Origin of the sequence: Bacteroides sp. 14(A) (assembly GCF_000526555.1) — a bacterium.
GTDB classification, from domain to species: domain Bacteria; phylum Bacteroidota; class Bacteroidia; order Bacteroidales; family Bacteroidaceae; genus Bacteroides; species Bacteroides cellulosilyticus.
The window spans coordinates 922,743-980,413 of the sequence record NZ_JAGH01000002.1 but is presented as its reverse complement, the minus strand read 5'-3'; the positions used below and the strand labels follow the sequence as shown (position 1 = coordinate 980,413).

The 57,671-nt window shown below is 42.3% G+C and carries 41 protein-coding genes and 1 tRNA gene (2 of these 42 cut by a window edge); 13 read left to right on the top strand and 29 right to left on the bottom strand.

Annotated features, from left to right (window positions below):
* Together K429_RS0111270 and K429_RS0111265 are read left to right on the top strand one after the other, a co-directional pair.
* Window positions 1–826 carry the end of a DUF2723 domain-containing protein gene (locus K429_RS0111270; protein ID WP_007211543.1) on the top strand. It extends 2,519 nt beyond the left edge of the window, so 826 of the gene's 3,345 nt are visible here — the last part of the coding sequence; its start codon lies beyond the left edge, outside the window; its stop codon occupies window positions 824–826.
* Between the two features lie 109 nt (window positions 827–935).
* Window positions 936–1,550: a polysaccharide deacetylase family protein gene (locus K429_RS0111265; RefSeq protein WP_007211542.1), complete on the top strand. Its 615-nt coding sequence runs from the start codon at window positions 936–938 to the stop codon at window positions 1,548–1,550.
* Window positions 1,551–1,637: 87 nt separating this feature from the next.
* On the opposite strand, the gene K429_RS0111260 is transcribed toward K429_RS0111265, so the two are convergent.
* The 12 genes from K429_RS0111260 to K429_RS0111205 form a co-directional block, all read right to left on the bottom strand.
* The gene (locus K429_RS0111260; RefSeq protein WP_007211541.1) at window positions 1,638–2,882 is read right to left on the bottom strand and encodes a DUF4861 domain-containing protein; all 1,245 of its coding nucleotides are present in this window, start codon (window positions 2,880–2,882) and stop codon (window positions 1,638–1,640) included.
* Window positions 2,883–2,998: 116 nt separating this feature from the next.
* Window positions 2,999–3,793, bottom strand: coding sequence for a gluconate 5-dehydrogenase (locus tag K429_RS0111255; RefSeq protein WP_007211540.1), 795 nt, complete (start codon window positions 3,791–3,793; stop codon window positions 2,999–3,001).
* A gap of 70 nt (window positions 3,794–3,863) precedes the next feature.
* Window positions 3,864–4,706, bottom strand: a complete 843-nt coding sequence (gene kduI / locus K429_RS0111250) for a 5-dehydro-4-deoxy-D-glucuronate isomerase (RefSeq protein WP_007219103.1) — start codon at window positions 4,704–4,706, stop codon at window positions 3,864–3,866.
* Between the two features lie 280 nt (window positions 4,707–4,986).
* Window positions 4,987–5,535 carry a hypothetical protein gene (locus K429_RS0111245; RefSeq protein WP_131797083.1) on the bottom strand — a complete coding sequence of 183 codons (549 nt, stop codon included), beginning with the start codon at window positions 5,533–5,535 and terminating at the stop codon, window positions 4,987–4,989.
* 264 nt (window positions 5,536–5,799) lie between these two features.
* Window positions 5,800–5,870, bottom strand: a tRNA-Gln gene (locus K429_RS0111240).
* A 103-nt stretch (window positions 5,871–5,973) separates the two neighbouring features.
* Window positions 5,974–7,266: a tyrosine--tRNA ligase gene (gene tyrS, locus K429_RS0111235; protein WP_007211538.1), complete on the bottom strand. Its 1,293-nt coding sequence runs from the start codon at window positions 7,264–7,266 to the stop codon at window positions 5,974–5,976.
* A gap of 76 nt (window positions 7,267–7,342) precedes the next feature.
* Entirely contained in the window at window positions 7,343–7,987 is a 645-nt protein-coding gene (locus K429_RS0111230; RefSeq protein ID WP_026366989.1) for a TatD family hydrolase, read from the bottom strand.
* A 24-nt stretch (window positions 7,988–8,011) separates the two neighbouring features.
* Window positions 8,012–8,233 (bottom strand): membrane protein insertion efficiency factor YidD, encoded by a 222-nt coding sequence (gene yidD, locus K429_RS0111225; protein ID WP_026366988.1) that lies wholly within the window; start codon window positions 8,231–8,233, stop codon window positions 8,012–8,014.
* Window positions 8,230–8,682, bottom strand: coding sequence for a ribonuclease P protein component (gene rnpA / locus K429_RS0111220; RefSeq protein ID WP_022208865.1), 453 nt, complete (start codon window positions 8,680–8,682; stop codon window positions 8,230–8,232). The genes yidD and rnpA overlap by 4 nt, the downstream gene beginning before the upstream one ends.
* 138 nt (window positions 8,683–8,820) lie before the next feature.
* Window positions 8,821–9,573 (bottom strand): uroporphyrinogen-III synthase, encoded by a 753-nt coding sequence (locus K429_RS0111215; protein ID WP_007211534.1) that lies wholly within the window; start codon window positions 9,571–9,573, stop codon window positions 8,821–8,823.
* A 4-nt stretch (window positions 9,574–9,577) separates the two neighbouring features.
* A complete protein-coding gene (locus tag K429_RS0111210; RefSeq protein ID WP_007211533.1) occupies window positions 9,578–10,306 on the bottom strand; it encodes a DUF4271 domain-containing protein in 729 nt (242 codons plus the stop codon).
* Window positions 10,303–10,890: a TIGR00730 family Rossman fold protein gene (locus K429_RS0111205; protein WP_026366987.1), complete on the bottom strand. Its 588-nt coding sequence runs from the start codon at window positions 10,888–10,890 to the stop codon at window positions 10,303–10,305. Before K429_RS0111205 ends, K429_RS0111210 begins: the two co-directional genes overlap by 4 nt.
* 177 nt (window positions 10,891–11,067) lie before the next feature.
* On the opposite strand from K429_RS0111205, the gene K429_RS0111195 reads away from it, so the two are divergent.
* From K429_RS0111195 to K429_RS0111140, 11 genes are all read left to right on the top strand, one after another.
* The gene (locus tag K429_RS0111195; protein ID WP_026366986.1) at window positions 11,068–11,466 is read left to right on the top strand and encodes a hypothetical protein; all 399 of its coding nucleotides are present in this window, start codon (window positions 11,068–11,070) and stop codon (window positions 11,464–11,466) included.
* 385 nt (window positions 11,467–11,851) lie between these two features.
* Window positions 11,852–13,009: an alpha/beta hydrolase-fold protein gene (locus K429_RS0111185; protein ID WP_026366985.1), complete on the top strand. Its 1,158-nt coding sequence runs from the start codon at window positions 11,852–11,854 to the stop codon at window positions 13,007–13,009.
* A 28-nt stretch (window positions 13,010–13,037) separates the two neighbouring features.
* Window positions 13,038–13,736 carry a hypothetical protein gene (locus K429_RS0111180; protein WP_026366984.1) on the top strand — a complete coding sequence of 233 codons (699 nt, stop codon included), beginning with the start codon at window positions 13,038–13,040 and terminating at the stop codon, window positions 13,734–13,736.
* Between the two features lie 2 nt (window positions 13,737–13,738).
* Window positions 13,739–15,190 carry a family 43 glycosylhydrolase gene (locus K429_RS0111175; protein ID WP_026366983.1) on the top strand — a complete coding sequence of 484 codons (1,452 nt, stop codon included), beginning with the start codon at window positions 13,739–13,741 and terminating at the stop codon, window positions 15,188–15,190.
* 262 nt (window positions 15,191–15,452) lie between these two features.
* On the top strand, window positions 15,453–18,584 hold the full coding sequence (locus K429_RS0111170; RefSeq protein WP_026366982.1) for a SusC/RagA family TonB-linked outer membrane protein: 3,132 nt from the start codon (window positions 15,453–15,455) through the stop codon (window positions 18,582–18,584).
* Between the two features lie 23 nt (window positions 18,585–18,607).
* Entirely contained in the window at window positions 18,608–20,344 is a 1,737-nt protein-coding gene (locus K429_RS0111165) for a RagB/SusD family nutrient uptake outer membrane protein (protein WP_026366981.1), read from the top strand.
* Window positions 20,345–20,590: 246 nt separating this feature from the next.
* Window positions 20,591–23,095: a glycoside hydrolase family 9 protein gene (locus tag K429_RS0111160; RefSeq protein ID WP_026366980.1), complete on the top strand. Its 2,505-nt coding sequence runs from the start codon at window positions 20,591–20,593 to the stop codon at window positions 23,093–23,095.
* A gap of 164 nt (window positions 23,096–23,259) precedes the next feature.
* On the top strand, window positions 23,260–24,318 hold the full coding sequence (locus K429_RS0111155) for a glycoside hydrolase family 43 protein (RefSeq protein ID WP_026366979.1): 1,059 nt from the start codon (window positions 23,260–23,262) through the stop codon (window positions 24,316–24,318).
* Window positions 24,319–24,366: 48 nt separating this feature from the next.
* Window positions 24,367–26,973, top strand: coding sequence for a xylan 1,4-beta-xylosidase (gene xyl3A / locus K429_RS0111150; RefSeq protein WP_026366978.1), 2,607 nt, complete (start codon window positions 24,367–24,369; stop codon window positions 26,971–26,973).
* Between the two features lie 261 nt (window positions 26,974–27,234).
* Window positions 27,235–28,566: a family 43 glycosylhydrolase gene (locus K429_RS0111145; protein ID WP_026366977.1), complete on the top strand. Its 1,332-nt coding sequence runs from the start codon at window positions 27,235–27,237 to the stop codon at window positions 28,564–28,566.
* A gap of 19 nt (window positions 28,567–28,585) precedes the next feature.
* Window positions 28,586–32,680, top strand: coding sequence for a two-component regulator propeller domain-containing protein (locus K429_RS0111140; RefSeq protein WP_229098641.1), 4,095 nt, complete (start codon window positions 28,586–28,588; stop codon window positions 32,678–32,680).
* Window positions 32,681–32,726: 46 nt separating this feature from the next.
* Here K429_RS0111140 and K429_RS0111135 read toward each other — a convergent pair whose 3' ends face one another.
* From K429_RS0111135 to metK, 17 genes are all read right to left on the bottom strand, one after another.
* Window positions 32,727–33,194 (bottom strand): hypothetical protein, encoded by a 468-nt coding sequence (locus K429_RS0111135; protein WP_225979459.1) that lies wholly within the window; start codon window positions 33,192–33,194, stop codon window positions 32,727–32,729.
* 208 nt (window positions 33,195–33,402) lie between these two features.
* The gene (locus tag K429_RS0111130) at window positions 33,403–34,137 is read right to left on the bottom strand and encodes a hypothetical protein (protein WP_026366975.1); all 735 of its coding nucleotides are present in this window, start codon (window positions 34,135–34,137) and stop codon (window positions 33,403–33,405) included.
* A 23-nt stretch (window positions 34,138–34,160) separates the two neighbouring features.
* Window positions 34,161–34,577 (bottom strand): hypothetical protein, encoded by a 417-nt coding sequence (locus K429_RS0111125; protein ID WP_007211511.1) that lies wholly within the window; start codon window positions 34,575–34,577, stop codon window positions 34,161–34,163.
* Window positions 34,578–34,654: 77 nt separating this feature from the next.
* Window positions 34,655–35,134, bottom strand: a complete 480-nt coding sequence (locus tag K429_RS29455) for a hypothetical protein (protein ID WP_007211510.1) — start codon at window positions 35,132–35,134, stop codon at window positions 34,655–34,657.
* Between the two features lie 103 nt (window positions 35,135–35,237).
* Window positions 35,238–35,669, bottom strand: a complete 432-nt coding sequence (locus K429_RS0111115; protein WP_026366972.1) for a hypothetical protein — start codon at window positions 35,667–35,669, stop codon at window positions 35,238–35,240.
* 212 nt (window positions 35,670–35,881) lie between these two features.
* On the bottom strand, window positions 35,882–36,358 hold the full coding sequence (locus tag K429_RS0111110; RefSeq protein ID WP_007215082.1) for a hypothetical protein: 477 nt from the start codon (window positions 36,356–36,358) through the stop codon (window positions 35,882–35,884).
* A 639-nt stretch (window positions 36,359–36,997) separates the two neighbouring features.
* Window positions 36,998–37,420 (bottom strand): hypothetical protein, encoded by a 423-nt coding sequence (locus K429_RS0111100; protein ID WP_026366971.1) that lies wholly within the window; start codon window positions 37,418–37,420, stop codon window positions 36,998–37,000.
* A gap of 34 nt (window positions 37,421–37,454) precedes the next feature.
* Window positions 37,455–43,652 (bottom strand): RHS repeat-associated core domain-containing protein, encoded by a 6,198-nt coding sequence (locus K429_RS28665; protein ID WP_026366970.1) that lies wholly within the window; start codon window positions 43,650–43,652, stop codon window positions 37,455–37,457.
* 20 nt (window positions 43,653–43,672) lie between these two features.
* Window positions 43,673–44,155: a T9SS type A sorting domain-containing protein gene (locus K429_RS0111090; RefSeq protein WP_026366969.1), complete on the bottom strand. Its 483-nt coding sequence runs from the start codon at window positions 44,153–44,155 to the stop codon at window positions 43,673–43,675.
* A 689-nt stretch (window positions 44,156–44,844) separates the two neighbouring features.
* Entirely contained in the window at window positions 44,845–45,498 is a 654-nt protein-coding gene (locus K429_RS0111080; RefSeq protein ID WP_007211505.1) for a hypothetical protein, read from the bottom strand.
* 11 nt (window positions 45,499–45,509) lie between these two features.
* On the bottom strand, window positions 45,510–46,157 hold the full coding sequence (locus tag K429_RS0111075) for a DUF6563 family protein (protein WP_034752994.1): 648 nt from the start codon (window positions 46,155–46,157) through the stop codon (window positions 45,510–45,512).
* 91 nt (window positions 46,158–46,248) lie between these two features.
* Complete coding sequence (locus K429_RS0111070) at window positions 46,249–46,542, bottom strand: hypothetical protein (RefSeq protein ID WP_007211503.1); 294 nt, start codon at window positions 46,540–46,542, stop codon at window positions 46,249–46,251.
* A gap of 7 nt (window positions 46,543–46,549) precedes the next feature.
* Window positions 46,550–53,188, bottom strand: coding sequence for an FG-GAP-like repeat-containing protein (locus K429_RS0111065; RefSeq protein WP_197031239.1), 6,639 nt, complete (start codon window positions 53,186–53,188; stop codon window positions 46,550–46,552).
* A 249-nt stretch (window positions 53,189–53,437) separates the two neighbouring features.
* Window positions 53,438–53,902, bottom strand: coding sequence for a T9SS type A sorting domain-containing protein (locus K429_RS0111060; RefSeq protein WP_022208891.1), 465 nt, complete (start codon window positions 53,900–53,902; stop codon window positions 53,438–53,440).
* A gap of 12 nt (window positions 53,903–53,914) precedes the next feature.
* Window positions 53,915–54,301 carry a DUF3244 domain-containing protein gene (locus K429_RS0111055; RefSeq protein ID WP_081679776.1) on the bottom strand — a complete coding sequence of 129 codons (387 nt, stop codon included), beginning with the start codon at window positions 54,299–54,301 and terminating at the stop codon, window positions 53,915–53,917.
* Between the two features lie 122 nt (window positions 54,302–54,423).
* Window positions 54,424–55,902 carry a tetratricopeptide repeat protein gene (locus tag K429_RS0111050; protein ID WP_229098639.1) on the bottom strand — a complete coding sequence of 493 codons (1,479 nt, stop codon included), beginning with the start codon at window positions 55,900–55,902 and terminating at the stop codon, window positions 54,424–54,426.
* Between the two features lie 996 nt (window positions 55,903–56,898).
* A protein-coding gene (gene metK / locus K429_RS0111045; protein ID WP_026366965.1) for a methionine adenosyltransferase crosses the window boundary here: on the bottom strand, window positions 56,899–57,671 show its 3' portion. Its footprint extends 520 nt past the window's final position; only the last 773 of its 1,293 coding nucleotides appear in the window; the start codon falls outside the window, past its right edge — the gene reads right to left on this strand; its stop codon occupies window positions 56,899–56,901.

Sequence of the window (57,671 nt, the reverse complement as noted above, 5' to 3'; positions counted from 1 at the left end):
TCTCAAAGTAATTCCTACGGACAGCATTGTACTGAAGGTGGATAAGGAAGCTGTACGCCGTAGCGGCATGATGATACCGGGCGACAGTATCCCCGATTACATGCACATCTCACTGAAAGGCAAACGCGCCCTTTATAAGAGCGAACTGATGATGCTTGAAATGCTGGCAGAAGCCAATTGGGAACGTCCTATCTACATGGCAGTCAGCGTAGGTACGGAGAACCACCTCGGCATGGGTAATCACTTCATACAGGAAGGCCTAACCTATCGCTTCACTCCGTTCGATACCGACAAGACAGGCGTCAAACTGGATAGCGAAAAGATGTATGACAACCTGATGAACAAGTTCAAGTTCGGTGGCATCGACAAGGAAGGTATCTATATTGATGAAAACGCCATGCGTATGTGCTATTCTCACCGACGTATCTTCTCACAACTCGTAGGTCAGTTGATACGTGAAGGCAAGAATGACAAGGCCAAGAAAGCATTGGACTACGCAGAGAAGATGATTCCTGCCTACAATGTGCCGTACGACTGGCAGAACGGTGCCGTACAAATGGCAGAAGCATACTATCAACTGGGCGAAACGGAAAAAGCCGACAGCATTATGAAGGCACTTGCCGACAAGGCTGTGGAATACCTCACTTGGTATCTGAGCTTGGATGAACAACGTTTTGCTATGTCCAGCCGTGAAATCATCGACTATCAGCTGCCTATCCTCAGTTCAGAAGTGAAGCTTATGCAGAAGTATAATTCCGAACTGGCTCCGATATATGACAGCAAGCTGAACGAATTGTATCAGATGTGCGTTGACCGTATGAAATAAGAAATAGTGATTAGCGGTTAGTGTGCGATGTTACGGCACAGCCGTTAATCACTTATCACTAACCGCTAACTACTAATCACTTATCACTAATCGTTAATCACTAATAACCGTGTTTATAGAACAGCCTCCCGAGTTTGTCCGAAAGCTATATCCCGGTGCCATTTGGCGAATGGATCCGAACGAGAAATCCGTCTACCTGACTTTTGATGATGGTCCCATCCCCGAAGTAACCCCATGGGTACTTGAACTATTGGATAAACATGACATCAAAGCCACCTTCTTCATGGTGGGAGACAATATACGCAAGCATCCCGATGTATTCCAAATGGTAGTAGATGGCGGTCACCGCATCGGAAACCATACATTCAATCATATCCGCGGATTCGAATATCTGTCCGACAATTATCTTGCCAATACGGACAAGGCGAATGAACTGATGAAAACAGATCTCTTCCGTCCACCGCACGGTCATATGCGCTGGGGACAGTATTTCACCTTGAAACGGCATTATAAGATAGTGATGTGGGATTTGGTTACGCGTGACTACAGTAAGAAATTGCGCGGTCCGCAAGTACTTGCCAATGTGATGAGATATGCACGGAACGGGTCTATTATCACTTTCCACGACTCGCTGAAGTCCTGGAATAACGGCAACCTGCAATATGCACTGCCGCGGGCATTGGACTTTCTGGAAGAGGAAGGATACGAGTTTAAATTGCTATAAGGTTTCACCACAGAATAACACAGAGTCCCACTGAGTTCATTTCAAATTGATTGAACTCAGTGGGACTCTACTATTTCAAGACGAGATTTATTTAATTGTCACCGTCAACGGATTACGTACCTTCTGAGCATAGTTTGCCATGTATTCATTCCATGCTTCCGGAGTTTTGATGTCAGCCTTGTCCCAGGCAGCACCCCAGTAGTAAACATACTCTGAACCCGGTTCATAATCGCTGATAGCCAATACATGGCCGTCGGCACCACCACGCAGTTCATTCTTTTCCTTTTCAGGGAAGAGCAACGATTTTGCCTCTTTCACTGTAGTCGGGAAAGCAGCACCTACAAATATCTTACCGTTATTATTATTCACATTGTCCGTAGGGTCCACATAAGTGATATAGCCGGCAGCAGCATCAGCAACAACAGCACCATCCGGTTCGTGCAACACGATACCTGTAGCCACGGGAGTAGTCTCTTTCAGGTTATCAAAAGAAACCGCAGTCTTGTTCAAGTGAGAGCCTGCATCCAGCGTGATAACACGTGTTTCAATCACGGTTGAGTCACCCTTGATAGTCAGCGGATTGTAAACCAGCTTCACAGTGAAACGCAACGGACCGTTATCCAGAATATCCTGTGTAGCGTAGCAATACGGATAAACGATTTCACCGTCGGGCATCAAAGCAGCAGTACCGCCACCCAGCGTAGGACCTACTTTATAGCAGTCCAGACCGTTTCCGTGGTCTACGTGATAAGATACCGATTGATACAATTCCTGTGCAGCTTTCGGATCAGTTTTCTTCAATTCAGCGATCTTTGCTTTAGTCTCCGGATTCAACTCACCTGCATAACGGGCTTCTACAACCGGTTCGGTGGTATTGTACTTCGTCCAAACATCATAACCGAAAGCACGTTCGCCAGTCTTTTGCAAAGCAGGACCATACGCACGGAAAGCAACCAGATCATTTTCCCAGGCTACATCATCCACACGTTCAGGATAATATCTACCGCAAGCCTTTACTGCAAAAGCTTCAGGCGTGCCTGCCTGAATGGTATAAACAGCCGTACCGTTAGCAGCTACGCTTGCAGGGAAAATCACTTTTTCATCATAAGTAATCTGATAGGGGACTTGTTGTCCGTCAGCATTCAGAACCACAATCTGTGCTGTGTCAGCCAGTTTCAGTTGGTTGGCGATGTCGCTCATAGCCACCTCAACCATTTCATTGGAACGCTCCATTGCCAAAGGATTGCTTACCGTTACGGTAACTACATCCTTAGTGTTGGTGCAGGCAAAACATACGAATGCTGTTGCCAGTAAAAGGAATAACTTTTTCATATTGCTTAATCAATTGATAATTGAAAAACGGATAATGGATTATGAAGATATAGAAAATGGGAAAAATGGATAACTGACAGCATCAATTATCCATTTCCCATTATTTATTCATATACTTATTTAGGCTGTTTGCCAATGTAAGCCAGGATACCACCGTCAACGTAGAGTACGTGACCGTTTACGAAATCAGAAGCGTCGGAAGCCAGGAATACGGCAGGACCCATCAAATCTTCAGGAGTACCCCAACGTGCAGCCGGAGTCTTAGCAACGATAAATGCATCGAACGGATGACGTGAACCGTCAGCTTGCGGTTCGCGAAGCGGTGCAGTCTGCGGAGTAGCGATGTAACCCGGGCCGATACCATTACACTGGATGTTGTATTCACCGTACTCGGAAGCGATGTTGCGAGTCAGCATCTTCAATCCACCCTTGGCAGCAGCATAAGCAGACACGGTCTCACGACCCAATTCACTCATCATAGAGCAGATGTTGATAATCTTGCCGTGACCTTTCTTTATCATAGAAGGGATAACAGCCTTGGATACGATAAACGGAGCGTTCAAGTCTACGTCGATCACCTGACGGAATTCAGCAGCAGACATTTCGTGCATCGGAATACGCTTGATGATACCTGCATTGTTCACCAGAATATCGATCACGCCCACTTCTTTCTCAATCTGGGCAACCATAGCGTTCACCTGCTCTTCATTTGTCACGTCGCATACATAACCTTTAGCATCGATGCCTTCAGCTTTGTAAGCAGCCAGACCTTTGTCCACTAATTCTTGTTTGATGTCGTTGAACACGATTTTTGCACCGGCTTGTGCATAGGCAGTTGCCAGAGCAAAGCCAATTCCGTAAGAAGCACCGGTTACAAGTGCTACTTTGCCTTCTAATGAAAAGTTTACCATAATTTATTTACTTAGGTTTATTAATAACTTGTTTCTAATTACGATTCAAAGTCTCGGTTTACTCAATTTATTACTTCAGGTCGGTAATCAAAGAGAAGTCCTGATCTCCATAGTCCAGGTTTTCACCACCCATACCCCAGATAAAGGTATAGTTATGAGTAGCGGCAGCAGAATGGATAGACCATTCGGGAGACAATACAGCCTGGTCACCCTTCATCCATACGTGGCGGGTTTCGTCAACTTCGCCCATGAAGTGGCAAACTGCATGTTCTTCGGGTACTTCAAAATAGAAGTAAGCTTCCATACGACGGCTGTGCACATGCGCCGGCATCGTATTCCATACGCTACCCGGAGCAAGTTCCGTCATACCCATCTGCAACTGGCAGGTAGGCAATACCTGATTCACCAGCATCTTATTTATATTACGATGGTTGGAACCTTCCAGGCTACCCATTTCAGCAACTACGGCATCAGCCTTCGTCACTTTCTTATCGGGATAGTTGCGATGAGCAGTCAGTGAGTTGAAGTAGAACTTGGCGGGATTCTTTTCATCCTTGCTTTCGAAAGTTACTTCACGATCGCCCGAACCCAGGTAGAGAGCTTCCTTATAATCCAATTCGAATACAGCGTTACCGGCTTTTACCACACCAGGACCGCCTACATTAAAGATACCCATTTCGCGACGGGTCAGGAAGAAAGGAGCCTTCAACGGATCAATAGCTTCCAGTTTCAACACTTCGCCCACGGGCATTGCACCACCTACAACCATACGGTCGTACATGGAATATACCATATTTACTTCGTTAGCAGAGAAGACTTTTTCGATAAGAAAATCACGACGGATACGCTTGGTATCATAACTTTTTGCGTCTTCGGGATGCGCTGCATAGCGAATTTCATAGTTCGTTTTCATAATTCTATTACGTTTTAAAGTTGATAATAATCGGTTATTGGCATACTTCGTTTACGTACACGATGCAAATGTAGCAAAAGAAAACGGAGAAACATTGTGTTTTTGTACCAATTATATAGTAATATTGTTCAAATGGAAGAAAAAGAGGAAATCTTTAACAGAAAATAATAGAAAGAGGCGATAAGGATTTAAACCTACCGCCTCCGTCTTATATATTGCATTTAACTCTCTACAAAATTCAATTTGAAGTTTAACACATTAGCTATTCCCTAAGCAATGGCTATTTGATATCAGGGCTATTTTTAATTCTTTGCAAATGATAATTGCCGATCAATCTTATATAACTTATCCCCTTATCACTACTAGTTGGGGATCGCTTCGTTAATACCAAACTGCAATTTTGCCGCATTTTTGTATCCAAGGTTTCAAAAACCTCAAAAGGAATGTTAATTTTCTCTGGATATGCAAAGATTATATATCGAAGCTTCCCACTTAGATCAAAGTCCAGAAAGATTAAAAACAAATCAAATTCACTATCTGTCAGATCAATATCTTTCAAATATGGCTTGAGATAAGTGTTGAGTATGTCTGTAGAATCTCCCTTGGCCTGTGCCTTAAAAACCTCTCTCCACTCAGCTTCATTTGTTAGACCTTCAAAAGGGTTAATAACATTAGAAACAAAAACACTATTGTTGACGTATTTTATTTCATACGTATTGTTTACTCCTTGGTAGTACTCTTTTTTTTCCATTTGCTCTTGAGCGCACATGAAGCTGCAATCAATTAAAGCAAACAACAAAAATAGATATTTTCTATACTTTTTTTCCATAATGCTAAATTCATTGGCAATAGTGTACGTTCAAATTCCATCATACTATTACATGATAGCGAACCATACCCATATACTGTTTGGAAAAGGTGGAACATCCCATGAAAGAAAGACTCACTATCTATATTAGATTCATTCTGAAATCGAAATTTCTACTGCCCCCAAAAAAGTACTACAAAAAATTCCAGTTTTACTATTTTATACAAATAAAAAAGCCACGAATATATTTTATTCGTGGCTTTTATACTATTCTTCAAAAAGTTGTTGTCCTACCAAGATTCGAACTTAGACAAACAGAACCAAAAACTGTTGTGCTACCATTACACCATAGGACAAACTCGGGTGCTTTCTGTTAAAAAGCGGTGCAAAGATAAAAGTATGCCCCGAAATATCCAAATATTTCGGGGCCTTTTTTCTTATTTGCTACTAATTTGCCTTTTATTTGGCTATAATCAGGTAGTAATTCTTCTTTCCGCGCTGCACAAGCAGATATTTTTCATCCAAAAGGTCAGCAGAAGTAATCACTTGGTCGAAGGCTTCCAGCTTCTCTTTATTGAGAGAAACACCGCCACCTTGCACCAGTTTACGCATCTCACCTTTGGAGGCAAAAACAGCTGCATTATCTGTGAACAGATCGACAGCTTTCACACCGGCAGACACAGCATCCTTGGAAACCTCAAACTGAGGAACCCCCTCGAATACAGCCAGCAGGGTATCTTCATCCAACTTCTTCAATGCATCGGAAGTTGCATTGCCGAACAATATATTAGACGCATCCACCGCTGCATTATAGTCTTCTTCAGAATGAACCATAATAGTCACCTCTTTTGCCAAACGTTTCTGAAGAACACGCAAGTGCGGTGCAGTTTCATGCTCAGCTGTCAAGGCTTCGATTTCCTCTCTTGACAGTGAAGTGAATATCTTGATGTAGCGTGCTGCGTCAGCATCACTCACATTCAACCAGAACTGATAGAATTTATATGGGGAAGTATATCGGGGATCAAGCCAGATATTGCCGGATTCAGTCTTACCAAACTTACCGCCATCAGCCTTCGTAATCAGCGGGCTGGTCAGAGCGAACACTTCGCCACCATTGGTACGACGAATCAGTTCGGCACCTGTCGTGATGTTACCCCATTGGTCAGAACCACCCATTTGCAGTTTGCAACCTTTGGTTTCATACAGATGCAGGAAGTCGTAGCCTTGCAACAACTGATAAGTGAATTCCGTGAAAGACAAACCGTCACGAGCCTCACCGTTCAGACGCTTCTTTACAGAATCTTTCGCCATCATGTAGTTCACAGTGATATGCTTACCTACTTCACGGGCAAAGTCAAGGAAAGTGAAGTTCTTCATCCAGTCATAGTTATTCACCAATTCTGCACGGTTAGGAGCATCGGATTCGAAATCCAGAAACTTGCTCAACTGCTTCTTCATACCATCCAGATTGCGTTGCAGGATTTCTTCTGTGAGCAAATTACGCTCTGCCGATTTACCGGAAGGGTCACCAATCATACCCGTAGCACCACCGATCAGTGCCATCGGCTTGTGTCCGCAACGTTGGAAATGACGCAGTATCATTACACTGCAAAGATGTCCAATGTGCAATGAGTCCGCCGTAGGATCAAAACCTATGTATGCGGTCACTTGTTCCTTAGCCAGAAGTTCTTCCGTACCAGGCATCATATCGTGGAGCATGCCACGCCATCTCAATTCTTCTACAAAATTCATCGAATGATTAACTATTTAAATATTTGATATACTTTGTAATTGCAAAAGTACGACTCTTTATCTGAACTAACAACTCTTATTGCCTAAAAAAGATTTCGCTCACATTCTTACGAATCGTTCTCCTGAGTTCCTCAAGGGGAGTTTTACGGAGGATGGCAGCCCGTGCATAAAGCGTATCGACAGATACCGTACTTTCATCTGTCTCGATAAACAACCGTTCAGACGGCATTATACACAACGCTTCCTCCTGATATTTCTCTCCGAAAGAAAGATAAAAACCATGTCGGAGATATTCTTCTGCAAGAGCCGCTTTTCCACGAAACCCGTGAATAATCCACGGTTTCACCGGTTGTATCTTCTGTTTCAGTTTCAGAAGTTCATCTACCGCTTTCACCAGATGAATGATTAACGGTTTATCCGCCTCTTCGGCCAGACGTGCCTGATATTCAAACACTTCTATCTGCAAAGTCAAAGGTGCTTCAGCCAATTTATCCAATCCGGCCTCACCCACAGCCAATACCTGGGGATGGTCCAGTAATTCTTCAAAACGGGCCTTACTGTCATTCAGGGAAGCTGCGAAGGAAGCGATATACCACGGATGTATTCCCACAGAATACCAGCCTTCCGTTTGCGGAACAAACGATTCGGGGAAACAGTTCACAATAGCCGTTCCGGGCACTTGGGGCCGCCGATGTGTATGTATATCAACAGGAATTATCATGCGAATAGTACAGAAAATAGTTTTTTATGGAACGGGATCATATCCGGAACCTCCCCAGGGGTGGCAGCGCAAAATACGCCGGATTGCCAGATACAGCCCTTTGAACGGTCCATGTTTCTTTATCGCTTCAACGGCATATTGCGAACAGGTAGGAGTGAAACGACATGAAGGGGAAGTCAGGGGTGAAATACACTTCTGATAGAAATAGATGGGAAGCAACAGCAAGTATGAAAACAGCTTTTTCATGACTGCCCCGCACTACCGGTTTTCTCAGCAGACGTAGCATTTTCTCCGGCTTTCTGAACGGCAACATCCGCCAATACCTTCTCCGTGATACGCGCCAGCGCAACCTTCATCCTTTCCTCTATCTCCAACGAATCGACTAACCGGTCGGAAAGATAAATGAAAGCCACAGCAAGTTGCCGTCCTTCATCCTGAAGCGTCTGCAATAATCCATGTTTATTTTTCCGGTATGCCTCACGTATCTGGCGTTTTACACGGTTACGTTTTACCGCACGTTTAAAACGACGCTTTGACACACTGACAAGTATGGAAACAGGCGCTTCCAACTCCTCTACCGGCAGATATACCACACGCAGAGGAAAGACGGAAAACGAACGTGCGCCGCCTGAAAACATCTTGTCGATGACTTTCTTCTTATCCAGCCTTTCGGACTTGTGCAGGGTATTAAGCATTCTTAGCTACGAGTTACAAGCTACGAGCTACAAGTAGTTCGCAGTAAATAAGTTACGAGCTACAAGTTTAAGCTGTAAATGGCATACTGCTTCCGCATGACATTTGTAGCCCGTAGCTTGTAGCTCGTAACTCTAAAATTATTTTCCTTTGTTATTCTCCTTGATGAACATATCCAGCGCAGCCGTCATAGAAGGCGCCTGTACACTGGGAGCTTCCAAGTCGAGGCGGAGTCCGGCATCACGTACAGCCTGGGCGGTAGTGGAGCCAAACGTACCGATTTTGATTTCTTTCTGTTGGAAGTCCGGGAAGTTCTTCTTCAAAGAAGTCACTCCTGCAGGACTAAAGAACACCAACATATCATAATCAAACTCTTCTTCTGAAGTAAAATCATTACTTACTGTGCGATACATAACAGCTTCTGTGTTCTGTATCTTGTTTTTATCCAAGAGATTCTTAATCTCATCCGTATGTACATCCGACATCGGAACCAGATACTTTTCGGTCTTGTGCTTAACAATAGAAGGCAACAAGTCTTCAAACTTTCCGGTATTACCAAAGAAGATCTTACGTTTACGGTATTGCACATACTTTTGGATGTACAATGCAACAGCTTCTGTCACACAGAAATACTTCATAGTTTCCGGTATGGTTACACGCAATTCTGTACACAGGTGGAAGAAATGGTCAATAGCATGACGCGATGTGAAGATAACTGCTGTGTAATCCAGGATAGACACTTTCTGCTGTCTGAATTCTTTAGCAGATACACTTTCCACCTTAATAAACGGGCGAAAATCAATTTTCACACCGTACTTCTGGGCGATGTCGTAGTAAGGAGATTTCTCTGATGCCGGTTTCGGCTGCGACACAAGTACTTTCTTAATTTTCAACGTCCTAAAAATTTATTATCAAATAATCATTTAGTTGTAACACACCTCGATACATGATAAAACAAGGTATGATTTCAAGGGCACAAAAGTACAAAATTAAAAGCAAAATGCCATATAAATTGCCACAAAAAAGCTTTATCCACTTATATAACATCAATATTTTAGTAAAAAAGACCAAAAATAAACCGATTATCACAGTTGCTTGAAGACTTAAATCGAAGTAAACAAGGAACAAAGCAAACGGGAAAAGGGTAAATCCAAGGTAGTAAAGTAGAGTAGAATAGGACTCCATCCAAAGACCGGTACGACTCGCGTCAAAAAAAATCCAGCCCAGAAAGGAGTAAGTCACCCACTTCCAGAAAAGATAAAGCAAAGCCAGTGCGAGATATGCCCCGAGCAAAACGTAAGGAGAGACGTGTTCGCCCAACTCCGGCCTGACATCAACAAAATAGTTGAAAGTACAGACGGAAGCCAACACACAAGTCTGTAGAATCAACAACAGCATATAGCGCATATCCGTAGCGGTGGTAGCGGCAAAGATGCTGGTTCGTTCACGATTGAGAAGGAAGTCCTTCACCAACTGCACCAGGAACTTGCGACTGCGGGACAATACATAGGCTGACATGAAAAAGCAGCACAACAAGAGCACTGTGATCCCATCGTCCAACTTAGGAGAATAAGGAATGGGTATTCCCTCAAAGCCCGCTATCCATGTCAACAGGAGCCCGATCATATTGCCGCAAACTTACGTATGGAACTATCCCAGACAGGTATGGTATGAATCAGTTCGACGGCTTCCTGCGGAGTGCTTGCTACGTGCCAGATGGCACCATGCTGCTGTCTCATAAAGTTTTCGTCCATAGCACGCTGCAACATAGCCAGGAGGGGATCGAAAAAGCCGTTAGTGTTTAAGATGACAATAGGATTCAGGTAGAGACCCAGTTGTTTCCAAGTGATAATTTCCAGTAATTCTTCCAAAGTGCCGCATCCACCGGGCAATGCGATGACAGCATCGCTCAGATCCGCCATTTTTTGCTTGCGCTGGTGCATGTTTTCCACTTCTATCATCTCCGTAAGCCCCTTGTGTTGCCAGCCTTGTTCCACCATAAAGTGAGGAATAACACCGGTCACCTCTCCGCCTGCCGCCAGCACTGCATCAGCGGTAGCACTCATCAGTCCGATGCCTCCCGCACCATTTATCAGACGGATGTGGCGCTGTCCCAACAAAGTACCCAATTCGCGGGCTGCTTCAAAATAAGCGGAATCAATCTTGGTGCTCGAAGCACAATATACGCATACGGAAGTTATCTTATTCATGGAAATTGCTATACCTTATATTATTAATGCGCACAAAGGTATGGATTTTCAGCGATATCTTAAAAATATCACTAATTTTGTGAGCACAAAGTACTGCTTTATAAAAAGCCGGAATTGTCAAAGCTCCGAGAAACAATTAACCGGATTTACCATTACCTATTAAAAACATAGATAATTATGATTAAACAAGATTACCTGATACGAATGATTCAAGAGATCATTTTTTTGATTGTGAACGCCCTGCTCAAGAAAAAGAAGTATCGCTGGAATGAATGGACTGAATATGACGGTCTGACCCGGCAGATATTAGGTTTCCCTACCGATGAGCTGTTAAGTATGGATACGCAAGAACTGGTAGACCGGTATAAAGGCGATCCCAACGAAATGGGAAAAATAGAACTTGCCGCCATGACTATGCTGAAGATATCTGATGATATGGAAGCCGACGACTTGCTGCGGAAATCCAAGCTTCATCAGGATGGGCTTGAATTATTGAAGTATGTACAGAAAGAAAGCAATAGTTTCTCTATCCAGCGGGTACAACTGATTAATATGCTGGAGACATCGCAAGCGTAAGGCATACAGTTAAGGTGACTTTGTTTCACAGGTGAGGCACTTTTGTTTCACAGGTAAGAAACATTTGTTTCATAGGCAAGAAACTTTTGTGCCACAGGTAAGAAACTTTTGTGCCACTTAACAGAAAATGTATTTTCTTGACTACGAGTCCAATTTCCTTCCACATAAGGCAAAAGACGGGTTATAATCCCCTTCCTATTCAATATCAGGAAGGGGATTTTTCTTTCTATCCGGTGGATTAATCTTATCCTCCTAAAAAAATCCTCCCCGAAAGCAAAATAGTAATCCAGCACAAAGCATTAGCATAGTAATTTTACGCTCAACATCCACTGAATAGACAAATTCACTGAATCATTAATTTTATATATAATTTATTCTAATGCTTATGAAAAATGTATTGAAACTTATTTTTTCTTCTTTGTTAGTGTTCCCATTCACTATGAATGCCCAGCAACAAGATTTTCCGGCAGGAACCACTCCCAATGAGCATAACATCAATGGGGCTGATTATCCCCGCATAGGTGAGGACAGACGTGTGCACTTCAGGATACACGCTCCCAACGCCCAGAAAGTAGAAATCAGTTTCCGAGGTGAAATGACCAAAGAGGCAGACGGATATTGGTCGCTCGTATCAAAAGAACCTGAAGTAATAGGCTTCCACTACTATCAGGTTATAATAGACGGAGTAAGTGCCGCCGATCCCAATGGCAAACCGTTCTTCGGTATGGGCAAATGGGTAAGCGGTATTGAAATCCCGGAGAAAGGTGTGGACTACTATTCCATCAAGAACGTGCCTCACGGGCTGATCAGCCAAAGCTGGTACTACTCTGATATCCGCAAAGAATGGCGCAGATGTATCGTCTATACTCCGGCGGAATATGACAAGAACCCTACCAAGAAGTATCCGGTGCTCTACCTGCAACACGGTATGGGAGAAAACGAAACGAGTTGGGCAAACCAGGGCAAGATGAATTTCATTATGGATAACCTGATTGCCGAAGGTAAAGCCAAACCAATGATCGTAGTCATGGACAATGGCAATATCGAGGTGTTCAAGACCAATCCGGGTGAAACTCCTGACGGTGCAAGAAAAAGATTCGGTGCAGAATTTCCTGCTATCTTAGTGAATGAAATCATTCCTCATATCGAATCCAATTTCCGAACACTGACTGATAGGGACAACCGTGCTATGGCCGGACTTTCCTGGGGCGGACTTCTTACTTTCAACACTACCCTGAACAACTTGGATAAGTTTGCCTATATCGGCGGATTCAGCGGAGCAGGCAGCATCGATCTGAAGCAACTCGATACCGTGTACGGCGGGGTATTCAAAAACCGTAAAGCATTCAACGACAAAGTACACGTCTTCTTCCTGGGCATCGGTTCGGAAGAACATCCCGAAAGAACCAAGAACCTCAGTGACGGCTTGCAGGCCGCAGGAATCAATACAATCTATTATGAGTCTCCGGGCACTGCCCACGAGTTCCTGACCTGGCGCAGATGTCTGAAAGAGTTTGTTCCTCTATTATTTAAAACGAAATAATGTATAATCAATAAAACAGACTATAACGATGAATATCTTCCATCGAAAATCATTGTTGGCGGCTTGTATCGCGGCTATGATGGGTTTACATGGCTATGCTCAAAAGAATGAAGCGTCCCCCCGGTTGTCAGACTACTTTTCTCCGGCAACCACGAATACGATGTCACCCGACAGTGAGGGCTTTATCCAGCGCTGGCTGTTGCTGGAACCCATCGACAAGCCCAACCGTTCCAACACGGTCTTTACCGACAGTTACATTCGCGAAGCATTTGCAACCGAGTATTTCCCCAATCAATTCACAGTTCTGCCCAAAGACGGGGATAAAGTGAAAGTAGGCAAACAAAAGCTAACCTGGCACGCGCTCGACAGCAAGCTGTTCAACGTGAAGCTCTTCCGTTTTGCCTCCGGCCTGAAGAAACAAGTGTACGGCGTGCTGTTCTGGGCAGTCACAGTCATAGAATGTCCCGAAGACATGGAGAACATCCGGATGTCAGTAGGTTCCAACTCCGCATCCATGTGGTGGCTGAACGGTGAGGAAGCTGTTATTCTTTCGGGCGACCGGCGTATGGTCAAGGATGACTGCCTTTCGCGCCGGCTGACTTTAAAGAAGGGCAAGAACATCATTCGCGGAGCCATCATCAACGGTCCCGGAATGAGTGATTTCTGTGTTCGCTTCCTCAATGAGAATGGAACACCCGTTAACAACATTACTATCAGCTATAAATGATCATGAAAACAAAAGCTATACTTCTGGGCACGGCAGCCCTGATGTTTGTATTGACATCTGAAAAAGCAATTGCACAAATCGGTACTCCATACATCCACGACCCGTCCACTATCATGGAGTGCGATGGTAAATATTATACTTTCGGCACAGGTGGAGGCGGATTGATATCTGAAGACGGCTGGACATGGAACGGTGGCGGAGTAAGACCCGGCGGAGGCGCCGCGCCCGATGCCGTGAAAATCGGTGACCGCTACCTGATTGCTTACAGTGCCACAGGAGGAGGACTCGGTGGAGGACACAGCGGTAAAGTATTAACCATGTGGAATAAAACCTTAGACCCCAATTCTCCGGATTTTAAATATACGGAGCCTATAGAAGTGGCCTCCTCAGTGAATGATGAAGATTGCGATGCCATTGATGCCGGACTTCTGCTCGACCCGACAGACGGACGCTTGTGGTTGTCTTACGGCACGTATTTCGGCTTTATCAGGCTTGTAGAACTCGACCCCGCAAACGGCAAACGGATGGAGGGCAACAAAGAAATCGACATCGCCATTGACTGTGAAGCAACCGATCTGATCTATCGTGACGGCTGGTATTATCTTCTGGGAACACACGGCACTTGCTGCGATGGCCCGAACTCCACCTACAATATAGTTGTCGGCCGTTCGCGCAAAGTGACGGGGCCGTATGTCGATAATATGGGAAGAAAAATGCTGGAAGGCGGTGGCAAGATGGTGATTGCCGCAGGTAACCGCCAAACCGGTCCGGGACACTTCGGGCTTTTCAAAGTAGCCGATGGAGTAGAGAAGATGTCATGCCACTTTGAGGCCGATTTCGACCGGGGTGGCCGCAGTGTGCTGGGCATACGCCCGCTTTTATGGAAGAACGGCTGGCCCGTTGCCGGTGAGGTCTTCAAAGAGGGAACATATGAGATTGAATCCGAACGTAGAGGGTATGCCCTTGAACTTGCCGTTGATTTTGTACGTATGGAATATACCAGACACCGCTTCTGGGAAAAAGATGACACGCCCGTCGTACCTTTGAAATCGCAGATGTTGGAAGATGTGATCGAGACTTGGCCACAAGGAAAAATCAACGTAAGAATCGGTGATTATATGTTCCGTCCTCATCAGAAGTGGACCATTACTGCCGTACCCGATGGAGGCGGATATCTGGGCGGCCCTTATTACAAGATCGTGATTGAAGGAACCAATCGCGCACTGGCCGCCACGGCAGATGCGGAAGTCGTGACAGTTCCTGAGTTTACGGGAGCCCCCGAACAACTGTGGCGAATCGACCAGTTGACAGACGGCACCTACCGGATCATGCCCAAAGAAGTGCCGGGAACTGACAAGGAATTGGTTCTGGTATCCGTAGGTGACAGCACTCCTTCTCTCGGCGAATTCGATATGAACAGCGACAATTCCAAATGGAATTTCCGCGATCATTAGGAACAAGCCCTATTACTCTAAAGTACTATTACCGGGTAATTCCACTCAAAAATAACGAATCGGCTCGGGCAACCAGTTTGAATTAATAATGCGACTCAGCAGTTGTCTTGCCGATTCAGAATTAAAAAATGAATTGCCTTTCTTTTATATTAATCTTAAATAATTGAAAACTATGAAATGTATGTATGATGATGGCTAGAGAACTATTGTAGCGGCAGCTAATGATGAATGAAAAACGCAATTATTAATTCTTAAACTAATTATGATGAAAAATGTAGTCCAGAAAATTCAGAAGATTCCTTTTCTGTTTATGCTTGTGCTTGTGTTTTTTACGTGCATATCAGCATCAGCGCAAATCCAAATCAAGGGTACTGTTGTCTCAGCCAATGATTCTGAGCCAATGATCGGTGTGGCTATTCTTGAAGAAGGAACCAGCAACGGTCGTATTACCGATCTCAATGGTAATTACTCTATTCAGGTAAGTAACAGTAATGCTACCCTTACCGCTTCTTTTATAGGCTACAAAACGCAGACTGTTAAAGTCAATGGCCGTAGCGTAATCAACTTTCGTTTGGAAGAAGATACACAAGTGCTTGATGAGGTTGTGGTTGTAGGTTATGGTGTTCAGCGCAAGAGTGACCTGACAGGTGCTGTTGCCTCGGTTAACTCTAAAGACCTTAAAGGCTTGGCAACAACCGACGCTGCCGCCGCCCTTCAAGGTAAAGCCGCAGGTATTCAAATCTTGAATTCATCAGGTGCTCCGGGTAGCGGCGCTGAAATCCGTGTACGTGGTTATTCCTCCAATTCCGGAAATATTGGTCCTCTCTTGATTGTGGATGGTTTGAAGGTTTCAAGCATCCAGTATCTTGATCCAGGCTTGATCGAGTCTATGGAAGTATTGAAAGATGCCGCATCCGCAGCAATCTATGGTTCTGAAGCAGGTAACGGTGTAGTACTTATCACAACCAAGAATGGGGGAGGAAAAGGTACCGGCAAGATCACATATAATGTACGTTATACTATGAACCAACTTGGACATGTTCCACAATTACTGAATGCGGAAGAATTCAAGGACTGGATGGGCATGCAAGGATATAACGTCGAGGCTGCCATGTCGGATGCTATTCGCGACTATAATTGGGATCAAAATACTGATACAAATTGGTTCGACGAGTTTATGGGAACTTCTTGGAGCAAGCAGCACTCTCTTTCATTCCAGGGTAGCAATGACAAAGGGCAGTATTTTGCAAACCTCACATACGTTAATCAGGATGGTATCGTAAAAGGCAAAAACGACTACTACGAACGCTTAACCGCTCAGATTAATGCTGATTATAAAATAAAACCCTGGCTGCAGGTAGGTACCAACACTTCTATAGAGAAATGGCGTAGAGGCAGCGTATCAGAATATGGTTACGGCTCTGCTTTTGAAATGCTTCTTGTAATGGATCCTCTGACTCCTACACACTGGACAGACCGCAGTCAATATCTCGCTGCCACAGGTTCTGTTTATGACGCAGTTCAGAATGGAACTTCTGATACAAACTATCGTTTCTACGGCGATGACAGGGGTATGTATGCTACTTCATACTTTAATACAGAACTTGCCGGTGGCACTCCATTTGCACAGCGTGACAAGAATGCTAACAATAAAAATGGCGGCATCAATGTACATAGTACGTTCTTCGCAAACCTGACCCCATTCAAGGGCTTTACATTTACTTCTCGTTTTGGTACTCGCATTACTCAAGGCAATACTTACAGCTACGCAGAACCTTACTATATCACCGGTCGTGTAAGTGATACCAAATACTCTATCAGCCAGACTACAAGCAACGGCCTATACTATCAGTGGGAGAACTTTGCCAACTACATGACTTCAATCGGCAAGCACAGCATTTCGGCAATGGCAGGTATGTCATACATCCAAAGCGAAAGTAACGGCACGACAGCAGGTGCGTCAGGTGAAGAATTGCTTTCTTCATACGAAGAAAATTTCCGTTACTTGGATTGTGTACTTGTATCAGATAAAGTTTCCCGTACATTCAGTGGAACACCGGGTAAGTCCTCAAGCATTTCATACTTCGGCCGTTTAGGATATACTTATGACGATCGCTATAGCCTGCAAGCCAATTTCCGTGCTGACGCATTCGATACCTCAAAACTTCCAGCAGATAAACGTTGGGGTTACTTCCCATCATTATCAGCAGGCTGGACACTCAGTAATGAGAAGTTCTTTAAAAATTTAGTTCCTGATAACATTGTTTCATTTGCCAAGCTGCGTGCATCTTGGGGACGTAACGGTAATATCAACGTACTTAGCGGCTATAAATATTCTTCTTCTATTGCAACTGGTGGCCAGTGGTATCAATATAGTAATGGTACAACTGTTACAAATGGTTCTATGCCAAGCGGTTTAGCTAATCCTAACCTCACTTGGGAAACTTCCGACCAGCTGGACTTCGGTCTTGACTTACGTTTATTCAACGATGCGTTGACAATCAGCATGGACTACTATAAGAAAACGACCAAAGACCTTCTTGTAGACGCTCCATGTCTGCCTGAGACAGGTGTATCTTCACAGATGATCAATGCAGGTGAGGTACAGAACAAAGGTTTTGAGTTTGAAACAACTTATAAAGGCAACATAGGCAGGCTGAATTACTCAGTATCAGGCAACTTTGCAACATTGAAGAATGAAGTAACTTACCTTGATGACCGTATCACACGTATATCGGGTGGAAGTATAGTAGGTGCAAACAATACAATATACACCAACTTCGAACAAGGCATGCCGGTATGGTATATGCGTGGTTACAAATATATAGGTAAGAATTCAGAAGGACAGCCTCTTTATCTTGACAAGGAAGGCAATGAGACATTAACTCCGGGTGATGAAGATCAATTCAATATCGGTAAAGGTATTCCTGATCTTACATACGGCATTACAATCAATCTTGAGTACAAGGGTTTCGACTTCTCGGTATTCGGTACAGGTACGGTAGGAAACGATGTCTACTACGGTATGTATCGTACAGGCTACAACAATATCTCCAAGCATTTCTACGATGAAGCCAAGAAGGGTAATATGCCCAGTTTTAACACAATTGCAGGTGATAAAATCTACTGGTCATCTTCTGCTCTTGTATTTGACGGATCATACTTCAAGATTAAGCAATTGCAATTAGGATACACATTGCCAAAGTCTATCACAAAAAAGGTATTTATAGAGAACCTTCGTGCTTACGTGTCACTTGATGACTTCTTTACATTTACATCTTATCCGGGTCTTGACCCTGAAATTGCTTCAAGAAGTGGTAATAATGTAGGTCTTGATGCCGGTGCATATCCTACAATGCGCAAGATGACATTTGGTCTTAATGTAACATTCTAAACCAACCATTAATACTGACGAAAATGAAAAAATATATATATTCGTTTGCGGTATGTGCCGCACTGTTCTGCACATCTTGCGATGAAAGTCGTTTGAACATCGAGCAGAAGGCTGTTAGCTCTACTGAAAACTTCTATAAAACCGATCAAGATGCTATTGATGCTATGACTGCCGCTTATGCGCAGTTCCTTGACAATGTATGTTCGTCTGCCGGAATCTATCAGCCGCAGTTCACTTTACTCAATTATTCAGCAGATGATGTTTTCTCTGCCGGTACAAATTATGCTGACCACATGGATATGCGTGTATTCGATGAGTTCCGCTATGATACAGGCAACGCTCCTCTTAAAGAATTATATCAGCGTTACTATAAGTCTATTTATGCAAGTAACCTTGTAATAACATATGTAGATCCGGCTGCAAGTACGGTTATGGCCCGTTGTGTCGCAGAGGCTCGCGTATTACGCGCTTATTGTCACATGATGGCGGCTCTCACATTCCAGCGTCCTCCAAAAGTCGACAAACTGCTGGGTGCCGATGACAAACCTACAAATGTCGAAAGCCAGAAATCTCTGCTTGAGTGGTGTGCTTCCGAGTGTGAAGAAGCTGTAAATGACCTTGACTCACGTAAAGGTCCTAATGATGTAGAAGGTGCTTTTAAAGTAACAAAAGGTTTTGCATATTTCGTAGCGGGCAAGTCTGCCGTATTCGCCGGCGATATGGCTCGTGCAGAGAGAAATCTTAAGCCTTTGGTTGAATCTCCCAACTATGCACTTGTTCCGGGAAATCGTTTCCGTGACCTATTCCATGTAGAGGGTAATGGCTGCGAAGAAAAAATCTTCGAGGCTAATTGCTTCGGTAACATTGATAAAGGTTTTTGGGGTAATATCCAACGTGGCCGTTGGATGACAAACAACGTATTGAACTGGCGTTATGACCGCTTAGGCTCTCGCGCATCCATCTGCGGCGCTAACGATGGTTGGGGCGGTGGTGCCATCAACTGGAAGTTTGCCGAAAAGATGTATCAAAATGATGGTGACGGTCCGCGTCGCAAAGCTACATTCCTCACTCCGGACGAATTCTTATACGACTCTAAACTCTGCGGTTGGGAAACGGATTTCGATGCTGACGGAAATGAGATGTCTCTTGCCGACAAGAAAAAAGATCCAAAACGTGGTATCAAGAGTACAGAAGGCCTGTTCGCACATGGCGTATATATGGAAGTCAAGAATATAGAATCTCCTAACGACCGCAATATGACTATTAGCGACACTCATAACTCTGCATCATTCCGTATCGCCAGATTGGGAGAAGCGTATCTGCTTTATGCAGAGGCTTGTCTTGAAACAGGTAATTTGGATGAAGGTAAAAAATATCTGAATGCTATTCAGAAACGTGCAGAAGCTCCTGAAACAGAACTCACAACTCAGACTCTTCGCGATGAAAAGCAGTACGAACTTTGGTTCGAGACTTGTCGTTTTCACGACATCGTTCGTTGGGGTATTGCTAAAGAGTGTCAGGATGCTGTCGTTGATCAGGTTCCGCAACTGTATGACGACTTCTTCATCCAAGGTACACCATACTATGGAAAAGAACATCATCTACGTGCTGAGTTGACTCATCCTTTATCAGTAGATCAAAATTTACCTGCAAGCTCTTATGGCTTCGTAAAGGGTAAACATGAATACTTCCCATTCCCAAAAGATGTTATAGACTTAAACAAAGAACTTCATCAGCTTAACGGATGGGCAAATAATTAAAGATTAGTTATTTATGCGAATCAGGGGCTGAATTTGATTTATAACAGGATGGAAAGGAATAAGACTCACCACAGATTACACAGATTGACACAGATTTTATTTTACTGATTATTAGATTAATAAATCTGTGTGAATCTGTGTAATCTGTGGTGAATTAATTCATAACCGAAAAGATATGAATCAATTCAACTCCTGATTCGCATGATTAATTATTTGATAAGTGAACCGATTACGAAAATGAATAGTATGAAATTAAAAGCAATCATTCTTTGTATGGGAGTAGTGGGATGCCTGATATTCACCGGTTGCGGAAAAAGTACCTCCTTTTCCCGCAACAGCCATCTGGCATTAAATGACTCTAACTACTTCGAAACACGCGGGTTGAACTTCTTCGTATTCAGCAACCTATACGATGCTACCTTCGATGATTCCAAGATCAGTGCCGTAGAAATCATTCATCACGGCATCCGCACCGCTACCAACGGAGATGTCCGCATGAATCCGACACCCGGACAATGGGACAAGTTGCCAAAGTTCGTCGAGCGTATGCCGGATAAAGAACATAACCGGATCGACGTCATACTGGAATATCCCGAATACAACTTCGAATACAAGTTGACAGGAGAAGCCCGTGAAGGCGGTTTCTACCTTAGCGTAAACGTAGACAAACCTTTACCCGAAGCATTGCATGGCATAGCCGGACTGAATATGGAATTCATGCCCCCGGTCTTCTTCGGCCATTCCTACATAATAGACGGCAAGCACGGTCTGTTCCCCACTTCTCCGGCCGACTTTATGACTACCATCAACGGTGAAGTGGAACCCACTCCCATGGCCACCGGCAAACTGATAGACATTGCACCGGACGAACCGTTGAAACACATCACCATCCGCACCACCGATGACAATAACCTGTCATTTTTTGACGGAAGGAACAAACAACAGAACGGAAACTTCGTTGTACGTACCCTCCTTCCGGCAGGAAAGACCGGCAAGATAGCCGAATGGTTTATCACAGCAGAGACCCAATCCGACTGGGTGCGCAAACCCGTAGTGAGCTACTCACAAGTAGGTTACCACCCCACACAAAAGAAAGTGGCCGTAGTGGAACTGGATAAAAATGACAAGCCACTCTCTACCGTCTCTTTATATAAGGTGTGTAGTGACGGCAGCCTCAGCAAAGCCCTGTCCGGCACTCCCAAAACCTGGGGAATGTACACACGCTACAATTACCTTCAATTTGATTTCTCCTCTGTCACAGAACCGGGCATCTATATGCTGGAATATGGCGACCAGCGCACAGCACCTTTCCCCATCGCAACAGATGTGTTTCAGAAAGCATGGTTCCCGACACTGGACGTATTCTTCCCTGTACAGATGGATCATATGTTTGTCCGCGAAGCCTATCGCGTATGGCATGGCGCCGCACATCTGGATGATGCCCTGCAAGCTCCCGTCAACCGTATCCATTGGGACGGTTGGAGACAAGGACCGACCACCGGCAACAAGTACAAACCACTGGAGCATATCCCCGGTCTGAACGTCGGCGGATGGTTCGATGCAGGAGACTTCGATATCCAGACCGGATCACAACATGCCGTAGTACAGGCTTTCGCCCTTTTGTGGGAGAGTTTTGGGGTAAACCGCGATGAAACCACCATTAATCAAAAGACACGCTATACGGAAATACATGTACCCGACGGCAAACCCGATGTATTGCAACAGATTGAACACGGCGTTCTGCAATTAGTAGCGCAGGTGAATGCGATAGGCTATGCCATTCCGGGAATCAACGAGTCTCATTTATATCAGTACCGCCATTTGGGAGATGCGGTAAACAAGACGGATAACCTGGTTTATAACCCTCGCCTGGATAGCCTGCAAACCGACGGGCGTACAAGTGGTACTCCCGATGACCGTTGGGCATTCACCAACCGGACACCGCACATGAATTATGGCACAGCCATTTCGCTGGCAGCCGCTTCGCGTGCATTGAAGGATTACAATCCGGAACTGAGCAAAGAAGCCCTGCGAGTAGCTCGCTTCATCTGGGACGACGAACACAACCACCAGGCAAATCCCGAAGAACAAACGTATAGCGGACGATTCAGCAATCCTGAATTCATGAAATCCATCGAATGCAGAGCCGCTTTCGAACTCTGGCGCTCAACGGACTATGAAGGTTACAAGACAAAAATGAACGAACTGCTCCCCACCCTTTTGGAACAATTCAACCGGAATGCCTCTGTCATTGCACAAATGATTCCTTTCATGGATAATGCGTTCAAGAAGCAAGTAAGGCCCTTGGTAGAAGCTTATGCCGGAGAACTTGCCGAAGTAGACAAAGAAAATCCGTATGGAGTAAGGATCAGCACTGCCGGATGGGCAGGTAACAGAAACATTGTTCAGGCGTGTATTACGAACTACCTGCTCCATCGTTCGTATCCCGAGCTGATAAACCCGGAATACATATACAGAGGATTGAACTATCTGTACGGTTGCCATCCGTGCCATAATCTGTCTTTTGTTTCGGGAGTAGGCGCACAGCCCAAAAAGGTGGCTTACGGGAGCAACCGGGCCGACTTCAGTTTCATTCCCGGAGGTGTGGTGCCGGGCATCAGGATATTGAAACCGGACTTCCCCGAGAACAGGGAGGACTATCCTTTTCTTTGGAGCGAGAATGAGTATGTAATAGATCTGGCAGCAAGCTACATCTACCTGGTGAATGCAGTCAACAGCCTGCTGAAATAAGGTGTCTGAACCGCATAAACACCCTGCCAGCAAGAAAAATCCTCCTCAAAAATAGTTTTGTATCCCTCCTTAAAGGAGATAGCTGTTACTTTTGTGATTAGCTAATAGAACTCTGTTTTTTCAAATAATAATACAGATTTACACTTCAACGCACACAATGAATTATGAAGATACTGTTTCACTTCACAATAACTCTGTTCGTTCTTAGTCTGGTCGCCTGTAACCAGACTAAGAGCCCGGAACCGGTAAAGCAATATACATTTATCGGCGGCAAGGAAGGAGATAAGATGGACACCACTTCCTTTGACTCTTTGCAGTTAAGCGATCCCTTTATCCTGGCCGATGAAGAAACACAGATGTATTATCTGGTTGGAAGTGGCGGCAGTTTATGGAAAAGCACGAATCTAAAGATGTGGACAGGTCCCTATCAATACATTACTGTGGATACAACTTCCTGGATTGGAACCGCTCCAAGGATATGGGCCCCGGAGCTCCATAAATATAAAGGTAAATACTATTGTTTCGTCACCTTTACCAATCCCAAGATCATAGTAGACACTGTACCCAACAGATACAATGTGCAACGTCGTGCCACCCATATCCTTACATCCGACAAAGCAGCAGGTCCCTACCACCCCATCAGCGGCACGGACTATCTGCCGGAAGACTGGTCTACACTCGACGGTAGTTTCTGGGAAGAAGACGGAGTACCTTATATGGTCTTTTGCCACGAATGGATGCAAACCGTAAACGGAATGATCAACTACATCCAGCTTGCTCCGGACCTGTCAGAATCAATGGGAACCGCTACTACCCTTTTCAGAGCATCCGATGCCCCATGGCCAAGAGAAATGAAATCGATAGGTGAACTCACCTTCGGCATGGCGCTGGAAGGCTATGTGGCAGATGGTCCGTTCCTGTTCCGGACAGGTACGGGACGTTTAGGAATGTTGTGGTCCAGTTGGAGCAACAGCCGTTGTGCGCAGGGAGTGGCTTATTCCGGGTCGGGTAAACTTGCCGGCCCCTGGATTCAGTGCAATGCTCCTCTGATACCTAATAATTCAGGGCATGGTATGTTATTCCGTACATTCGATGGAAAGTTGCTGATGTGCCTGCATCACCAAAGCCTCGACTCCGAGAACCCGGGTCCACGAAGACCCACACTGTTTGAAGCCGATATTTCAGGAGATGAAATTAAAATACTGGGGAGATATCATCCTTAGCAACCAAGAAATAAAAACATAATTTTATACCATGAAAACAACATTATTATGAAAAAGGTATTAGTAACCTGTGGTTTGTTATTCTCCCTATCGGGGTGGGGACAAACATTGCCGTATCAGAATCCCGAGCTAAGTCCGGCAGAAAGAGCGAAGGATTTAGTGAAACGCTTGACTTTAGAAGAGAAAGCGCTCTTGATGTGTGATGATTCGGAAGCCATTCCACGCCTGGGAATAAAGAAGTTCAATTGGTGGAGTGAGGCCCTTCACGGGGTAGCCAATCAGGGAAATGTAACAGTCTTCCCCGAACCGGTAGGAATGGCCGCTTCATTCAATGACAAACTGGTATTCGAAATCTTCAATGCAGTCTCCGATGAAATGCGTGCCAAGCACAACGAGCGCGTACGCAACGGACTGGAGGACGTCCGTTTCCACAGTCTCTCCGTCTGGACTCCCAACGTAAACATCTTCCGTGATCCCCGTTGGGGACGTGGTCAGGAAACTTACGGGGAAGATCCTTACCTGACTTCACAAATGGGTATTGCAGTGGTAAAAGGATTGCAGGGACCTGAAAATGAGAAGTATCGCAAACTACTTGCATGTGCCAAACATTATGCCGTACACAGCGGTCCGGAATGGAGTCGTCATACCGCCAATCTGAACAACGTCAGTCCCCGCGACTTGTGGGAAACTTACCTGCCTGCGTTCAAGGCACTGGTACAAAAAGCCGATGTACGCGAAGTGATGTGTGCCTACCAGCGCCTGGACGATGATCCTTGTTGTGGAAACACCCGTCTGCTTCAACAGATACTCCGTGATGAGTGGGGATTCAAATATCTCGTAGTCTCCGATTGTGGAGCCATTGCCGACTTCTGGACTTCCCACAAAAGTTCCTCCGATGCCGTACATGCAGCCGTCAAAGGAACCATGGCAGGTACAGATGTGGAATGTGGATACGGATATGCTTATCAGAAACTGCCGGAAGCCGTATCCAAAGGATTGATAACGGAAGAAGAAGTAGACAAACATGTGCTTCGCCTGATGGAAGGACGCTTTGAACTCGGAGAAATGGACGACCCGTCATTAGTGAACTGGACAAAAATACCGATGTCGGTAGTCAACTGTAAGGCTCACAAAGATTTGTCACTGAATATGTCACGCCAGACAATGACACTCTTACAGAACAAAAACAATGTATTGCCTTTAAGTAAATCCATCCGCAAGATTGCAGTTATCGGTCCTAACGCTGATGACAAACCTATGCTGTGGGGCAACTACAACGGAACTCCGAATCAGACCATTACCATCCTGGACGGCTTCAAAAGTAAACTGAAAAAGAATCAGATCGTCTACATGAAAGGCTGTGACTTGGTGAATGACCAAACATTGGAATCCTATCTTGACCAATGCAGCATAGATGGGAAACCCGGCATAAAAGCTACATTCTGGAACAACCCGGAACGCCAGGGAGAGCCTGTCTCTTCGCTCCGTACCACCCAGCCTATCAACGTAACTACATACGGATTACATACTTTTGGCCCCGGAGTAAATCTTGAAAAGTTCTCAGCCAAATACGAAACCGTATTAACTCCGGAGGAATCAGGCGAAATTCTCCTCAATCTCGAAGGTTGCAGTTACTTTGAATTATTGGTAAACGGCAAGTCGATGACTAAACACCGCACTTGGAGAACCACCGATACCCGCACCATGCTACAAGTGGAGAAAGGGAAAGAGTATAAGATAGAAATACTCTATGCACAAGTAGAAAACTGGGCTGCAAACCTGAAGTTCAACCTCGGCAAAGAATTCCCGATCAATTATAGTGAAAGCATTTCGAAACTTAAAGGCATAGATGTAGTGGTCTTCGTAGGTGGCATTTCGCCACAACTGGAAGGAGAAGAAATGCCCGTGAATATTCCCGGTTTCAAAGGGGGTGACCGTACGGATATAGAATTACCCGCTGTACAGCGAAACTTCCTGAAAGCTCTGAAAGATGCCGGAAAACAAGTAGTATTTGTCAACTGTTCCGGATCGTCTATGGCATTGCTGCCCGAAACGGAAAGTTGCGACGCTATTCTCCAGGCATGGTATGGAGGAGAACTGGGTGGATATGCTGTAGCCGACGTGCTGTTTGGTGATTATAACCCCTCCGGCAAGCTGCCCGTCACTTTCTACAAAAGTACGAAACAACTTCCCGACTATGAGGATTACTCCATGAAAGGACGTACATACCGGTATATGTCCGACCCTCTGTTCCCATTTGGATTCGGATTAAGTTACACGGATTTCGCCGTAGGTACAGCCAGTTGTAACAAAACCCAACTCCGTACAGATGAGTCGCTGACCTTGACTGTACCGGTCTCCAACACAGGCAAGCGCTCCGGAACTGAAGTCGTACAGGTTTACATACGCAAAACAGATGATGCTGACGGACCATTAAAGTCCCTAAAAGCCTATGCACGTGTAGAACTCGCAGCAGGAGCCAAACAGGATGTCAAGATAGAGTTGCCATCCGAATCATTCGAATGTTTTGATCCTTCTACAAATACCATGCGTGTGGCACCGGGTGAATACGAGTTATTCTATGGAACGAGTTCCGCAGCCCGGGATCTGCAATCCGTCAAAGTCACTTTACGGGATAGAAAGGAACAAAAGTGATTAGGGTTTAGTGATAAGTGATTAGCGCCATTCGGTATATTATTTTTCAGACGCGGATGACACGGATAACGCGGATTTAAAGGCTGCGCTATAAGAAGTATAATAAAATCCGCGTCATCTGTGTCATCCGCGTCTAAAAGATTATTTATCATTTAACTCATAACCCTGTAGAAAGAAATTAATTCCGCCAACGGATTTTTATTTTATCTTTGTGTCCGGATAAGAAATAAAAGTCCGTACGCACTAAAAAACAATTAGCTTATGAAAAACAAAAGACTATTTTTATTATCCGCATTTCTGGTAATAATAGGTACATTAAAAGCTCAGAACCCCATTATTACGGATCAGTTCACTGCCGATCCCACCGCCAAAGTTTTTGAAGGCAAGATGTATGTCTATCCTTCACATGACATTCCGAGCCCCATCGAGCGACTGAAAGAATGGTTCTGTATGGCAGATTACCATGTTTTCTCGTCAGACAATCTGGTTGACTGGACAGACCACGGAGTGATCCTAAGCCAGGAAAATGTACCTTGGGTAGCTCCTGACTCCTATTCCATGTGGGCCCCCGAATGTGTATACAAGAATGGGAAATATTATTTCTACTTCCCATCTACCCCTAAAGGCGAAGGCAAACGCGGTTTCAGCATCGGAGTTGCCATAGCCGACAAGCCTTACGGCCCTTTCACCCCGCAGGCCACTCCCATTGAAGGAGTCAATGGCATCGACCCTTGCGTGCTCATTGATAAAGACGGGCAAGCCTACATATACTGGTCAGGCCGCGGAATGTCAGTAGCAAAACTGAAAGACAATATGCTTGAACTCGCCTCAGAACCCATGCAAATTCAAGGATTACCCGAAGGCTTCAAAGAAGGACCTTTCGCCTTTGAACGCAACGGAAAATATTACTTCACATTCCCCTGGGTAAAGGAGAAAACGGAAGTTCTGGCTTATGCGATGGGAGACAATCCCATGGGTCCCTTTGAGTTCAAGGGTATCATTATGGATGAATCACCAACCGATTGCTGGACCAATCACCACTCATTGGTGGAATACAAAGACCAGTGGTACCTGTTCTATCACCACAACGATTACTCCCCCGAATTCGATAAAAACAGATCGGCACGGGTCGACTCTTTATTCTTCAACCCGGACGGCACTATCCAAAAAGTAACCCCTACCCTGCGCGGAGTGGGCATAACAGACGCCCGGAAAGAAATTCAACTGGATCGCTACAGCCGGTTAAGCAATCAGGGAGCGGCCATCGATTACCTGAACCAGGCAAACAAATTCGAAGGCTGGAAAACTTTATTGAGCAAAAACGGTGCATGGGTGCAGTACAACCGGGTGAACTTCGGAGAGAGTACTCCCCGAAAAGTGAAAGCAAGAGTAACCTCGGACAACGGAGGAACACTGCAAATACGTATAAACGGAACAAACGGTCCGGTTATCTCGGAAATAAAAGTTCCCAAAACCGATAAATGGACGAATATTGAATCCCCGGTTCGTTCCGCTCAGACCGGTATCCACGATTTATACGTGTCTCTAAAAGGAAGCGGTAAAGTTGAAATTGACTGGATCAGTTTTCAATAACTAAATCTCCATGCCGGATATGAAGTATACGAAGACAATAGCACTAATCACAACCCTGCTCTGCTTCCTGCAAGGGCAGGGTTTAGCGCTTGCCCAGGATAATCCAAACCAATACAATTACCTTTATCTTACTATCCGGAACGGATTATGCGACAACTCTATCCGAACCATACACAAAGATCACAACTCATTCATGTGGTTCGGAACCTCCAACGGGCTCGACCGTTACGATGGTTACGAACTGAAACACTACTCCACAGCTCCCAGGCAACCGTATCAGTTTATTGAAAGTAATTACATCAATGACATTGACGAAGACGACAACAACTATTTGTGGGTAGCTTCCGAAGCCGGCATCATGAGCATTGATCTCCTTCACGAAAATCTCAACTTCTATAAGGAATACTCCGGTAAGAACAATAATGTGCTTTACTCTCCCGTTCAGGCCCTGCTTGTCGACGATTTCAATAATCTCTGGGTAGGCAAAAGTGACGGACTGGCCTACATCATTCTGAACGAAGAAAGGCAGATAAAAGATATCCGGATATTGAAGAAAGATGTGGATATCAAAACCATCGTAAAACACGGTAGTGATATCTGGGCGGGAGGCGACAAGTGTTTATTGCATTTCACTCCTTCGGGCAAACAGGATTACAGCAATATCCCCGTAATTACAAACTTAGATACTTCACAGTTAATCTTCAACCGCCTGTTTTCGTATGGTGACTATCTGTGGATCGGCACCCAAAGTGGCTTATACTGCTATAACACCCAGAATCAGTTCTGCATACTCTATCAGCATAATCCCAATAATCCTCACAGCATTTCCTCCAACTTCATCACAGATATTGATAAAAATTCATCAGGCGACATCATTATCGGAACCAGAAACGGAGTGAACATATACCAGCGAAATGACCAATTCGTTACTTTCAGCAGAGGCATACAAGCCCGGTCCCTGAATGATAATATCGTCAACCGGATATTTGTTGATAAGAATGATAATATCTGGGTAGGGACCGACTTCGGCGGAATTAATATCATGGCTCCGCAACGCATAACTTTCAATTATTCACTGCAAGGGTATGAGAAAGGAGTACCCAACATCATCAGCACGGTGCTCGAAGACAAAGAGGGAAACATCCTGGCAGGAATTGTAGATGGCGGACTTGCCATTAAGAGGAAAGGTGCTGACTCCTTTTCGCTCTTCAAACACAACCCGGGAGATCCGCACTCACTGGCTCACAACAACATCTCGGATATCATTCAGGACCTGCATGGCAATTACTGGATATCAACAATAGGCGGAGGGCTGGATAAACTGGATAAAAACAATCTGTCACATCCCGTATTCGAACATTACAACAGTTTGAATTCCTCCCTAACCTCCGATGACATCCATGACATAGCCCTGGACTCTGCCCGGAATGCACTGTGGATATGCAGCGGCAGCCATATCAATACACTCGATTTCTCTACGGGAGCTATCAATCGACTAAAGTTCTACACACAGTCCAAGGAACCCGTTCATAACATGAATACAATCTTCATCGACTCACAGTCAAGATTATGGATTGGCGGAAACGGCGTGTACGTCATCGACCTGGAAAATTCCAGGAATACCTACGAATGTATATACTATCAGCACAAACTGGATGATCCCGAAAGCAAAATCAATGAAAAGATCACTTGTATATTCGAAACTAAAAAAGGGGAGATTTATCTGGGTAGCCTCGGAAATGGCATCTACCTGTTGGAAGACAACGGTAACAACGAAAAATATACTTTCAAGAACTATGCCGTACGCTGCGGTCTTTCGGACACCAGCATCTCGAACATTCTGGACGATGAGAACGGGAACTTATGGATCAGTACCCTAAAAGGCATTTACTTCTTCGATATCAATACCAAACGGGCCTTCAAGTTCGACGAAGGAGACGGGTTGCTGGTACCCCAATTCTATAAAAGATCCGGCTGTAAGACCATCAATCACAATATGTTACTGGGAACTATCGATGGTTTCGTAACATTCAGTCCACTGGTAAACCTGCCCAAGCAAAAGCAACGGACGATAACCCTCACCAGCGTTGTCTGTAACGGCAGCCAGCTGATACCTTATCTGAACAGCGACAATCTGCCCGTAAGTATCTCAACAACCAAGGAACTGCATTTATATCCACCACAGAATTCCTTTGAAATCACATTCAGCTGCCTGGATTATATCGAACAGGAAAAGGTGTTCTACTTCCATCGCATTCATGAACTGGAGGAGCACTGGAACACAGGATTGGTAAAGAGAAACGCCAAGTACACCAATCTGCCGCCGGGAAAATATACGCTGGAAATACGATGCACCAACCACGACAACACCTGGTCTACCGAAGCCACCTGTCTCAGCATTATTGTACATCCCCCATTCTATAAAACAGGATGGTTCTACTCACTTATCGCTATATTGATAGTGTCCATTCTGCTTTATATCATCTATTGGTATAATGCAAGGCAACAACATATCCAGAAACTTCTGAAAGAAAAGATAGAAAGCATGTCCGAGCAGATGGAGGCTATCAACAAAGAGAAGCTATCCTATTTCACCAACCTCGCACATGAGTTTAAGACACCCCTAACCCTGATACAAGGACCGGCAAGCCAGCTTGTCAGGCAAACTACCGATCCCAAAGAAAAAGAGGACTTACAGATTATCAACCGGAACGCTCAATACCTGCTTTCACTGGTCAACCAACTGATTGACTTGCGCAAGATCGATACCCAGAACTTAACGCTCAATTACTCTCAATTCAACTTCAGCAAGTTCCTGAACACAACAATAACCGACTTTTCCAACCTGATGAAAGAACGAAACATCAGCTTTGAAAAGATATACCGCCTGAAGAGTGACCATATCTATTCTGATAAGGAAAACCTGCATAAGATACTGTTCAATCTATTATCCAACGCCATCAAGCATACTCCCGATAAAGGAAAAATCACATTGCATGCCAACCAATTCATCGACAAATCGAACAAACTCATGCAGTTTATCTCCGTCACCAACAGTGGCAGCATAATAGCTCCTGACGAAATAGACAAAATATTCAACCGTTTCTACCGGATACCCGAACAGAACAAATATACAAACTACGGACAGAGCAGTACGGGCATCGGACTCCACATCGTAAAAGAGCTTATCAACCTATTAGACGGAACGATTAAAGTCAAGAGTTCGGAAAAAGAAGGTGTATCTTTCAGATTATATTTCCCCATTACGCTGGCGGACGCAGCGGAGAATGAAATTCATGAGGAATATAAAGAGCCCGTACCCGTTGAAGACAAAATCGAGCCGTTCATTCCTATAGACAGGAGCAAGCCGACTTTGTTATTGGTAGAAGACAATCCCGACATGCGTCATTATATCAAGAATATGCTGAAAGAAAAATACAATATCGCTGAAGCAAACAACGGTGAGCAAGGCTATAAGACAGCCCAGAATATCGTGCCCGATTTTATTGTATCCGATCTAATGATGCCCGTATGCGATGGTTCCGACTTCTGCAAAAGACTGCGCGAGGACAAGCTTTTAAGTCACATTCCTTTCCTGCTTCTCACGGCAAATTCAAGTGAGACTGCCCGGATAGAAAGCTATGAAAACGGAGTAGACGGATATATCACCAAGCCTTTCGAACAATCCGTATTATTAGCCCACATAGACTCCATCTTGAAGAACAGGGATTTGCGTCAGAAGAAATTCGTAGAACAAGACTTGAATCCTATCCTGCTGGAAGTGGGACAGCCCGACCAGCAGTTCATGAACGAAGTTATGAATATTCTGGAAAAGAACTATGCTGATCCTCAATTCGGTGTAAAGGATCTGACAGAAAGGCTGAACATCAGTTATACAGTGATTTATAAGAAATTCGTATCACTCACCGGACTTCCGCCGGTACGTTTCATCCAATTATACAGGCTACAGATTGCCAAGAAAATATTAGAGAGTAGCACCAATAACATCATTGTATCAGAAATAGCCTACCGGGTGGGATTTAATGATCCCAAGTACTTCACCCGTTGCTTTGTGAAACAATATAAGCAAACGCCCAGTTCATTCTTCAAGTAGCACGACCTTAGAATCAGGTCTGTTTACAGCACATTGCGGAAGGTTTCTATTTTATAACTATCAGATCGCCTTCCGCAAACCCAACTGTTATATGTTTCACCTGAAAAAGACTTATTACTTTCAGTTCTTTCTTTAACTCTTTCAGAACTTCCACCAGGCCGTTCAGTACTTCCTCCCACGGGATTTCGCTGGAAAGTTGCAAAGCATCACAGTTCCTTTCTCTCGGATCGAAATCTTCTTCACAAGCCCAGTCATCATTTTCCGCGTCATATTGTTTAGAGCCTGTCAGTTCGAGTGTATAGCAGCTCTGCCCATTTTCTTCGACAGCTTCCCACAAGTTGAAGTTCAATGCAATGATGTCATTAGGCAGGGTTTCGTATTCAGCAATGAACAAAAGCCACTGTTTTACAATGGCTTTTACTTTCTGTTTATCAAATACCTCCATAGGGGTACAGCAAGTCTGAAAGTCCGGTTTACTTTCATCGTTCCCCAATATGGAGAATAGTTTTTTCAAAATATTACTCATTCTTAATCAATTCAAAAGTGTAGCTTCCTAACTCAATGACATCATTAATATGATATGACTACAAAGATAATGACAAATTATAAATAAATAGTATCTTTGTTACCATACCATATTAATAACCTTTTAGTTGAGGAAAATGTTTTGCATGGCATGATTAAACATCAAATAAAGCAACCCGGTATCCAAATAGAAGACGTTATCTCTTTTTCTTCCAGATATAAATATGTGCCCCTACCGTTGCATATAGGCGGGTGGCATCCATCTTGCCGGTATATGTCTCATCAATTGCTGCCTGCAGCCCAGTATTGTCAACTTTTAGTTTCCCAATTTCGCCTCCTATTAAACCGAGATCTACGCTCATACCTACTACTGAACTCAAACGATATTCAAGACCCACTGTGAAATTTCCACCTAAAGCATTGGCTGTACCACTGAGTTCCCCCAATCCGCTTCCTTTCACTGTCTCTTTATAGCGCAACCACCCCCAACCGATTGCGCCATAAATGGTTAGTTTCTCTCCTAAAATCCATCGACCGGTAAATTGGGGGGCAATATACAATAGCCGCCCTATATCATCCATAACCATACCACGTACACCATCATAGAAAGCAACTGATTGCTTGGAACGAAATTGCTGTACAAGTACTCCCCATCCCCAACGATTGTAGTAACGAGACATTCCTACTCTCCAATCAAGTCCCGTAACGTAATTAGAAGCAGCCAGTCCCTCAACCTTTTCTACCGATGGAATATATCCTATGCCTGCACCTGCAAAAACGTAACCGATAGGTTGTTTATTCCAGTCCGTGCCCTTACGTGGTTGTGAGATAACCTCTTGTTTGGATTGTACCAGACCCTCGTTTATCTCCTGAGCATGAAGAGAGAATGCTCCCAAGATGCTGATTGCTAATAGAATGATTTGTTTTTTCATATTTTATGTATTAGTTTAATGTTTCAGTTCTCACCTTCAGGGGGATAAACTACTGTCCAGTTCATCTGTTCCAAATCTTCCAATTTGAGTTGGTAACGATATAAAACAGGAACATACTTCTGAATAGTGTCACAAGGAGCAGAACGATACTCATGGAACTTCTCTGCATCCAATACCAAATACTGTATATACGGAAGGAATCCAAGGTCTGACTCCCATCCGTATTTGCTTTCATAGAGATATGAACTATTAGCTAAAATGCCTTGCGTCGGAATTCTACATTCATACAAAGTGTCAGCATTTGTTATAGTAGCACACCACAATTGCTGACAAACTATTTCTTTACCAGATTTATTTACCAACGTTATATAACGCTGAATCGGCTGTTTTGGACATGCACATAGAAGGATGCATGCACATAACAATACTATTATCCTCATTCGTCTCATATCTATCTTACTCGATGATTATTATAATAAATTCCATCAACACTCATCACAGTTGCGTTCAGAAAAGCCTACTCGCTATAAGGAGGCCACATTTTTATATTACGCATAGCGGGAGTGGGAGGATAATAGATATCATGTTTTAAAAGTTCCATATCTTTTAGCGTCAAATCATATCGTTGTAAGATATTATAGTTACGACTTATTTCCTCCCAAGAATATTTTGCAAGCGTATCAGCATCAAAAATAAATATGCGTATCGTATCATTAGACATTCTAAAAATCTCTTCTGCAGTAATTGAACCAGGTACTATAAATAAATTTACTGATTTCTTTTCCACGGTTGTAAATCCATAATTATATTGGGATGTAGCATCATAGTCTTGATAGGCAGGTACTAAAATATCTTGGATACCCAGATACCACATGTTTAAACACACATCTATTTCTCTATCCGATTGATTATACACCTCGAAGCCAAATTCATGCGTATTTGGGTCGCAGGAAGAACATCCTAACAATATTAGTAGTAGTTTGCTTATCAATTTCATATTTCCATCTTTTTTGTTCAAGAATTTACTATATTTCGTATACAAATTTAGAATGATAGTGATAAAATCTCTTATTCTAAACCATACTGAAAATAAATAATACTCACTCTTCAGGGAGATATACGATTGTCCAATTCAAACTATCAAGCTGTGCAAGAGTGTACTCATACCTTTTTGCTACAAGATAATCTTCACGGATCTTCTCCCAAGGAACAGAGTCAACGACAGCCATGTCAAAAAGAAAGATTGTCATGACACCTGTAGAATATGGCTGTTTCATTTCATACCTCCAACTAGTTTGCTTTCTACGAACCGAATGGGGGGCTATAGCGAATTTTTTAATTCTATCATCAAAAACATTACCCTCAACCTGTATTGTAGTATCAGGATAATAATTATCTCTACAATAATCCAGCAATGTCTTATCCGAGTTATTTATAAATATAACAGTTGAATCGAATGGTATATCTCTGTCTGGACATCCCCATAAAATAAAAGGGATTAAAGCAATTAGTGAAAATTTTAAAAACTTCATATCTATTGATTTATTTAGTTCATGTTATTTGTTCCAGTCCGTACCCTTACACGGTCGTAAATTTACTTCCCGTTTAGATTGTATCAAACTATTGTTTCTTTCTTGAACATGTAGATAATATGCTGATTGCTAATAGTCTGATTTGGGTTTTCATATTTACGTATTAGTTTTACATTTCATTCACCATGAATACTTTCAAAAAAGGAATAATCCTACTTACTATAAGGAGGCCACATTCTGATATCACGCATGGTGGAAATAGGTGGGTAGTACAAGCAGCCATTTAAGTACCTCAAATCTTCAATACTGACGTCATATCGCTGCAAGATATTATAATTCTTCTGAATTATATTCCAATCATACATATCTACTATATCGGTAGCTAATATAAAAATACGCATCGTATCAATACCCAAGTACGCAAACATTTCATCCCAACCTGCCATTCTCCCTACTCCGCCCATATCGCGTTGTTTTTCTTTAGGTATTTTGTGAAGAATATTAGGATTATCTATATCTGGAAGTAGCGTATCCGTATCTACTGTGGTTTGTATTCCTCCCAACAATACAGATATATCCTGTGCTGATTCGTTCTCTAAGCATAATCGCTCTCCACCTTTTTCAAGACAACTATCGCAAGAACCCAGTAACAATAAGCACAATACAGATCTCAATATATATTTTTTCATACTGTTTAATACTTTAAGTTAGTACTCACCGGTTTGTAAGTTGGGTTTTCATCTTCACCCCATGGTACACCATAATATTTCTGAAAATATTCTTTTCCTCTTCTGCTTGCCCCCCTCTTAGCTTCACTCACGATATTTCATTCAGCCGGATATGTTATCCGGCTGAATGGATTCCTTAGCGTAAAAATTACTATGGGTAAGTAATCGTCCAATTTAAGCTGTCTAGTTGTTCAAGAGTATATTCATATCTTTTAGCAACCAGATAATCTTCACGAATTTTATCCCAAGGAACAGTATCGACGACAGCTTTATCAAAAAGGAAAATTGTCATGACACCTGTAGAAGATTTGGATAAATAACTCTTCCAACAGGTTCCCCTTTTACTTGTAAAATATGGTTCTATTACGAATAATTTTACCAATCTGGCAAAAGGGTTACCAGTATGTATTAAAGTATCAGGATAATAATTCGTAACACTATATTCTAGCAACGATTTATCGGAATTGTTCACGAAAAAAACCGTTGAATCGGGAGCGGGATCCCTATCCGGATAGGCACACGAATAGAATAATATAAGAAACAACAAAACAAATTTTAAGTATTTCATATTATGTATTAGTTTAGTATTTCATTATTCTATTATGGATATGTAATCGTCCAATTCAAACTATCAAGCTGTTCAAGAGTGTACTCATACCTTTTTGCTACAAGATAATCTTCACGGATCTTCTCCCAAGGAACAGAGTCAACGACAGCCATGTCAAAAAGAAAGATTGTCATGACACCTGTAGAATATGGCTGTTTCATTTCATACCTCCAACTAGTTTGCTTTCTACGAACCGAATGGGGGGCTATAGCGAATTTTTTAATTCTATCATCAAAAACATTACTCTTAACCTGTATTGTAGTATCAGGATAATAATTATCTCTACAATAATCCAGCAATGTCTTATCCGAGTTATTTATAAATATAACAGTTGAATCGAATGGTATATCTCTGTCTGGACATCCCCATAAAATAAAAGGGATTAAAGCAATTAGTGAAAATTTTAAAAACTTCATATCTTCTATTTATTTAATTAGTTGACCTGCATTTTTAGAAAAAGAATATGTCTTGCCAACCATTCCATTTAGGCTTGGTAGGATGAGGTTCTTTATAAGAACGTCCTCTTGGATGATTATACGCAGGACTACCTCCATTTTTGAACACATCCACATTAAAAATATCATCATACTCATAAGGGTTCTCCCCTTGATTTACATACTCCTGATACGCCTCTGCCCCCGTACCATATTTCTTGTCGAAATATTTTGCCGCCAATTTGCTAGCATGAGTTTCGTACCATCGATTACCATGGTTATTCTTATCAAATGTCGAACTTAAAAGACTTGGCTTAGCTACAACAAACAGATATGCAGGCCCAAGTTTTTTACTTTGCAAATAATGTCCATACTCATGTACAAACAAATGGTCTCTAAAATCAGGTTTGAAGCCCGGAGGGCCCAATATGTAATTACTTAATGTCATTCCCCCCACATCTATTTTAGAATCAATCACTACCGCACCATCAAAGTAGTTCACTTCATTAACGAGATAACAAGTATTCAGAACTTGGTTTACCAAATTACCCAAACCTGTTTGCGCTAATTGCCATGTAAGTCTTGACACCACATCCCAGAAACCTCCCTTAAACAAACCAAGATCAAGTTTAAAGGCATTAATTGTGGAACGCCAATTCTCTTTTTTAGTCCATGCGTTAATGCCTTTCGACCAGGACTTTATGAAAGTATTTACAAATAAATCTTTCACAAAATTGAAAATACCAAAAATGAACTCTCCATTGGGGTCATTATATTTTAACGGATTATTCAAACAATAAGAATATCTGTTATAATTCTGGCTCGAATACGGTTCCTGCAACTGCGGATCAGGAGATAGAAATCTACCAATAACCGGATCATAAAGCCTTGCATTCATATTAATTAAACCAAAAGCTGTCAGATGCTCATGCCCGGTATAACCTCTGCCCAAGAATAACGTAGGTTCCGCACCAACCGCATATAAAGTTTGGTTAGCAGGATTCCTCAACCTCCCCCATGCATCATAACTTAGCTCCTGCTTCAACCCACCTGAAGAATTAACGGTATGAGTTATACTGCCCAGATAATCCCTGCACAGATAATAAACAACCCAAGCCCCTGAACCTTCTTTCACATACACTGCCGCCGCTGAATACGCATCGCCGCCAAGGTACAGAATTTCCTTTGAACCCGCAACTCCTGTCTCGAATTCATATTGATTTCCCCAATAATATCTATTGAGTTGGACCTGATTGTTCTTCTTCAGATTCATTTTGACTCTATTGCCTTCCCCATTATATGTAAATGTTGCTACATAACCATTTTCAGTAATAGTCTCCGGTCTTCTTAAAACATTATAAATAATCTGTTGTTCCCGAAGTGGAACTTCCGTGCCGTAAGGAGTAATCAATGCTATAGCATAAGGTTTTTCGGCATTGTAAGTAAAAGTTCCTACATTAGATATATTGGTTATATTTCCATTGTTACTGTAAGTAGCCGTTTTTCCGGCAAAACTTGTCAATCTGTTCAGATTGTCATAACCAAAGTTTTCCTGAATGTTCCTTACATTGTCTTTTCTCCAGTTCAGATTACCTGTCTTGGCATTAAAGTTATATCCGGAATTCTGAATAACTGTAGAACCATTTTTAACTACTCTACCTGTTGGAGCCCCGTTCGCGTCATAAGAATAGGTGCGGGTTAAAATTCCTGTGTTTACACCGGTCGTCAATCCTAACGCATTTTCAGAAGTTAACTTCCAGATAGATGTCGAGTTATTAAGTTTCACTTCTGAAAGATTACCATAAGAATATGTATAGTTTTCAGTCACAATATTACCGATATTGGAGGCATACGTCAGATCCGATATACACCCATTGGTGTGAATAAATGTTTTTTTGAGCCACTTTCCATCCACATTCGTTTCCTTCAGAGTATTTAGCCTCATCAGAGCATCATAAGTATAGGCTTTGGACGTCCCGTTTGAACTTACCTCAGATTCTATGAGGTTGTCAGCATTATAGCCGTAGTTTATTGTCTGCCCGGCAACCTCCTTTTTAATCAGGCGATGGAAATTATCATAAGTTTTCTTCGTGACATTTCCATTGGCGTCAGTTTCCTGGGCAACATTTCCCATAGTGTCATAAGCATATCGGATAATGCCCAAACTCGGATCGTTCATTGTAGTTTGTCTTCCAAAATCATCATACCCGAATGTAGTTGTAATCTGCCCCGGAGCAACTACGCTAATCATTTGCCCGTCCGGTCTATAATTATAAGTAGTAGTACCTGCGGGATCGGTAACTGATATTATATCTCCGGAAGCATTATATTTCTCTGTTTTTGATACGCCGTCCACCACTAAGGTAATACTCGTATTGGAATACGAAAATGTGTCTTCCTTGCCCGAAGCATATTTCAATGATACAACCCTGTCATAAGCATCATAAGTATATACGTTCCATTGTGCGGGCGCACTCCCTTTAAATGGCATGGAAACTTTAGCCAAACTTCCTTTCTCATCATATACATTATCTGTATAAACATAATTCCCATCAAAACGTTGTTTTCCTGTTCTTACTTCCCTACCCCAAGCGTCGTAATAAGTTTGAGATGCCGGAGAACCTGTAACGGAAACAGTGGAAAGCCATAAAGCTGAAGCCGGAGAAGTAGCCCATGAAAACGAAGTCGTTTCTATGACACCATCAGGTTTGACACTCTTAACTTTTCTGCCAAAATCATCATAGTTGAAGCTGGTTTCCTGGTTCTTATGATTTTTCATGGAGGACAGTTGCCCTTTTGAATTGTATGTATATGTTTCAATCAATCCCAAAGGATCTATTTTCTTTATTACCCTCCCATAAGAATCATATTCATACTTTGTAATTAGATTGGTAGTCGACGCATATTCTCTTAAAGACTCTTGGGATACCAACCCATCTTGATATGAATAGTTGACTTGAGAAATCGCTTTATTATTTGCATAGTGTACTTTTACAACCGGAAGCTGATTAGAATATACAGGTATATACTTCCTGTCAACCCATGTTGAGCCATCTCTTGTTTTTGTGGTTACTTGATCGTACAGAAAACCTATCCTGTAAGTAGAAGCATCATTTGTGTTATGGTAAGAGTTGTTGGTTGTTACTATAAGGCCGTCACTGTAAGTAACCGTCTCTTGGGTCACATTACCATAAGTATCATAAATGTAATTAGAACTAACAGTTGTGTTCTTTAATTTATCCTTTTCTGTTTTATTGCTCAATGCTATCTTGGCTACCTTATTTGAGGCAATAGATACAGTATAATAATAAGAAGCTTCAGACATAGGATTAACTAACTGGGTTATAACTCCAAACTTCATTGGATCAAAAGTCAGTTCAACCTGAGTCCCTTTCATATTATCATGCATTGTAATTTTCCTGAATCCTCTGAATCCTAATCCTTGGCGATGTGTAACGGCATCATTGTAATAGTATGATTTAGAAGACAAATACGTATTGCCATAAAAAGAATATGTATTGCTGACAACATTGATGTCCATATATAATTTATTGTATGGGAAAGTTGTACTATAACCAGATGTCGTCCAATACATACTGCCATTAGTAAGATTTTCATAATCAAATTTCTCAATCACTCCATAACTGTTAATCATGCCGGTTAGCATTCTTCCCCGGGCATCATTACGTGTAAAGGAAATTGGAGTGACAGTGGCATCTTTAATACTTAGCAATTGGCTGGTCCTACAACTATAACCATCTCCTATAGTTCCTGTTATAAAATGAGAATCAGAATCTACAGTCACTTTTGCAGATTCGGCCACAGTATTCAGTTTACCGTTCTGGTTCAGATGTACACTGATTTGAGTTCCCGATTTTACAGCTAAATCGGGAAGTTTATCACCATTCAGATCATGAAACAGAAACTGATAATTGGTATCGGAATTAGATAAAAACTCAAATGTGCTGCTTACAAATCCACTACCGGTTGCCAATAAAGCAGTCCAGGTTTTATACGTACTATTATAGTGAGTTACCGGATAAGAAATGGGTCTAATACACGGAGTGGTAAATTCAAAAGCCTTATCGATATCAACCTTACCACCATTATTAGGAAGAAAGGGATCCTTTATTATCGGATCATCAATAATCTCACCTCTACAGCCACTACATTCACCACAAGGGCGTTTTTTCATTTCAATCCAGTAATCATTCTTCTTCGGACCTAAAAGAAAATCGGTGAGCCCATCACCGTTAATATCTTCAACCAACAATTCTCTTTTGGAAGCACCCGATATATCTGTGCTCTTAATGCCGCTTGTATATGCAATCTGCACAAAAGCACCTCCCTGATATGAGTAAATATAAGTTCCAATTCCGTTTATGAGGCAAATGTCCGTTCTCCCGTCCCCGTTATAATCGACAGAAAAAAGCGCATCTTTAAAATAATCAAATAAGAATGGAGTTTGATCATATATCTTAGTCCTCAATTCCAGATTAAACATAGTGGTTCTTGACCATGTCCTGGTTTCCCCCTTCGGAAGTTTGTTACCCGAAACGGCAACCAATTCCATCTTCCCATCTCCATTGAAATCTCCGGTAATGAATAATCTGGGAACAGCACTTTGCCTGCTGCCTTCTGCAAATGTTCCTTCTAATAAGAAAGATGCATTCCGGGCTGTCATATTCTTATCATAGGTAGTAATATCTACTTTGGCGCTGTTCTGATCATGCAACCAATAATTAATTCTAACCAGTTCATCATTTCCATCGCCATCTATATCAACAGGATATAATTTCTGGAATCCATTACCTGCCTGAATCTTTACCGGTGAACAGAGGTAATCTCCGAGATTCTTATAAACCAACAGATTCTGTGCAGGATCATATTTACTTCCATACTGGTAATTTCCTTTTTTATCATAAGCGGTTATACCATAAGATTCAAAATTAGGATAGGCAACGAGTCCCTCACTCCGGGTAAGAGAATTAAACTTACCCTTATGCAGGATAAGATCAGGAGCCTTACTGTTAGCAAAATAAGTTTCAAGAAAAGCCGTGCTTATCTGGAAACGACTTTCGTCAGACTCACCTCCATAATAGAACATCAGCGGATTAACTTCTTTGCCATTCGATTTAAGACTGATTTTAGACAAGAAACTATATATACTTGTGCCATAACTCAGCGTATAAGTACTAAGAAGCATTGATGATTGATAATATGTATCTATCTTCGACAATAACTTACTATCCTTCATCAGCCGCCCCGCTATATAAGAAGATTGAACATCGCTTCTTGTCTGATAGGTAAACTTTACAGCACCATATTGAGTAGAATTGCTGCCATATTTGATCTCGGTGACATAATAGACGTTATTATCCAACAGATAAGTAAAATCAATATACCCTCCGAATGCATCTACACTTTTAGTAATCGGGTAAGTGATTTGTGCCGATGTATTGGTGGAATATCCAAGAGTTACTTTCTTTCCATCCGGATACCAAACATCAAAATAGTATTTTCCTGATGGTGCATAAAATGTAACTTTCACATTGCCATGCTCTGTCTGATAATCGATTTGAGAAGACGTTTCTGATATCTTAATAAGCCGACTCCCATCTAATGAATAGGCAGAATTCTTATCTAAACTAGCCGGTTTTGCATTGCTTCCATCATAATAATAGTTTGAATTACAAATAGATATATAGGATAATCCCCCTATACACCACCCGTATCCGGCAATACTATTCCCCATCAGACTATTATAAGATAAGGCAAGAGCGGGTTGGTGTCCGTTTTTCCCTCCATATATTTCAATAGGTACACTGTATGTGAGTGAGCCATTTTCTATTCTCGATTGAATAGGTATTTCACCTACTGCTTTTGCCCGGTCTATCTCTACCGTGCTTGGCAATTCGGGCAGGGATGGAGGCGCCGGCAAAAGAGGATCTAACGGTTCAAACGGATCTAATGGTTTCAACGGGGGCTTCAAGAGAGGGGCGTCTAACGAAAGAACTTCACTTCGGACGGCACTGTCTTCCGACGACAACTCATTGACTTCTGTCACGATTTTATACAGTCCGTCTTCATCAGCTTCTTGCATGAATTCATCTTTTAATGGATCTATAACAAGAGAATCCCGGCCTACTGAGATTTGGGCATATCCTGATAAGGTACATAACAGTACCAAGATAAAAAATATTCTTCTCTTCATAATAGCGTATTAGCTTTAGGTTATTCTTTAATTATTTTCCAACTACTGGTATTACCATTATAGACTATCTGCATGATATACATCCCCGGAGTTCGATCAGATATATCTACCGCATTGGACTGAGATATACTGCCCCATTGTTGCAGCAATGTCCCGGTAAGATCATAGAGAGATATTCGGGCATTCTCAAACTTCTCAACTCCTGAAATATCAACTTTGAGCATACCACGGGTAGGGTTGGGATAAATTGTCACCTTAGTTTCCGAAAGTTTTTCTTCATATATGGAAGGCTCTCCTTCATCATCGCTCAAGACTCCCCTTGTCTGAACCACAATTTCCTTTTGACGAGTCAACCGATTACCGGCGCTGTCATAGGTATATTTGATTTTGTTTTGGGCGTATGCATCAGCAGCAGCCCACATAGATAAAACCACGAATAGCAGAAATATGGCAACTATCCGTTTAGATGTTTGAATTCTTAAAAGTAGAAATGTTGTTTTCATGTGATATAAGATTTTATTGACGCTTCAAATAACCACAACTTTCACATAAAAACAAAATATTATATGGTAACAGTGGTAACAAACCTACTTCAGCAAGAAAAGTTGTTTTTCATCTTACAGCTCTTCAGCTCTCCTCAACTGCCCTGTTCATCGGCCTTTCGGCTGAAAGTATCTCCTGAAAGGAAAGATTCTTTGCTTTCAGCTTTCAGCCAATACTTCTTTAGTGAAACAAGGGTCAAGTTGACAAGGAGAATAGTCACTGTGCATAAAAACGCGCAGGAAAAGAAGCAATGTTTTAATGGTTATCATTGCTTCTTTTACCCCAAAACAAGCAATGATATTTACTGAAAAATACTATCTAATAAAATTCAATGACGCATCTATATATCCAGCGTTTCCCATCTATAGATCCAACGTCTCCCATCTATAGATCCAACACCTTCCATCTATAGATCCAATACAGTGAAATACGTGAATTTTCCAATACTAAAGTTTCTAATGAAATAGCATTTATTAAGCATGAAGAATCTCATGATTACAATATCGGCTGAAAGCTGAAAGCAAAGAATCTTTCCTTTCAGGAAATACTTTCAGCCGGAAGGCCGATGAACAGGGCAGTTGACAAGGGCTGAAAGAACTGTAAGATATGATTGGTTAAAAAGACATAACCACCGATTATAGAAAACGATTTAAAAGTAGCATCTCAGTCCACCTTGAATTCCCAAACGATTTACTCCATGACGTTCACTATCAATCACAATTACCGCAGAACTGAAGTCATCAGGACGAGTGAGAGAAGCTCGCCACCATTCCACACCCAGTCCCAGCCCTATCACTCTATTCAACATATACTCTACTCCCCAACTTAGTTCGGCTGCTATCCCCGAGAATCGGTCTCTGCCTGCACCATTCCAGGCATACCCAAAACTCACAGTTCCTCTGATTATCCATTTCTCATCAATCTTCTGACAATAAACTAAGGAAGGAGCCACATATCCCAATGTCACAGTTTCTTCAGGAAAATCAGTGCTGAAAGCTGCACACTCCAGTCCGAATCCATAACCCTTTTTACCAACCCAGTTGTACGCCACTTTATACTCCGGACCTCCTTTCCACTTGTAAGTGCCCGAACGCATTTCTACCCTGCTCGTTATCCAACCATAACCCAAATTGACAATGAACGTATTTCTCGGAGTTCGCATAGCTTTCTCCTGTTCTTTTTCCTTTTCCTTCATTCCGGCCACATCTTCAAGCGTAATACCAATGCTCTTCTCTTGTCCCCAAATACTTACATTCAAGTAAAACAAGGCAAACGTCAACAATATATATTTCATAATCTTCATCTAACAGTTTTTTAATATCTCATTAGTAAATTGGTCTTCACAAGAAATTCTATGATTACAGCAGCCGATTCTTTCTCTTTCTCCGGGAGAGCGTTATACTCTTGCGAATACTCTGGATAATTCAGCAAAATAGTCCTCATATTGTTTTTGGTAATAAGTTTCACTTCTTTATCGTCAGACTCTATCAGATAACAAGCCTTATTTTTCAGTTGCTTAGATGCTACGATCGCCCCACCTATAGCACCAAAGAGTATGCCGGCAGTGACAGCTTCACTCGTCTGTTCCTTGCCAATCTTAGTGCTGATGAAACAAATCCTACCGGTACCAAAACGAAAACCAGGCGCATACCAGCTGCCAAACTTACATCCCTGATACCTTAACTGGCGGCAGTTTACATACAAGGTATCCTGATGTATGATATACTTTACATCTTTCTTTAATAACTTATCCGTCTCCTTATTACCTGTCTCTGGTTTAAAATCAGCACCTCCATTCCAAAATCTCTTACTTTTAGACCTGGATTCAATAGTGAGATTCTCCAATGCAGTAAACTTTCCATCCATGTAATCGGAAAATGAAAGAGCATATCTGCTCTGAGCAAAAGAGGCAGTTGCAAATAGCAACAGCATCAAACCTAAGATGTGTTTATTCCGTATCATAAAATTTGTATTTGAGTATGATTTTAAATATTCAATGTTTTCCGTCCAACCGGATGATATATCCGGTTGGACGGGTTGCACTCAACCTATATTATTCCATGTCTGGTAATAATATTTTCTTCAGTTTTTCAAGAAGTTGATCCTGTTCCTCTATTTCATTATCTTCTAATAAAACATTAAGAACCTCTTCATCTTTTTCATAATCATAAACATCGACTCCAAACCAACCTGAACCCCAAAAATGAATATATCCTCCTTTTTGGGATGATTCAAAGGTAATCGCATAAAGAGAACCAAAATCGCCTTCGCTATAATAGTTACATTCAATAGTATAATCTATTAAATGTGGAATCAGATTTTTCTGAACCCATCCTAAATCTTTCATTGTCTTATTATTTAATTTTCAATATCGGTGATAAACTACGTACTTTAGGCAACATTTGACCACCTTGTTTGTTTAAAGCACGTATTTGACTTCCCTTAGCACTGGGACCAACAGTTTTATACCAATTAGGTTTTCCGCCTTGTATTAGACTATTCTTAGGTACTTTAAACTCAACATATACAGAACCTACTTTGGCTCCTTGAAAAGCATCAGATCCTCCAGTTGCGACAAATGTCAATCCCTCCGGTCCTTCCACCATACGTCCCGTTTTCTTCATTATATTATACTCATTTTCAGACATCCAACGTCCAACCCTTACCTCGCCTCCTTTGGGAATCCCTGTAAGCATGCCCACTTTGTTATCCAAAGAATAATTCGCCGCACTCCCAACTGCCGATAATCCGCTTGTCACGAAGCTCTTTTTGGCACCGCTCCACATTCCGTCCAAGAAGGAGGTATTAGGGTCATCATCAGCTACAGCCATTATCCCACCCATCACTGTACCGAAAGGTAGACCGGAAGCTTCATGCACTATCAGTTCCCGAAGCATCGGAGACGATATCTTTTCCGTCAGTTTCTGAACGGGACCGGCGAACTTACTTGCAATTTCACCACCAACGTAAGCCATCGTACCGGCCATTATACCGTCAAATGCAACTTGCTGCAGATTGATATTGTTCCACCCATTGTTAAAACCCTGACCAATCGCAGAATTGGCAGCACCGGCACCGGCCGTAATGCCGATAGCGGCACCGGGAAAAGCAGCGGTCAATGCACCGGAAACGGCACCTGTAGCAAAATAGGACAATCCTTCCCAGCTTAAATCCGCACCATTGGCAACCCAGTTTATTGCTCCTCCGATAGCCGCACCAATGATGAGATGCCAAAACTCCCCACTCGGGTCCGTATATATTAACGGATTATTCAAGCAATAAGTATATCGATTGAAATTTTGTGAGAAATCAGGCATCTGAACAAACGGATCAGGACTCAAGAACCGAGCCAGTAACGGATCATACATACGGCCATTCATGTCTATCAGCTTGAACTCATCCAGATGTTCATGTCCCGTATAGCCACGGTGGAACTTGAAGGTATTATTAGCTACCGTACGTCTGCCCCAGACATCGTATGAAGCCTTGAAAACCTCAGTACCCGCATTGTCGGTCAACTTCACAACACTGCCCAAATGGTCTTTGTGGGCATAATAAATCTTATCAGGCTGCCCGGATTGTTTCACATATACCGCTACCAAACCGTTATTGCCACCAAGATAATATAATTGTTTCGTTACACCGCCTTCGGTGACCATCTCATAATCGCCCGCATATACAGTCGTACGTGCAACCGCATTGTTCGTCTTCAACGTAGATTTCCAACGTTGGCGATCAGGACCATACGTGATGTTCAACAGGTAATTGTTCGAACCGACCGTTTCACTGATAGAGGAAACTTTATCAAATGCAGTATACGCAATGGTCTGGTTATTCTCGGAAATCAGGCCACCGGTATTGTCAACGGTACTTACCGCATGAGGTTTGTCATAACTGTATGAACCCAAGCCTGTTTTAGAAACAATATTACCATTGGCATGATAACCCATGTTCATGACTGTAGAACTACCTTGCTTTACAACAGTCAAACGATCTGCACTGTCATAAGTGAAGGTTTCCGTTTGCCCAATCATACCCGTACGCGAAGTAAGATTGCCTGTAGCACCATCAAACACATAGTTCATATTATGCAGCGACGTAGTGCCTTTCATCGTTTTCAGGTTACTAAGTAAGCCTTGCGAATTACGGGTTTCGGTAGAAATCAATGTACCGCCAAGTTTGGTAGTAGTGACAGTTCCGGTAGCTCCCGTGAGTTCCCAGATATTTTGCGTACCTGCCAGCACCTGTCGCAGATTGCCATAAGCGTCATAGTTGCGACTGACGGTCAAAGATCCAGGATAGGCAATATTACTCAGTTGCCCCTGTGAGTTATAAGAGTAAGTAAATGCCAAAGCACCTGTTCCTTCTATTTGACGTGTCTCAGTCCTCGTACGACCGTAATTGTCATACGTATAAGTCGTGTAATTATTACCCGTCTGTTCCTTTGTCAGACGCAGCAAGTTGTTGCCGGACGTTCCATAGGTATAGGTCGTAGTTACACCATCCGTTGCGGAAGAGGACATACGCCCCAGCACATCATAGGTATTTGTCGTGGTTTTACTTTTCCCGTCAACCTGAGTTTTCAATCGTCCGGCAGCGTCATACGTATAGGTTATGGTACCTGCATTGGGATCGGTCAACGTCTTTTGCTTGCCCGTGTCATAATAAGTCATAGTGAAAGTAGCTCCACCTGTGACTATCTTTTGAGGTTTTCCCAGTGACTTATAAGTATAGGCAATGCTGGAAACCGGATCGGTCACGGATTTCACTCCACCCCAGGGATCATAGACTTGGGTATAAGTTTTCCCGTTTGTGGTACTCGATACTGTACGGTTCCCATAAGCGTAAGAAACGGATCTCCCTGCACTGCTTGTTTGGGTCAGCACTCGCCCACGAGCATCATACGTATAGTTCTCCGTCGTGGTAAGATTGCCAGTTTCTGTCTTTTTCTGAGTGATCAGCCCTTTGTTGTTATAAGTCGTAGCCTCTTTAATGGACATACTTTGGGGACCGATTGTTTCTACCAATACCTCACGCCCCTGATTGTCGTACCAGGTTTTTATCCAGGGCTCTCCCGTAGCTTGGGCAAGCGTAAAGAATCGTTTACTTGAATTGACATTCCAACCACTCAGATAACTTCTCCTAGTACCGTCGGGAAAAAGAGTAGACAGTCTGTTCCCCCATCCATCAAACGTATGCCTAGTTGTTAACTTATTGGAAGTATCACTTTCGTCAGTTTCCGTCAGGACATTTCCCCAAGTATCATATGTATAAGCAATAATGGATGACAACGGATTAGTAGAAGTTTTAGCGATAAAACGTTTCGTTGTATCATAATCATAGTTGCTGGTAAGGGCGGAAACTCCAGAGCCACTGACTTTCTCCGTCTTCACGTTTCCCCAAGTATCGTAGGTGAATTCAGTAGTTAAAGGCAAAGAGGAACCATAATTTTCAACAGTCTTCGTTTTATATCCTTTAGAGGTATCATACGTGATTTCCATCTTCTGCGTGAAAGTCGACGAGTCGTCCGTATGCTTCTGTACCTTTGTGATCAGCTGGGGCTGATAGGTTTTTCCGGCAAGGGTATAGTTGCCATATTGAACAGTGCGATACATGTTATTACCATAGTCTGCCTTTTCCTGGGTCATGTAACCATAGGTAGTATTGAACTGACGGGTGGTAGTAATCATATTGCCATCCAGATCCTTCTCTGTAGTAGATGAAGGGTAAGCAAAGTATTTCCTGGAGCCTTTATCCACAATAGTCAGCGTAGTGTTAGTTTCAGCCGTACTGCCGTCTATGGTATTTTTAGTATAGGTAGCAGATGGTATATAGAAGGAAGTATTCCATGCTTTTACACCAGATTCAGAAACCGTTCCCAACGTCGTATTCTCAGCTATCATGGAAGACATTCCCAACAGCCCTTTTCCTTGCAAATGCATTTTAAGGCCACTGTAGCGATAGTTAGTTGTCATTGTTCTGCCTGCCGCACCATTATCCGAATTTACTTTCTTTACTACATGCAAAGGCAAAGTATAATCGGCAACAGGATAACTGCTACCCGTACCTTTGGTATAGATACCGCCATTGACAAGGGAGGTATAAGTAATATTCGTCACACTGCCATAGTCACCGGTAACAGAAGTTACCTTACCTTTGTCTGTATTGTAACTACTATTAGGGTATAATCGCCATACAGGGTCTCTGTTTGCATCGCTACTATTATAACAATTGTAACCATAATTCATCAGTTCCACCTGACCGTCACCGTTGAAGTCGCCCACCAGATAACGGGATGAGAGGGCATCTTCATCTCTGTTAGAAGTCGCCGAACGCACTATGGTAAGCGCGCTTCCTGTAGAATGCATCCAATAGGTATAAGTTTTATTGAATTCGCCCCAAGAACCTTGAAATATAGCGCTCTTCTTATCATACATGGCCTTGGTTATCACCACATCCGATTTCCCGTCAAGATCGAAATCATATATAAGGCAATCAAACCTTGAATCATCTTTTGAAGTAAAGCTCTGATCGTAAAGCCCCAATGTGCATGCCTGCGACTTAGTAAAAGTTCCATTGCCATTATTCAAAGCAAAATACCAACTACTTTCACCGGTACTGTTCATTAGGATATCCATTAAACCATCGCCATTGAAATCACCGGAACGAATCATCCACACTTTAGAAACATTGGTTCCCGTAGTTTTCTTAGCATCCGAAAAGGTGGTTCCTGTTATTCCGTTACCCTGATTCCAAAAGATGGTATAACCTCCACTATAAATTACCATCATATCTTCCAACCCGTTGCCGTTGAGATCAGATACAAATACCTTATCAGGACTAGAAGGTAAAGTCAAATTAAATGCCGTGCGATATAAAGATGTTCCTGAATTATGCCCAATAATTTCACCCGGATACCTGTTACCACTATGTCCCTTTTCTATGAAAACAATATCTCCTTTTCCGTCATTATTTAAATCACCAGTAGCATAGGCGGGCATTTCGCTGCTGTATTGTAAGTTATATCCGAAAGCCCCCTGAACCGTGTTTCCATAAACATAAAAAGCTATTTGCTTCCAATGATCATTGATGCTTACATGTGGTACTACAAATTCATTCAGACCGTCTCCATCAAAATCGATGACGGACGATCCCGCTTTGTACTCTTGCATGTCAGACAATTGAAAACTTGCTCCAAGACGATAATTCGTTCCATCGACAAATCGGACATTTCCAGAAGAGTCCAGCGAAGCCCAATATATATAAGCGTAAGTATCATAAGTCCAAGAATTCGTACCTGTCGGTATCTTTACAGGAGAGATTCCCATCATATCCGTCAAACCATCTCCATTGAAATCACCAGCAATAAATTGCTGTTCAGAAAATGCGACTGCTGGATAAACAGAAGCAGCATTCACCTGAGGAGAAACAGGAATACTATATAGGGAAGGCAAATAAGACCAGTTTAACTTAACAGGTTGCATAACATCGCCGGCGCCATTCCTCTCCGTAACACTTGTCAGACGTGAATATTTAGTACCGGAAGCATCACCGGTGGTATTGTATTGCAAGTCATAAACACGGTAAACCGAACTTCCCGTTTTGCTTGTAATGGTTTTCAGTCTACGATCCATGGTTCCTTTTACGCCTTCAATAACAAATAGCTGTGGATCATTGGAGCGAGTTTCATAACTGAAAGTAACCGTATTCTGTAAACCGGTACTCCCATTCTTATTATTTCCATACATTATAGTGTTGGGGTACATGCAGTAACTCCACTTATTATAGGTATAATTCATGTAATTACCCAACGAATCTTCCACGTAATCCAGATACCATGCATAGATTCTGGGGGAATTACCGGCTGTGTAGCTTTGTCGGGCACCGGTTGTATTTCCATAATAACATATCTGCCCGGTAGAAGATTGTACTTCAAACCATGTATTAGCTGTAGAAGTAGTGTATGTGCCATGAACAATCACTTTAGTAAAAGGATCGGATTCCGGATAATATACGGCTCCCTCTTGCCCTATAGTGCCAGAAGAATAAACCAAGCGTTTGCCGTCCAGATAATAGGCCTCATCGGCGGAGAAAGTCAATGCCTTGGCTGTACCGTCATGATACATATCCTTCGGACCGCGAGTTATAACTGACATTCCCGACAAATTACATCCCCAACCCAACATTCCATTTCCCGCCTGACTATTATAAACGATAACAAGCGTAGGTTGCATACCTCCTACACCTTGCGGAATTTTAATAGGAATTGAATACGTAGCAGCTCCAGTAGCCGATACATCAAAAGTTCCACCAAGAGAGCCAACGGCTTCCGGTTCCGCACTATATGTGTTGGGAATGTCCGGATAATCAAAATCTTCCGAGGCATATCCGGTAATATTGGTGGTAATAAGTTCTGCTGTATCATATCCTTCCGATACTATATAATAGGTGCCCGGTTCTAAAGTTCTCTGTATAAAGGCATGAGAGGATGAAGAACAGCGACCATCATCTGAGTAATAATCATTGGAAGCGATAACACCTCCCGCGGCATTCAACAGATAGGCGCAAGTTTCATAGACCATTGATCCGCAATGAGTTATTATTACAGCCATTTTACGGGTTAATGTGAACTTATAGAAAACGTCCTCTTGTTCTCCGGCTGCATACTGATTAGAAAAAAGACTCATATTCTGTGTATCAGAATAGTCAAAACTCTTGCTGTAAGTACCGGTGTCAATAGCACTCTGTCGACTATCCCCTTCTGAAGATAAAAATATCCCGGTTATTTGAGTAGTAATAACTCCGTTCTCTTCATATCCTTCTGCCACGACGTAGTACGTGCCGGCATCCAGTATCTTTGATAAATAAGCCTCTCCAGCACCACCGCCACAGCCCATGGAGAAGTCAGCATCATCGTTATAGTCAATTAATTTTCCGGAAGCATCCAAAAGGCTCAAATAGGTATCAGAAAGCTCTGATTCGCAATGCTTCATGATGACCTTCATCCTAGTATTTATAGTAAATTTATAAAAAACATCATTGGAAGGTCGCCCCGTATAATTGTTTGTAAAATCTTCCGTGTTTTGTGAATCAGAATAATCAAATTCAGAATTATAAGTCCCAACTTCAATTGGATATGATCTAGTATTTCCCTGTTGTGCATGAACAGAGGATGAGAACAACACGATAAAAAATATCAATGATAAATGTGTTTTCATGGAGGAGTGTGTTTTAAGGTTATCTTATTCTTTAATTATTTTCCAGCTGCTAATCTTACCATTGTAGGCAACCTGCATGATATACATTCCTGGAGTCCGTTCGGATAAATCAATTGTATTGGACTGGGATATACCCGCCCACTGCTGCAACAACTTTCCGGTAAGATCATAGAGAGATATTTGGGCGTTCTCAAACTTTTCAACTCCTGAGATATCAACTTTGAGTACTCCCTTTGTCGGGTTGGGATAAATAGTAACTTTCGTTTCTGAAAGTTCTTCTTCATATACCGATGGTTCTTCTTCATCGCTCAAAGCACCCCTTGTCTGAACCACAATTTCCTTTTGGCGAGACAACCTATTACCGGCACTGTCATAGGTATATTTGATTTTATTTTGGGCGTATGCATCAGCGGCTGCCCACATAGATAAAACCACGAATAGCAGGAATATGACAGCTATCCGTTTAAATATTCGTTTGTCATTCTTCATGATGTGTAGTGTTTATTCAATACTGAATCCTCCCAACAACAAGGTTTCTCCTATAGAAATCTCTAACACATAGTCTCCCACTTTCGTGCCGGACATGTCTACTACTATACAACTTTCATCAAAGTACGACTGATAGTAAGCCATTTCACCGGTCAAAGAATCTGATACGCTCACAGTTAAAGTGCCACATGGGACAGGAATATCAATAAATAATTTACTATCTTCAACATCATAGCAAGCGATAATCCATGAAGCCGGATCTACAGAACGAGGAGTGCCTTGAGAAGTATTCGTAGCAGTTTTTAATATAATCCGTTTCCTCATAGATTGAGATTCTGCCCCAACCTGAACTGATAATAAAATCCCTATCAATAACAAGAATAAAAATTTTGTTTTCATAATATATAAGATTAATTGGTTGATGCTCCAAATAACTAAATTTTTATTATGAAAATCAAGAAAAAAAAGGTAACAGAGGTAACAAACTCATGTAGACTTACAGTAACACTCTATAGAGCCAATCACATAAGTTTTTGATTATCAGAACCAAATACCTTATCAAAAAGAACAGTATCCATTTTATCCTTAATCCGGTGTTTTCTTGCTTTTATAGCATCTGAAGAAGCATCCATTATACCTAAAAGCAAATCTTTGGGACAATGAAGCAGGCTCAACAGGCAATAAAATAAATCTTCATTAGTTAATGAACGGCAATTCTCCCTCAAATTATTCATAACATCTAAGAATGATTCCCGGATATCACCAATAATCCTTTCCCTATAATCCTGAATTTTGAGAATGCGTTTACCAGGCTTCATATTTTTCAACTCATTCAATTTCTTATACCCCTCAGTTGCTTCGAATAATGAAATACAAATCTGCAAGTTTTTTTCTTTCAGATCATGCAATTCTGCACTTTTTTCTTCAATTGGTGCAGAGCTTTCACTCAGCATCATTATTTCCGCACGATTCTCATTCAATTGTTTTTGCAGAGCTATATACTTATTCTTACGACATCTATCCCTCCACATATAAATTAATGCCAATACTAAAAATAAGCCCCAAAAACAGTAAATCATCTTTTTCTTTGCAAGTTGATGCTCTTTCAACAATGCGTATTTATGGATTTCCAATTGATGATTGTCCATCAAATCACCAATTTCGGCTCGATACGCACTCGCTTGAATAGAATCAAAGTAAACGATGAAAGAATCGGCACACAAAGCAGCCTCTCGCCAGCGGGATTGCTCTTTGTTTAATTCAAATAGTCTATCAAAAGCAGAGGCTTTAGTTTCAATATCAAAGGAATATTTAGCCAGATTCCAATAATAAAGAGCCGAATCTTTTTTATTCAAATGATTCATAATATCACCCTTCAAGAAATAAATAGAATAAAGACTTTCCTCCACTTCTATGTCTCTCATTGCTTCTGAGATATAACTATTCGCCTCTTCATATTCTCCTCTCTCATTATAGAGAGCGGCTATATTTTTATAAATAAGAGGTTTAAAGGCAGAAGTTTGCAAAGAATCAGCCAGAAGCTTCGCCTGCTGATAATAAATGAAAGCACTATCAGAATCATCTTTTATCAGGTAATTGTCTCCTATCTTCAACAAGGCATACAAAGCCCGATCAATATGCGCGGTACCGCAAAGAGCATAAGCATTCTTATGTGCATCTATCGCAGCAGAATTCAAATATTGTTCTCCATAGCAATCTCCCAAATGTCCATATACCATCGACAAAAATACCGAGTCACCTCCTTGCGGCATAGTCCTCAATGACTTCAAATATAGATTTATGGCAGTAGATATGTCTTCTTGCTCCCGATGCACACACCCGCTATAAAAATAAGATTTTGCCAATTGTTCTCTATCGCTGTTCTTTTCAAAATAATCCACAGCTACCTGTATTAAAGAATCATTCTCCAGCGACACATAATTCTTATACTTCGCCTGCGTAAGCAGCAAGGCATACCATGCCCTGTCTGTTTTCCCCATCTCCTGCGGTGCAGGTATAGCTTCCAGCAATTGCAGCGAACTGTCAGGATGCGACTGCATCAACGAATCAGCCAATAACAGAATAGAACTGACTGCATGAGAACCTCTTCTACATGCCCCCAGCAGAATAGTAAATGATATGAAGAACAGGAAAGCAGGTAACAGTTTTTTCATGCTATTTTAGACTTCTCGTTTCAATACAACAAAGATAGTAACAAATCATGGAAAAAGCCAATGAGAAAGTAAACTGTTGAAACATAAATAGTGGCCCATTATCATTTTGACACTTTGCATTTCTAATTGTCTGAGAATGCATTATTCCCGAACAACTGACCATGGAGGTAAAAAGAAACAAACGAAATTCAGCAAGCCACAGATTATTAATAATATATCGAAATACTTACACTTCTTTTAGAGTAAAACACTACCCTAAAAACACAAATATAAGGAGAATTGCCGGCACAAATAAGTGCACTACCCATAAGTAGTAACCCTTTTGACCGTAAGTAGTAATGATATCACCTATAAGTAGTAACCTTATGGTCCATAAGTAGTAACCCTTTTCTGCATAAGAAGCCCGGAAACATGTAAGAATATGCAAGAATAACGAATTTACATTCCTTATTTATTCATAGAATATTCTATAATGCAAAATTGAGAAATACCTATAATCACATAAAATAAAGAAACAACATCAATTTGATTAAAACATCAATAAATAGAAAACAATTTGCCAGCCCACCCTACAATCGTTCTGTTCCCTTAAGAACAACCAGAGGAAAAGATTCGTTTGCTGACAACAAATGAAATCATTTGCCAATAAGCTATGAAACTATTTGTTAGTAACAAACAAAACAGCATATTTACAAGAAACAGCTCTATACTAAAATGAGAACAATAAAAAGCCGTCCCCTCCTTTCGCCACACGAAAGGAAGCAGGACGGCTTCTATATAAATAGCTTGTAAAGCTACGCTGATTACAAAACCAGAGAAAGATTACAGACCGAAAGCGGCTTTCACCTTGTCCACGTAATCCAGTTTCTCCCAAGTGAAGAGTTCCACCTCTACATCCTTGTTACCTTCGTAACGAGACTTGAAGTGCTTGGTAACAATCTGTGGCTCACGACCTAGATGGCCATAAGCGGCAGTCTCCTGATAAATCGGATTACGAAGCTTCAGGCGATCTTCAATAGCCTTCGGACGAAGATCAAAAAGTTCATCTATCTTCTTCGCAATCTCACCATCGCTCATATTTACATGGCCGCGGCCATAAGTATTGACATAGATATTGATGGGACGAGCCACACCAATAGCATAAGACACCTGCACCAGCATTTCGTCAGCCACACCGGCTGCCACCAGGTTCTTGGCAATATGACGGGCTGCATAAGCGGCACTACGGTCTACCTTACTGGGGTCCTTACCGGAGAAAGCGCCACCACCGTGAGCACCTTTACCACCGTAGGTATCTACGATAATCTTGCGTCCCGTCAGACCGGTATCTCCGTGAGGTCCGCCGATAACGAACTTTCCGGTAGGATTAACATGATAGGTGATATGGTCATTGAACAATGCAAGTACTTTCTCTGCATGAATAGAAGCAATGACACGTGGCATCAGGATATTGATGACATCCTGACGGATAGTGGCAAGCATTTCTTCATCCGCTTTCAGCTGGGCAGCTTCGCTGTCGTCGGCAGGCCGGATGAAATCATCATGCTGGGTAGAAACTACAATTGTATCGATGCGGACAGGCGTACCGTTATCAT

Coding starts and splice junctions, on each gene's coding strand:
- K429_RS0111260 (WP_007211541.1), bottom strand. CDS start 2,882: ATGAAAAAGTTATTCCTTTTACTGGCAACAGCATTCGTATGTTTTGCC.
- K429_RS0111255 (WP_007211540.1), bottom strand. CDS start 3,793: ATGGTAAACTTTTCATTAGAAGGCAAAGTAGCACTTGTAACCGGTGCT.
- kduI (WP_007219103.1), bottom strand. CDS start 4,706: ATGAAAACGAACTATGAAATTCGCTATGCAGCGCATCCCGAAGACGCA.
- K429_RS0111245 (WP_131797083.1), bottom strand. CDS start 5,535: ATGGAAAAAAAGTATAGAAAATATCTATTTTTGTTGTTTGCTTTAATT.
- tyrS (WP_007211538.1), bottom strand. CDS start 7,266: ATGAATTTTGTAGAAGAATTGAGATGGCGTGGCATGCTCCACGATATG.
- K429_RS0111230 (WP_026366989.1), bottom strand. CDS start 7,987: ATGATAATTCCTGTTGATATACATACACATCGGCGGCCCCAAGTGCCC.
- yidD (WP_026366988.1), bottom strand. CDS start 8,233: ATGAAAAAGCTGTTTTCATACTTGCTGTTGCTTCCCATCTATTTCTAT.
- rnpA (WP_022208865.1), bottom strand. CDS start 8,682: ATGCTTAATACCCTGCACAAGTCCGAAAGGCTGGATAAGAAGAAAGTC.
- K429_RS0111210 (WP_007211533.1), bottom strand. CDS start 10,306: ATGATCGGGCTCCTGTTGACATGGATAGCGGGCTTTGAGGGAATACCC.
- K429_RS0111205 (WP_026366987.1), bottom strand. CDS start 10,890: ATGAATAAGATAACTTCCGTATGCGTATATTGTGCTTCGAGCACCAAG.
- K429_RS0111195 (WP_026366986.1), top strand. CDS start 11,068: ATGATTAAACAAGATTACCTGATACGAATGATTCAAGAGATCATTTTT.
- K429_RS0111185 (WP_026366985.1), top strand. CDS start 11,852: ATGAAAAATGTATTGAAACTTATTTTTTCTTCTTTGTTAGTGTTCCCA.
- K429_RS0111180 (WP_026366984.1), top strand. CDS start 13,038: ATGAATATCTTCCATCGAAAATCATTGTTGGCGGCTTGTATCGCGGCT.
- K429_RS0111175 (WP_026366983.1), top strand. CDS start 13,739: ATGAAAACAAAAGCTATACTTCTGGGCACGGCAGCCCTGATGTTTGTA.
- K429_RS0111170 (WP_026366982.1), top strand. CDS start 15,453: ATGATGAAAAATGTAGTCCAGAAAATTCAGAAGATTCCTTTTCTGTTT.
- K429_RS0111165 (WP_026366981.1), top strand. CDS start 18,608: ATGAAAAAATATATATATTCGTTTGCGGTATGTGCCGCACTGTTCTGC.
- K429_RS0111160 (WP_026366980.1), top strand. CDS start 20,591: ATGAAATTAAAAGCAATCATTCTTTGTATGGGAGTAGTGGGATGCCTG.
- K429_RS0111155 (WP_026366979.1), top strand. CDS start 23,260: ATGAAGATACTGTTTCACTTCACAATAACTCTGTTCGTTCTTAGTCTG.
- xyl3A (WP_026366978.1), top strand. CDS start 24,367: ATGAAAAAGGTATTAGTAACCTGTGGTTTGTTATTCTCCCTATCGGGG.
- K429_RS0111145 (WP_026366977.1), top strand. CDS start 27,235: ATGAAAAACAAAAGACTATTTTTATTATCCGCATTTCTGGTAATAATA.
- K429_RS0111140 (WP_229098641.1), top strand. CDS start 28,586: ATGAAGTATACGAAGACAATAGCACTAATCACAACCCTGCTCTGCTTC.
- K429_RS0111130 (WP_026366975.1), bottom strand. CDS start 34,137: ATGAAAAAACAAATCATTCTATTAGCAATCAGCATCTTGGGAGCATTC.
- K429_RS0111125 (WP_007211511.1), bottom strand. CDS start 34,577: ATGAGGATAATAGTATTGTTATGTGCATGCATCCTTCTATGTGCATGT.
- K429_RS29455 (WP_007211510.1), bottom strand. CDS start 35,134: ATGAAATTGATAAGCAAACTACTACTAATATTGTTAGGATGTTCTTCC.
- K429_RS0111115 (WP_026366972.1), bottom strand. CDS start 35,669: ATGAAGTTTTTAAAATTTTCACTAATTGCTTTAATCCCTTTTATTTTA.
- K429_RS0111110 (WP_007215082.1), bottom strand. CDS start 36,358: ATGAAAAAATATATATTGAGATCTGTATTGTGCTTATTGTTACTGGGT.
- K429_RS0111100 (WP_026366971.1), bottom strand. CDS start 37,420: ATGAAGTTTTTAAAATTTTCACTAATTGCTTTAATCCCTTTTATTTTA.
- K429_RS28665 (WP_026366970.1), bottom strand. CDS start 43,652: ATGAAGAGAAGAATATTTTTTATCTTGGTACTGTTATGTACCTTATCA.
- K429_RS0111090 (WP_026366969.1), bottom strand. CDS start 44,155: ATGAAAACAACATTTCTACTTTTAAGAATTCAAACATCTAAACGGATA.
- K429_RS0111080 (WP_007211505.1), bottom strand. CDS start 45,498: ATGAAGATTATGAAATATATATTGTTGACGTTTGCCTTGTTTTACTTG.
- K429_RS0111075 (WP_034752994.1), bottom strand. CDS start 46,157: ATGATACGGAATAAACACATCTTAGGTTTGATGCTGTTGCTATTTGCA.
- K429_RS0111070 (WP_007211503.1), bottom strand. CDS start 46,542: ATGAAAGATTTAGGATGGGTTCAGAAAAATCTGATTCCACATTTAATA.
- K429_RS0111065 (WP_197031239.1), bottom strand. CDS start 53,188: ATGAAGCATTGCGAATCAGAGCTTTCTGATACCTATTTGAGCCTTTTG.
- K429_RS0111060 (WP_022208891.1), bottom strand. CDS start 53,902: ATGAAGAATGACAAACGAATATTTAAACGGATAGCTGTCATATTCCTG.
- K429_RS0111055 (WP_081679776.1), bottom strand. CDS start 54,301: ATGAAAACAAAATTTTTATTCTTGTTATTGATAGGGATTTTATTATCA.
- K429_RS0111050 (WP_229098639.1), bottom strand. CDS start 55,902: ATGGGGAAAACAGACAGGGCATGGTATGCCTTGCTGCTTACGCAGGCG.